Origin of the sequence: Nocardioides sp., assembly GCF_047607185.1 — a bacterium.
Lineage (GTDB): Bacteria > Actinomycetota > Actinomycetes > Propionibacteriales > Nocardioidaceae > Nocardioides.
In genome coordinates this window covers 1-47,177 of the sequence record NZ_JASGDQ010000119.1, presented here as the reverse complement: position 1 = coordinate 47,177, position 47,177 = coordinate 1, and the positions used below count along the sequence as shown (strand labels likewise).

Below are 47,177 nucleotides of genomic sequence, written 5' to 3'. Positions count from 1 at the left end.
TGTGCCCGCATCGCCGCCCGCATCCTCGCCCTCACCACCGCGATCTGGCACAACGACCACATCGGCGCGGACATCCACCGATCACTGATCGCCTACGACCACTGACCCTTGGACTCATTCATCTAGGGCAGGAACCCGGCGGGGCCGACACCTGATCGACCCCGCCGGAGCCGGCCCGTGACGGGATGACGATGAACGGTCGCCTCACGAGGCACCTCGACGAGACCTGCGAGCCGGGCTAGATGTTCGGCCAACGCGGGACCGTCATTGGCCAGGACGTAGCCGGCGGTGCCCCGCATCCAGTACACCGCCTTCTTGGACCGTCTGGTGCGCCAGCGCCAGGACTCGACGAGCTCGCCCGTCGTGGGATCGAGCCGGGTCGCGTACTCCTTGCGCCACACAGTCCGAGGTGCGTAGTAGCGGTGCGAGCGTGACCACCGTCGGACCGCACGGCGCAGCTGCTCAGCCACGTCAGCATAGACCTCGACAGTAGCAACGGCCTTCTCCAGGCCCCATACGCCCCAGTAGTGACCGACACCATCCGGCGCGCAGCCACGACACGGCTGACCCTCGACATCGGTGCCGTCACAAGCCGGGTCGTGGACCCACTCCGCCGGCGCCTGGTTCTGGTAATCCTTCGCGCTGAAAACGCCATGCTTGCCGAAGTAGATCGCCAGACGTTTCGGGTCCAGGACCCGGGCACCCTCATGCACGTCGACGACGCTGGGATGCAGGTGGACCAGGACATGCTTGCCGCGCTCACAGCAGCCCATCGGACCGCCCGTCATCGCCGTCCAGTCCCGATCCCAGCACCAGCCGCCGCACCAATCCTGAGTCCCGACAATGTCTGCCCACTCCAGCGCCAGCCACCGCCGAAACTCAGGATCAGCCGGCGGGGTCGCCAGGAGATGCCAGTGCGGCGCGCCACGACGCTGAAACTCGCGCTTCCACACGCACACCAACTTGACTCCCCAGCGCCGGTACCAGCGCCGCTCCAGGGCCCGCAGATGCCGATACGCCACCGCAGCCGACGGGGCCACCTCCTGCCACCGGTCCGGATAGGTCAGCGTGATCATCGCCGGGACACCACCGTGCGCGAGCAGTGGCGCGTAATCCAGCTCCGCCAGTCTCTCGAGCATCCGCGACCTCGACTTAGCCGACCAGGAGTAGATCCGCGAGACTCCGCCCTCCGGAGGCGTCCAATGCTCACCACACTTGCAGCCCGGAAAGCACTCCGACGCCCTGGTGATGGCCGCGACCATCTCGGCCTTCTTCTCGGCCGCGACACGCGCCCTCTCGGCCGCACGCTCCGCACGAACGGGATCACGACGCCGGAGCGCGATCTTGCCCGGCGCGATCTCCACACGCCAACGCGGCCCCTCCTGGAAGCAGCGGTCCGCGCGCCCCAACGAGACCAGCCGACGCTCACCACCACGCGAGTACCGATCACTAAACGCGACGACATCCGCGAGCCGAGCCTGCGAGGCGACCAGCGAGCGAGCCATCAGACGCGACGACGAGACCCAGCGCCACACCGGACGCTCAGGCACAACCGCCCGCGCGAACAACGACGCGGCCGCATCCACAGCCGCGGGAGTCGCGAACCCCGCACCCAGCCCCCCGACGAGTTTCGTATAAGCCAGGTCCTCAGCGGCAACGAAACTCGACGAGTTTCGTAGATCTGCGATCGCAGTGTTACGAAACTCGTCGACCCCCGCCGTCACTCAGCATCCCCGGACGTCGCCAGCTCGAGCAGCTCGCGCGACGCGCGTCGCGCGCGGCGACCCGGCACCGGCGCTGCCACAGCACGGTTGTCGTGGCAGCGACACGCCGACTGGGAGCGGCGACCGCCGCACCGGTAGCACGTGCCCGACTCCGTGGCCGTACCGACCGTCAGCACCGCATCCATCGTGTCGTAGGCGTGAAACGCCGGCGATGCCGGCCCCCAATGCCAGTCCGAAGTAAGCGGATCGAGCTGATCACGCTTGCCAGCAGTGAAATTCTCGAATTCCATCGCGTCATAAGTACGCCAGCGGAACAGGCGACGACGTCGCCACATACGTGACGCGCCCGGCTCCACGCTCGGCCTCGACAAGTAACCCCTGCAATAGGTAACCGCCTGCGAGCACTCCCGGATAATAATGTCAGCCCGCTTCCAGTCCGGCGCCGACCAGCGAACAACAACATCATTGCGACGCAACTGCACCAGGCGATTGGCGATCGCGGCCGGCAGCGCAGCCGACTCTCGCGACGACGCCGCACCGGTGACCTCATCCAGGAGCAAGTCGACACCGCGCGCGTCCAGCACCTGCTGCCAGTCAATCAAGGGTATCCACAGCGGATGAGCCGCGCCGTGAACACCAGTAACCTCACCCAGCTCGCCCAGCAGCTCTACGCGCCGGGTCGGATCAGACTCGGCCGCAAACGCGGCCTCGACAATGTGCGGCTCGGGCAGCGCCCTCACATAATGCCCCGAGAGCGGATCAGCCGCACAGGCCTCATCCTCGCACTGACGCGGATTGACGTAGTCCAAGAGACGGACCGTACCCAGGACAGGACGCCCGGCCCGAAGCGACGGGAGAGTGTCCCACACCATCGCGGCACTCTTGCCACCGCCGTTAGGACCGACATAACCCATGATCGGCCAGCCACGACGATCCGCCCGCTTGCCGGGATGCTGAAACGTCTTCCACACCATGGCTCAGTGACCCCACGCGTCAGTGCCGCGATGCTTGCCACCCTCAGGGCGAGCGGCCTCCTCACGATCGAGCCGACCCTCCTCAATGAAGACCACGACCCACTCCCACAGCCACACCACAAACAGGGACGCCACCCACACCAACATGCCCAGGCCAGCGATCGCCAGCAGCCACTGCGCCACCGGCGCAAACCCGGCCACGAACACCGACGTCACATCATCCATCGTCAGGACCTCCCCTAGGACCAGTCATTGCGGGTCAGCATGGCGGCGGCATCATCAATGCCGCGCCGATAAGCATCGTTGAGCTTGACCCGGGACTCGCGGAGTCCCAGCCAAATGCCGTACAGGTACGCACCAGCTATCACCGCGAGCACCACCACGACCACAACCACGGTCAACATCACGCCTCCACGTCCTCTCTCATGCCCTTCTCCAACTCCCGATCCCGCTGCCATTGATCGGCCGCGCCAGCCGCCCAGCGCCGCATCCGCTCGACCCAGGTCACGGCCCGCCACATCGACCACGACACCCCGGCAAGCCAGACCGCCACCGTCCAGAAGACCGCGATCCACAAACCCAGCTGCTGATCGTCACTCACAGCCGCTCGCCCCTCAGAGGACTCATCCGACGCCCGGGCGGGTCGCTGTGGAACATCGGCCGCGCGGCGTCCGTACCAGAGAGCGCGACCTCACGCCGGCGTCGCCGCACACGCACCCACAGCCACACGCCGGCGACTACGACGACGAGCACGATCAGCACGGCGCGCACCCCGCCCTCGCGCTCCGCGCTTCGGGACGGGGGCCCCGCACGCCGCGCCAACCCGCGCCGCCGGTCACATGCCACCGCCGAAGGTCACGTAGGAGACGACCGTGCGGACACCCTGAATAACCATCGAGGCGACAAAGGCCACGATCAGGATCGAGACCGCCGACAAGGCCACCGTGACCGGGAGCCACGTATCCAGCTGATAGATCCAATCCACGACATCCGACACATAGCCCATGCCCTCAATCCACCAGGCCGGAGCCGCCGGGATCACAGACGCAACCAGCTCAACCAACTCAGCAATCAGCAACATGAAGAAATCGATAATCGCCTCAACGATCATGTGATCCTCCCCGAATCCGGTGACGACCAATCGAACCTAATCATCTGATTGGTATTCTTGATAAGACCGATCGAAGTGCCGATCATGCCAATGACCCGGAAACCGACCGAAAGACAAATCATCACGAGAAGAATCGTGCGAACCAGGCTCGCGGCATCCGCAAGCTTCCCATCACACGCAGCGAACGGGTAAATAACGCCGAACTCAACCGACTCATCCCCAAACTCCATACCAGAAAGATCAAATCCTGGACCCATGCAGTCCGAACTAGAGCCCGAATCCGTCGTACGACCAACCACTCCACCAGACGAAGAACCGAAACCAGCGGACTCGATCCCGTCACGCCAGGACGCAAGATTAGTATCATCCACGGCATTGTTGAGCTTGTTGAACGACTGGAAATCCGTAGGGATAAATAATAGCTTCAATGCGTCAATCACAAGTTCGATGATCGCGGCCGGAAGACCCAGCACAGCGCTGATCAGAGACCCCATCAACTTCACCAGGACACAAATACCCGCGCCAGCCCACGACGTAGGATCAGTCAGAGAGAAACCCTCACACGTCCCATCCGACGTCGCCACCGGATCATCGTAAGACGGAACCTCATCAGAACCATCAGCATCCTCAGGCAAAACACCAGCAGGCTCATCCCAATCCACGTCAGGGACGTCCACAATCTTATCGCCCCAGTAATACGCGCACCGCGTAGGATCAGTAACCCCGACAAGCGCCGTAGACGTAGCCGAATCCGGCAGATTCTCGACCCGCCACGTCATCGCGCCGGTAGACGATCCAGTGTTAACGCCATCCATCCGATAGGCAAGACCGAAACCAACAACCTCAACTTCACGCGGCTGAACAGTCCCTGACACGCTATTCCACGACGCCGAGGACCACCAACCGACCGTAGACTCCTGGACTACACCACTGCTAGCCGTAGAAGTAACAATCGGAGCCTCATTGCGGTGCGTCATGAACACGCCGTCATACGTGAAACCCGTACCAGTCGCACGCACATTACCCGACGGCGACTGTTTAGCGATCAGGACATCAGTATTCGTGACCCCGCCGAGAACGACGTACGGATACCAGCCGCGAGTACCAGTCACATCATCAATCTGCCACTGATAACCGTCGTTCCGAGTAACACTAGAACCATTCTGAGTATTATCGAACTCGACAAGACCAACCGGATACGGCACCCCATACGAACAATCCTGACCCTGAACAACGGCAGTCGGCGGAGCACCAAGAGCCCAGGCAACGCAGTCCTCCTCCACGGCGCCATCCAACCAGGGATTACTGTGATACGAGAGCACCACCGAATAACACAACTCCGTTACCGGGCCACACCCGATTCCGCCAGGCGTCATCCCACCCCATGAGCCGGATTCGCCGTCCACCTCGCCAACGCCGATCCCAAAACTGCAATCCCCGCCAACTGCAGACAACGTCAGATCGGCATGTGAAACATTGAATCCGGTCCAGCAACTGCCATCAACCACGACAGTGGACATGCCGAGATCGGTGGTCTGCCAATAACCCGTTACCGTGCAAGAGACCTTCGAGTCCGAGGACTGAACAGACCCGACCCCCCAGGCACCGAAGTCGAAGCTAGTTGTCGCGACGTCGCCATATTTAGTCGCGGCTTCAGCAGCCCGACCAGTCGAGAGAAGCAGGCCGACCGTCAGCAGCGGGACCAGCAGGAGCCCAGCAAGGCCCGTCCTCAGAGTGCGATGCTCAGTCCGATCACCGTCGCAACGAACAGGACCAGCAGGTACACGAGCCCGATCGCCATACCGGCGAGGGCAAGACCGATCCCGAACCGGAATCCGTCCCCGACCCGCAGCGTCTTCTCCGCCGGCTCCCTGAACAGGACCCAGGCCACGCCAACGACGATCAAGACAACGCCGACGAGTCCGCCTACCGCTTCCACGGCGCTCACCGTAGGGCACCGGCCCCGCTCCTCTCAGGCGAATGACGAAACTGCTTCGAGACCCGGGGCATCACCCGCAACGGACACGATTGCGGGTGATGCCCCGGGCTCACAGCCAGGCCGCGACGCGTAACCCGGCAAGGTCAGAAGCTCAGAAGAACTTCTTAACCAGGCCCCAGCCCTTACGGACCGCCAGCACCACGGCACCGATGCCGACACCGACACCCGCAATCGTGAGCAGGTTGTCCGACAGACCGTCCACACCATCAGTGATGATGGAAACCGGCGTAGGAGTGCTCATCTCGGGAATTCACCCCCTCCCCTGAGTCAGAGCCGCAAGCAGCCCGAAAGCGACGCCGCCCGCGAGCATGTAGACCATCCACTCCACCGGAGTCACGTGGTCACCCCCTGCTCACCATGACGGCCAACATCTGCCAGAGCCGGACATACGTCAGCCCCGACACCAGCAGAAGCCAGAACTGATCCATCACTGGCTCCCTGACGACGTAGAGGCGACCAGTCGGCGACGCAGCCACACCCAGGAACGCACGCCGTTCCGGTAGCCAGCCACGAGTGACAGCACAGCGAACTCCAGGAACGTCAGGAGCCCGCCAACCCAGGAACACACGAGCAGCCAGAACAGAACGTCGCTCACCGGACTACCCCCGGTGCCCGATCTGGATCATCAGCAGCGCTGCGACCAGCGCGACCAGGAACCCCGTCCCGGCCATCAGCGCGATCAGCATGTCGCGCGTACCCCCGGTCGCCTCGACGTAGGCCACGTCGACCGAGTCCGAACCAGACGACAACTCCGAGACCGGCGCAGCAGACGATGACGCCGCCGAGGCCGACGGCGAAGAAGATGACGTTTCCCCAGTCGAATCCGACTCCACTGCGGACGATGTCGACTCCGACACCTCCGGAGACTGCGACGGCGTGGGATCGTCCCCCGAGAGCGAGCCAGACGCCCACAAGAGTGACGACGGCGCCGACAATGCCTGCCCACCGATACCGTCCCCCCAAGCGGAGTACGGCACCAAGACCACGGCCAAGCAGCAGAACATCACGCCAACCCATCGCCACAGCCCCTCAGCGAACCGTCGACCAGGCACCGGAGGCATCCAGAATCAACGCCGACTCGGCACGGCGCAGTTGCGCAACCAGACCCGACAGAGACTCCGGCGACACCAGCACCGACTCGACGCCGTCGCTGATCACCACCACCGGCATGCCCAGCGAGTCCGTGACCTCAACCTTGAGGTCACGCGTCACCCGCAACACCGGGCGCCGCACAACACGGCGCCGAGGCAACGTCGAACCAGCCACACTCAGGCCCCCGCCAGAGCCGGCGAGACCGACAGCAGCCGGTACGTCACCGAGGCCGGACGGAACTCGTTGGCACGCCGCAGCCCCACCCGGACCCCGACCGACACCTCCTGCCCGTAGTCAACCTCAGCGAAGTGCTTACGCGCCTCACCCCGAGCCTCACGCGGCACCGAGACCCGCAACTGCTGATCGCCGTCATCCACGACCAGCGACATGTACGGCACCTGCCTGCCCTCCTCGTCCGTGAACTCATCCTCCTCAAGCCGGAGGAACCTGCCCGTCAACACAACCGACACAACACTCACCACCCATCACTCACACGACCCGGACCACCCGGGCCGAAAGAAGCCGCATCACACACAACTAGAAGCCAGTGCGCGGTTTCACGTGAAACATGCACTAAAAATCAAGTCATTGCAACCAACACGCCGTGTTTAGCACAAAGCCAGCCGGGGTAACCTCGAAACATGACGACGACAGCCAGCCCCACCGGCACGCACATCAGCGAGAACGTCGCAACGCTCCTGTGGCGCGCCTCAATGAGCCAACGAAACCTCTCTGCGACGACCGGGCTCGCACAAGCCACGATCACAGCCAAGATGCGAGGCGACAGCACGTGGACCGTGCTCGACCTGGAGCGAATCGGCGAAGTCCTCTACGTGACCGTGCAGGAACTGGTCGGCAGCCTCCCGGAGCGGGAGGAATGGGAGCAGCGGAGGAGCACATACACGCCTACTCGGTGGTAGACAATGACCCATGAGCTCCACCACTGACGGCACGAGGCCGCGGATCCTCGTCGTCGACGACGACGCGTCGCTGGCGGAGATGCTGTCGATCGTGCTGCGGCAGGAGGGCTTCGACTCCCAGCTCTGCAGCCGCGGCGACGAGGCCTTGGACCTCTTCCACATCTACCGGCCGGATCTGGTGCTGCTCGACCTGATGCTGCCCGGCCGCGACGGGATCGCGGTCTGCAAGGAGATCCGGGCCGAGTCCGGCGTACCCATCGTCATGCTCACCGCCAAGGGCGACACCGTCGATGTCGTGGTCGGCCTGGAGTCCGGTGCCGACGACTACGTCGTCAAGCCGTTCAAGCCCAAGGAACTCATCGCCCGCATCCGCGCCAGGATGCGCCGCTTCGACACCGTCGTGAGCACCGAGACCCTGCAGATCGGCGACCTCGTCATCGACGTCGCCGGCCATTCGGTCACCCGCAACGAAGAGCCGATCAGCCTGACGCCGTTGGAGTTCGACCTGCTGGTCTGCCTGGCCCGCAAGCCGTGGCAGGTCTTCTCCCGGGAGGTGCTGCTCGAGCAGGTGTGGGGCTACCGGCACGCCGCCGACACCCGGCTGGTCAACGTCCACGTCCAGCGGCTGCGGGCCAAGGTCGAGCACGACCCGGAGAACCCCGACATCGTGATCACCGTGCGCGGCGTGGGCTACAAGGCCGGCCCACAGTAGCTGCCCGGGAGTGACAGAGTGTTGAGACGGGCGCTGACCTTCTGGCGCCGCTCGATCCGGGCGCGCGTCGTGGTCAGCACCGTGCTGCTCTCGGCGGTGGCGGTCTCGGTCGTCGGCTGGTTCCTGCTCCAGCAGGTCCGCGACGGCCTCCTGGAGCACCGCGTGGATGCCGTCGTCGCCGAGACGGCCACCGAGGTCGCCGACGCTCGTGACCGACTCGCCGCCGCGGCCGCCGTCGACGTCGACTCCTCCGGTCAGCGGCGCGACCTGGTCGAGCCGATCATCCAGCGCGGCGCGGCACGCGGCTTCAGCGTCGTGATGGCGGGACCGGTCGGCGCCTCCAGCGAGACCGGCGAGACCGGCCGCATCGCCGACGGCGGCGCCGAGTTCTCACCCGGCCTCGACACCCGCAGCGTGCCGGCGCGCCTGGAGCGGCACTTCGGCGAGAAGCGCACCTCGGCCTGGACCTATACCAACATCCGCACCGTGGTCACCGACGGCACCGAGGACGTCGCCGCCGAGGTGCCCGGGGTGGTGGTCGGCTCGATCGTGCAGCTGCCCGCCGACGGCCAGGACTACGTGCTCTACTTCCTCTACCCCCTCACCGAGCAGCAGGAGACCCTCGGCCTGGTCACCCGTGCTCTGCTCGCCGCCGGCGGCCTGCTCGTCGTACTCGTCGCCGGCACCACCTGGCTGGTGGCCCGCCAGGTGGTCTCGCCGATCAGGCTGGCCCGCCAGGTCGCCGAGCGGCTCGCCGCCGGCCAGCTGCAGGAGCGGCTCCGGGTCCACGGCGAGGACGACCTCGCCCGGCTGGCGGTCTCCTTCAACCAGATGGCCGGCAACCTGCAGCGCCAGATCCGCCAGCTCGAGGAGCTCAGCCGGGTGCAGCGCCGGTTCACCGCCGACGTCTCCCACGAGCTGCGCACCCCGCTGACCACGGTCCGGATGGCCGGCGACGTGCTCTACGACGCCCGCGACTCCTTCGACCCGGCGACCGCCCGCGCTGCCGAGCTGCTGCAGACCGAGCTCGACCGGTTCGAGAAGCTGCTCGTCGACCTGCTCGAGATCAGCCGCTTCGATGCCGGCGCCGCCGTGCTGGAGACCGACGACGTCGACTTGGTCGACGTCGCCCGCCGGGTGGTCGAGGCGGCTCGGCCGCTCGCCGACAAGCAGGGCCTCCGGGTCGAGGTGCGGGCACCGGCCCACCCGTGCGTGGCGGAGGTCGACGTACGGCGCGTGGAGCGGATCCTGCGCAACCTCGTCGCCAACGCCATCGACCACGCCGGCGCCGCCCACGGACCCGGCCCGGACGTGCTGGTCACCGTGGACGGCGACCAGCAGGCGACCGCGGTGGCGGTCCGTGACTACGGCGTCGGCCTGGCGCCAGGGGAGTCGGCGATGGTCTTCAACAGGTTCTGGCGCGCCGACCCCGCCCGTGACCGCTCCAGCGGCGGCACCGGGCTCGGCTTGGCGATCTCGCTGGAGGACACCCATCTGCACGGCGGCTGGCTGCAGGCGTGGGGCCGCTCCGGTGGCGGCGCGCAGTTCCGGCTCACCCTGCCCCGGCGGGTCGGTGCGCCGCTCCACCACAGTCCGCTGCCGCTGGTGCCGGCGGACGCCGAGAGCACGGGGGAGCGTGCCTCATGAGAAGACCGCTGCTGCTCCTGGTCTCGCTCCTCCTCGGGGCGATCGCCCTCACCGGCTGCGTCTCCATGCCGACCTCCGGCAAGGTCAAAGACGCCGGTCCGACCGCGGAGTCGACCCGGGTCGCCGGCATCTCCATCGACCCGCGGCCACCGCGGCCCGGCGCCAGCCCGGCCGAGATCGTGCAGGGCTTCCTCGACGCCATGCTCGCCACGCCGGTCCAGACCCGGAGTGCGCAGCAGTTCCTGACTTCCGAGGAGCGGAATGCGTGGAGCCCGGGTCAGGCCACGATCATCTACAGCGACCTCAACCCGCGCATCGAGACCAGCGACAACACCGTCAGCGTCTACCTCACCGAGGCCCATCGCCTCGACGAGCGCGGCTCCTGGGAGGGGGCGCTGCCTGCCGACGAGAGCACCCTCGGCTTCACCATGGCCCAGGAGGACGGTGAATGGCGGATCGCCTCCGCGCCCAACGCGCTGGTGGTGCCGGCATGGTGGTTCGAGGGCCGCTTCGTCCAACTCTCGCTCTACTTCTTCGACCCGACCGGACGGGTGCTGGTGCCGGAGCCGGTCTTCATGCCCCGAGGCAACCAGCTGGCCACGCTGCTGGTCCGGGACCTGGTGCAGGGCCCCAGCGCCGACTTGGCCGGCGTCGAGCGCAGCTTCTTCCCGGCAGGGAGCAGCCCGGGCCTCTCGGTGCCCGTCGACGCCGACGGCACCGCCGAGGTCGTGCTGACCGGAGGCTCGCCCGGTGCCGCGGCGCCCGGTCAGCAGGCGCTCACGATGATGGCGGCCCAGCTGGCCTGGACGCTGCGGCAGGATCCGACCGTGACCGGTGTCCGGGTGACGCTCGGCGACCGGGTCGTGCAGCTGGCCGGTGGCCGTACTCGCTTCACCGTCGACGACGGTCCGGAGTACGACCCGGCCGGCTACCAGACCAGTCCGCAGATGTTCGGCCTCTCCCAGGACGGGCTGCTGGTCTCCGGCCAGCCACCGACGCTCGCACCGGTGCCAGGGGTGTTCGGCCGCACCGCCGCCGGGCTGCGCGAGGTCGCCGTCGACCTCGACGGGCAGATCGCGGCCGGGGTCACCCAGGACGGCACCCGGATCCTGCGCGCCGGGGTGCAGGCCGACCCCGGTGGCGCCGACGACGTCGTCACTCTTGTCAAGGGCGGTCACGACCTGCTCCGGCCGGCCTGGGACGCGGCCGGCCGGCTCTGGGTGGTCGACAACCGGAGGCGCGGCGCCCAGGTCTCCTATGTCGGCGGCGACGGCCAGCGCCACCTGGTCGACGTACCGGACGTCAGTGGCGCCGTGGTGCGACAGTTCCTGGTCTCCCGCGACGGCAGCCGGCTCGTTGCCGTGGTGGCCGGAGAGGGCTCCGACCGGCTGGTGGTGAGCCGGCTCCGCAGCGACGAGTCCGGGACGGTGCTCGGTGCCGGTGCCGCGCGCAGTCTCATCGGCACCGACGAGACGCCGATGCGGATCCGCGACGTCGTCTGGGTGACCCCGACCACGGTGATGGCGCTGCACCAGCTCTCCGAGGCGGCGCAGCTGCGCACGGTGGCGGTCGACGGCTCCAGCGTCGCCTTCCCCGACTCGGCCCCGGTCGTCGCCGACCAGCTCGACAGCCTGGTCGGCTCCCCGGTCGCCAGCCGCGGCACCTACGGCCTGTCCGGCCAGAGCCTCGTCGGCCTCACCGCCGACGCCCAGGACGCCACCCTCGACGCCCCCGTCACCGCCCTCGGCTACGTCGGCTGACCCCGGCCCGCCCGCCCCGCCCGGCCGAGAGGTCCCTGATGGCCCCGCGAGAAGTCCCTGATGGCCCCGCGAGAGGTCCCGTTCGGCCCGGTTGCTCTCCGGACGGTTGTCCACAGCCCGCGCACCGGCCGGTTGCGGCGTCGCCGGGCGGCTGCTGGGCTGGGCTCGTGTCCCTGCGTGACGGCGCCCTCGACCTGCTGCTCGGCGGGTCCTGCCTCGGCTGCACCCGCCCCGGGCGGCTGCTGTGCGCCGAGTGCGCCGCTGCGCTGCCCACGGGAGCCTTTGCCGCTTGGCCGAGACCGACGCCCGCCGGCCTGGCGCTGCCGATAGCCGCCGCGCCGTACGACGGCACGGTCAAGGCGATGGTTCTCGGCTTCAAGGAGCACCGGCTGCTCTCCCTGGCCAGCCCGCTGGGGACGCTGCTCGCGACCGCCGTGACCGGCCATGGCCCGGTCGGCGCCACGGTGCTGGTGCCGGTGCCGTCGCGGCCGAGCAGCGTGCGCGCCCGCGCCCACGACGCGACCTATGCCCTCTGCGTCGCCGCCGCCCGCCGGCTCGGACCCCGAGTCACGGTGGCCCGGCTGCTCCGCACCCGGCCCGGCGTGGCCGACCAGGCCGGCCTCGACTCCGCCGCCCGGGCCGCCAACCTGGCCGGCTCGCTGACCTGCCCCTCGCCGGGGCTGGCCCGGCTGGCCCGCCGGCTTCCCCGCGCCAGAGTGATCGTCTGCGACGACGTCATCACCACCGGAGCCACCGCCCGAGAGGCGCAACGAGCGCTTCGGGCGGTCGGTCTGGAGATCTCGGGCATCGCCACCGTTGCCGCCACTCAGCGCCGGGCGTAACGTCTATGTATGGAGTCCGCCCGGGTCCGTGGTTGCGTCGTCCAGACGCCCCGGATGTGGGCGTGCGGGCGGCTAGCCGATGCCAGTCGCAGGCAAAGCGGTCCACGTAACCCGGTCTTGCTCAAGCAGCAGAGCCGGGGAGCACGGTGCGGCTTAGTCGTAAGTCCTGCCCCGGCGCCGTCGTCAGACACGACGGCTGCCCGGGAGAGGGTGGCGTGGCAGCAAGCCGCCAAGCCCCAGCAGGCGAGTGTGGGGGAGAAGACCAGGTCGGCCGGGCGGACTCCACTCCCGGTCTCCAGGGCGCCCCTGGCGGCGTTCTCCTCGCTCGACGTCCCGCTTCGCTTAAAGGACGCCTTCGCTCCTCGGCCTTGCCAGGGACGCCCTGGAGACCGGGAGCCCACAGCTTCCTCGCACTTTGCGGGGAGATTCCCTAACCGCGATTACTCACGGGAGGTATTCATGGAGGTTGTCGTCACCGGACGCAACTACGAGGTGTCCGAGCGTTTCCGCGCTCACGTCACCGAGAAGCTGTCCAGGCTGGAGAAGCATGATCACCGGATCATGAGGGTCCACGTGGAGGTCGACTGCGAGCAGAACCCACGTCAGCACAAGGGCGCCTTCCACATCGAGCTGACCGCCTACTCCAAGGGCCCGGTGATCCGGGCCGAGGCGTGCGCCGAGGACAAGATGGGCGCCTTCGACCTCGCCATGGACAAGATGGCCTCGCAGATGCGCCGGGCGGCCGACCGCCGGCGCGTCCACCGCGGCCGTCGTACCCCCGTCTCGGTGGGGCAGGCGCTGGCCGACATCCCCCTCGACACAGCGGCCTCCGATGGCGCCGCCGACGAGGCCGTCGAGCGCCAGGTCGGGCCGATCACGGTGATGGGCGATGGCCCGCTCGTGGTGCGCGAGAAGGTCCATCAAGCGGTCCCGATGACGCTCGACCAGGCCCTCTACGAGATGGAGCTGGTGGGCCACGACTTCTTCCTCTTCGTCGACAAGGAGACGCAGCGGCCCAGCGTCGTCTACCGCCGACGCGCTTACGACTACGGCGTGATCGGGCTCGACCTCGTCGCCGACTAGTCGGAACGGCCAGGCCGGGCTGGCCCGAACGGGCCACCCCGGCCAGGCCATCACCACCCGGATGAGCGCACGGGAACCGCCCGAACGTGCCATGATGCCTCCGTGCCTCCCACACAGAAGCTGGCCGACACCGAGCCGATTCGCGTCGTCATCATCGACGACCAGGAGTTGTTCCGCCGGGGCCTGGCGATGCTGTTGACCGCCGAGACCGGCATCGAGGTGGCGGGCGAGGCAGGCGACGGCGCGCAGGGCGTCGAGCTGGTCGCCTCGGTCGTGCCCGACGTGGTGCTGCTCGACATCCGGATGCCGCGACAGAGCGGCATCGAGGCCTGCGCCGCCATCAAGGACGCGGTGCCGTCGGCCAAGATCATCATCCTGACCGTCTCCGACGAGGAGGCCGACCTCTACGAGGCGGTCAAGTCCGGTGCCTCGGGCTACCTGCTCAAGGACTCCTCGATCGAGGAGGTCGCCCAGGCGGTCCGCGTCGTGGCCGACGGCCAGTCGCTGATCAGCCCGTCGATGGCCGTGAAGCTGATCGACGAGTTCAAGCAGATGTCGCGTCCGGAGCGCTCCCACGTGCCCGGCCTGAAGCTCACCGAGCGCGAGCTGGAGGTGCTGCGGTTCGTGGCCAAGGGCCTCAACAATCGCGACATCGCCAAGGAGCTCTTCATCTCCGAGAACACCGTGAAGAACCACGTGCGCAACATCCTCGAGAAGCTCCAGCTCCACTCCCGCATGGAGGCGGTCATGTACGCCGTCAAGGAGAAGCTGCTGGATCTGCCCTAGGGCACGCCCCGGCGGTGATCGCTGCTGGAGGCGCGGCTCCCCGAGGCGGACCGAACCTGTCCGCGTGAGGCCCTAGATTGACGCCGTGGAGAAGCTCTCACTCGCCCAGGCCCGCCGGATCGCGCTCGCCGCGCAGGGGTTCGCGGTCGCGAAGCGGGCCGCGAACGACGGGCAGAGCGCAGACAGGCCCTCCCCGCGAGATCGGCAGAGCACGCCCACGATGCGCACCTTCCAGCGCACCCTGGAGCGCACCGGCGTGCTCCAGGTGGACAGCGTCAATGTGCTGCAGCGCGCCCACTACATGCCGCTCTACTCCCGGATGGGCGGCTACGACGTCGAGCTGCTCAAGCGGGCCAGCGAGCGGAGCCCTCGCCGGATGGTGGAGTACTGGGCCCACGTGCAGGCCTTCATGCCGGTCGAGCTCTGGCCGGTCATGCAACACCGGATGGACCACTACCGTGAGCGCCGCGCCAAGTGGTCGCGCGAGGTGCCCCAGCGGGTGATCGACGAGGTCTATGCCGCCGTCCGCGACCTCGGCCCGGTCACCGCCAAGGACCTCGACGACGGCGCGCCGAGGACCAAGGAGAACTGGGGCTGGAACTGGTCCAAGGCCAGGCTGGCGCTCGACGTCCTCTTCATGTCCGGCGACCTGGCCATCGCGGGCCGGACCACCCAGTTCGAGCCGCGCTACGACCTGCCCGAGCGGGTCATCCCTGCACGGATCCTCGACGCGCCGATCCCGACCGCGCCGGAGGCGCACGTCGAGCTGGTCCGGCGCGCCGCCCGCTCCCACGGCGTGGGCACCGCCAAGGACATCGCCGACTACTACCGGATGTCGGTCGCCGACACCCTCGCCGCGCTGCGGACGCTGCAGGAGGCCGGCGAGGTCACCCCGGTGAAGGTCGACGGCTGGCGCAAGCCCGCCTACCTCCATGCCGCCGCCCGACTGCCGCGCAGAGTGACCGCGCGCGCCCTGCTCAGCCCGTTCGACCCGCTGGTCTGGGAGCGGGAGCGCACCGAGGCGCTCTTCGACTTCTTCTACCGCATCGAGATCTACACCCCCGCCCACAAGCGGGTGCACGGCTACTACGTGCTGCCCTTCCTGCTCGGCGACCGGATCGTCGGCCGCGTCGACCTCAAGGCGGACCGGCGCTCGGGCCTGCTGATCGTGAAGGCGGCGTACGCCGAGCCGAGCGCGCCCGAGGACACCGCCGAGCAGCTGGCCGAGGAGCTGGAGCGGCTCGCCGGGTGGCTCGGACTCGGCGGGATCGTGGTCGAGCCGCGCGGCGACCTCGCTCCAGCGCTGAGCATTGTGCTCCCCGCCTGGGCGCGCGGGTAGAGTCTCCCTGCTGCAACCGCACCGCTAGGAGTCAGACCACGTGGCCATTCTCGACAAGCTTCTGCGCCTCGGCGAGGGCAAGATCCTGCGCCAGCTCGAAGCCATCGCCAAGGCCGTCAACGCCATCGAGGACGACTTCGTCAAGATGACCGACGAAGAGCTCCAGCACATGACAGTGGAGTTCCGCGAGCGGCTGGAGGCGGGGGAGACCCTCGACGACCTCATGCCCGAGGCATTCGCGACCGTCCGCGAGGCCGGCAAGCGAGTGCTCGGGATGCGGCACTTCGACGTCCAGATCATGGGCGGCGCGGCGCTCCACCTCGGCAACATCGCCGAGATGAAGACCGGTGAGGGCAAGACGCTGGTCGCCACCCTGCCGGCGTACCTCAACGCGCTGGCCGGCAAGGGTGTCCACGTCGTCACCGTCAACGACTACCTGGCGACCTACCAGTCCGAGATGATGGGCCGCATCTACGGCTTCCTCGGCCTCAGCGTCGGCGTCATCGTGCCCGAGCTGACCCCGCCGCAGCGCCGCGAGGCCTACAACTGCGACATCACCTACGCCACCAACAACGAGCTCGGCTTCGACTACCTGCGCGACAACATGGCCTCCTCGATCGAGGACTGCGTGCAGCGCGGCCACTTCTTCGCCGTCGTCGACGAGGTCGACTCCATCCTCATCGACGAGGCGCGGACCCCGCTGATCATCAGCGGCCCCACCGAGGACGACGTCAAGTGGTACGACGAGTTCGCCAAGATCGTCGCCAAGATGGAGCGCGACGTCGACTACGAGGTCGACGAGAAGAAGCGCACCATCTCCGTGCTCGAGGCCGGCATCACCAAGGTCGAGGACCACCTCGGCATCGACAACCTCTACGAGGCCGTCAACACCCCGCTGATCTCGTTCATGAACAACGCGGTCAAGGCCAAGGAGCTCTTCCACAAGGACAAGGAGTACGTCGTCATGAACGGCGAGGTGCTCATCGTCGACGAGCACACCGGCCGCATCCTGTCCGGCCGCCGCTACAACGACGGCCTGCACCAGGCGATCGAGGCCAAGGAGAGCGTCCAGGTCAAGGAGGAGTACCAGACGCTCGCCTCGGTCACCCTGCAGAACTACTTCCGCCTCTACGACAAGCTCTCCGGCATGACCGGCACGGCGATGACCGAGGCGAGCGAGTTCGACAAGATCTACAACCTCGGCGTGGTCCCGATCCCGACCAACAAGCCGATGATCCGCCTCGACCAGCCCGACCTCGTCTACCGCACCGAGGAGGCCAAGTACGACGCGGTGGTCGAGGACATCGCCGAGCGGCACGCCAAGGGCCAGCCGGTCCTGGTCGGCACCGTCTCGGTCGAGAAGTCGGAGTACCTCTCGGGCCTGCTGAGGAAGAAGGGCATCCCGCACAGCGTCCTCAACGCCAAGGAGCACGAGAACGAAGCCAAGGTGGTCGCCATGGCCGGCCACAAGGGATCGGTCACCGTCGCCACCAATATGGCCGGTCGAGGCACCGACATCATGCTGGGCGGCTCGGTGGAGTTCCTCGCCGACCAGGAGCTGCGCAAGAAGGGCCTGGAGCCGGTCGGCGAGACCGCCGCCGACTACGAGGCCGCGTGGCCGGCCACCGTCGAGCGGATCAAGGAGCAGGTCGCGGCCGAGCACGAGGAGGTCGCCGAGGCCGGCGGCCTCTACGTCGTCGGCACCGAACGTCACGAGTCCCGCCGCATCGACAACCAGCTGCGCGGTCGCTCCGGCCGTCAGGGGGACCCCGGCGAGTCCCGCTTCTACCTCTCCCTGCAGGACGAGCTGATGCGGCTCTTCAAGTCCGACTGGGTCGACCGGGTGCTGCGGGTGCTGCGGGTCCCCGACGACGTGCCGATCGAGGCCAAGAACGTCACCAACGCCATTGCCAACGCCCAAGGCCAGGTCGAGGCCCAGAACTTCGACTCCCGCAAGAACGTCCTCAAGTACGACGACGTCATGGACCGCCAGCGTAAGGTCATCTACGCCGAGCGCCGCGAGGTCCTCGAGGGCGCCGACATCGAGGAGCAGGTCCGCGGCTTCGTCGACGACGTCGTCACCGGCGTCGTGACCGCTCGCACCCAGGAGTTCGCCGAGGAATGGGACCTCGACCAGCTCTGGACCGACCTGCGGCAGCTGTGGCCGGTCTCGCTGACCCCCGAGCAGGTGCTCGAGGAGGTCGGCGGCGAGAAGGCCCACCTGGACCGCGACGAGCTCATCGCCTCGCTCAAGGCCGACGCCCAGGCGGCGTACGACGCCCGCGAGGCCGAGGTCGGCGAGGAGGTCATGCGCGAGCTGGAGCGCCGGGTGCTGCTCTCCGTGCTCGACCGCAAGTGGCGCGAGCACCTCTACGAGATGGACTACCTGCGCGAGGGCATCTACCTGCGCGCCTACTCCCAGCGCGACCCGCTGGTGGAGTACCAGCGCGAGGGCTTCGAGATGTTCTCCGCGATGATGGACTCCATCAAGGAGGAGGCGGTCGGCTTCCTGTTCAACCTGGAGGTCCAGGTCGAGGAGGAGGACGAGCCTGATTCCGATGAGGAGGTCCACTTCCACGCCGACGGCAGCCGCCACGCCGGCCCGATGCACTCCGGTGCGCTCGCCGAGCCGCCGGTCGCGGTGCAGGAGGGCGGCCTGGAAGGCATCTCCGCCGCGCTCAAGGCCACCGCGCCGCAGCCGCACATCCGGGCCAAGGGGCTTGAGAAGCCCTCGACACCGCGCAACCTCTCCTACTCGGCGCCCGACGAGTCAGGCGAGGAGGTCGCCGTGGCCCCGCGTGGTGGCACCGTCAGCAACGCCGACGACCCCTATGCCGGCGTGGGCCGCAACGCACAGTGCCCCTGTGGCAGCGGCAAGAAGTTCAAGCAGTGCCACGGCCGCCCGGGCGGGCCCACCGGCCTCACCACTCGCGTCAACGGCTGACCGAGTCGGCAGAAGTGCGAGTCTGAGGGGGCCCGAGTCGGCAGAAGTGCGGGCTGCTCACCAGCACTTCTGCCGACTCGGCGGTTTCTGGGCCGGCACTTCTGCCGACTCGTCACCGGCAGACCGGTCAGGCGAACTCCAGCGCGGTGCACAGCCATCTGTCGTCGGACTGACGCTCGAAGCGGGCGGCGAGGGCGCGGGAGCGCTGACCGTAGCGGACGTGCAGGCCAGCCTCCACGACACCGGCCGCCACGAAGCAGGTACGTACGCCGACGACCTTCGGCCGGACCGGCTGCACCCGGGCCTGGCCGGGCTGGTGACCGCCCGCCCGGGCGACCAACTGGGCCCGGCGGTTGAGGTCGTCGTACACGTCCGGGGCGGTCCAACGGACCAGCTGGCTGGCCGGGCGGTCGCCGCCGACGATCTCGACCGCCGCCTGCGCGAACCGACACGACCAGGTCTCCAGCTGCGCCCTGACACGGTCGTCGACGCCGACCACGTCGGCGCCGGCGCCCAGCCGATCGGGCCGCTGGCTCGGTGGCTCGCGCCGAGGCTGCAGGTCGAGGGCGAGGGTGCCTTGGACGCTGGCGACGGGCGCTGGCCGGCGTCGCAGCGCGACGGTGTCTCCCATGACGCTACCTCCCGGGAGCATCCGGCAGCACCAGGCGCTGGCCGGGGTTGATCAGGGACGGGTCGTCGCCGATGACGTCTCGGTTGTGCTCGTAGAGCCGCTGCCAGGCGGCGTCGATCTCGCGGTCGGAGGCCCCGGGCGGCAGTTGACGGGCCGCGATCGCCCACAGCGAGTCACCGGCGGCGACCACCACCTCGTGCCGGGTGACCGCATGGACCACTGGCGCGGCTCGCGGGGTCGTCGTCGGGAGGCCGCCGTCCATGGCCCGGGTCGGATAGGGGAGGCCGACGGCGACCTGCGGGCCGGCCGCCGCGCCAGACTCCGGTGCCGCGAGCGACGGCCCGGCGGTCGTGGCGAGCACCGCCACGCCACAGGCGCCCAGCACTGCCCGCCGTACCACGACGGGGACCCAGCCGGGCGCCGGAGCCGGTGCCGATCGCAGCGCGGTGCCCACCACGGCGGTCACCGAGAGCCACGCCCAGCCGAGGCAGCCGATCAGCGCGATCGTGCAGACCTTGACGAGTTGCTCGTCGAATCGCGCTGCCGGGGCTGTCACGCCCGGCAGCAGCGACCACAGCACCAGCCAGGCGACGGCGCTGGCGAGGACCTCGACGGCGAGACAGCGAAGCATCCGCATGGGCATTCCTTCCGAGAACCGTGCGTTTGTGCTTGTTTGCCTATCGAAGACCTGCTTTGGCTTAGTGTCAATGCCTTCACCTGCGGCCTGTGGAATGGCAGGCTCGGCACATGGCCTGGGAGGAGGAGCTGTTCTCGTTCCTCGACGACGTCGAGTCCCGGGCCGAGGCGGCCTACGCCGCCGAGCGGGAGATCGAGCTCGCGGACCGGCGCCGCGCGGAGTACCTCCAGGTCACTCTGGCCAGCCGGCTGACGGCCAGCGTCGGGGCCGAGGTGACCCTCGGCGTGCGGGGCGTGGGTCAGCTGCCCGGCACGCTGCGTCGGGTGGCGGCCGACTGGCTGCTGCTGCGCGGGGCCGGGGCGGACTGGGCGGTGCGGCATGCTGCGCTGACGAGTGTGGCCGGTGCGAGCCCGCGCTCGGTGCCGGAGATCGCCTGGTCGCCGCTGGCGCGGCTGGGACTCGGGTCAGTGCTGCGGCGGCTCTCCGACGGTGGGGAGAGATGCGTGTTCCATGCCGTCGACGGCGGCCGCACCGATGGGGTGCCGCGACGTGTCGGCGCGGACTTCGTGGAGGTCGGCGTGGGGGAGCGAGAGCGTGTCGTGTTGGTCCCGTTCGGCACCTTGGCCGCCGTCCAGAGCAGAACGTGACCTCTCGAGGGGCAGAAAGGGACGTCTCGAGGGGCAGAGAGGGACTTCTCGAGGGGCAGAAAGGGACGTCTCGGCGGCTAGGTGGCGTCGGCGTCGTAGGGGGGACGCTCGCCGGGGCGGAGCCCGGTGGCCCGGCGGCTGGCCGGCGGTGTCGGCGGTGTCGTCGGCGTCGCAGGCGGGTCGGCCTCGTCGTCCTCCAGCATCGTGTTGAGCTGCTTGCGCACGAACGCTCGGGGGTCCAGGTCGCGCAGCTCCAGGTCGGCGTACTCCGGGCCGAGCTCCTCGCGGAGCTGGTCGCGGGCGCCGTCGGCGAGCTTGCGCAGCTGCCGCACGAACTGGCCCGCCTGACGGGCGAACTCCGGCAGCTTGTCCGGGCCGAAGACGACGACGGCGACGACCAGCAGCAGCGCGAGCTCCTGCAGGCCGACTCCGAACACGGGTCAGAACCTACTGGATGGCGTCAGCCCGAGCTGCAGGCCGGCCAGACCACGACCCCGGCCGGCGAGCGTGCGGGCGACCTCGGCCAGCACTCGCGCCGACTCGGCGCTCGGATCGGACTCCACCACAGGCTTACCGGCGTCGCCGCCCTCGCGCAGGGTGGGCTCCAGTGGCACCTGGCCGAGCAGCGGCACCGTGGTGCCGAAGCGCTGCGACAGGGTGGCGGCCACTCGCTCGCCACCCCCGGAGCCGAAGACCTCCATCCGGGAGCCGTCGGGCAGCGTCAGCCACGACATGTTCTCCACCACGCCGACGACGCGCTGGTGCATCATCTCCGCCATGGTGCCGGCCCGCTCGGCCACCTCGGCGGCGGCCTCCTGCGGCGTGGTCACCACGACGATCTCGGCATTGGGCAGGTGCTGCCCCAGCGAGATCGCGACGTCGCCGGTGCCCGGCGGCAGGTCGAGCAGCAGCACGTCGAGGTCGCCCCAGTAGACGTCGGCGAGCATCTGGACCAGCGCCCGGTCGAGCATCGGCCCGCGCCAGGCGACCACCTGGTCACGGCGTGGTTTGAGCATCCCGATCGAGATCACCGAGACGCCGGAGGAGGTCGGCACCGGCATGATCAGGTCGTCGACCTGGGTCGGCCGGGAGTCGGCGACTCCGAGCATCGCGGGCACGGAGTGGCCGTAGATGTCGGCGTCGACGATGCCGACCTTGAGGCCGGAGCCAGCCATCGCGACGGCCAAGTTGACCGTCACCGACGACTTGCCGACGCCACCCTTGCCGGAGGCGATGGCGAAGACCTTGGTGAGCGAGCCGGGCTTGGCGAAGGGGATCTCCCGCTGGGCGGCACCGCCGGACAGCGAGTTGCGCATCTCGGTGCGCTGCTCGGGCGTCATCACGCCGAGCTGCAGGTCGACTCCGGTGACGCCGTCGACCTTGTCGAGTGCCGCCGTCACGTCACGGTTGATGGTGTCCTTGAGCGGACAGCCGGCCACGGTGAGGAGGACCTTGGCGGAGACCAGCCCCTCGTCGGAGACGGAGACGGACTCGACCATGCCGAGCTCGGTGATCGGGCGCTTGATCTCGGGGTCGTTGACCGTCGCCAGCGCGGCGTGGACACGGTCCAGGAGGGTGCTGCTCACAACGCTCAAGCCTACGTCGTGGGCTCGGCGTTCTCGCCGTCGGCTCTGTCACGTTCGGGGCCACGTTCGGGGCCACGCTCGTCGAGGTCGGCCAGCAGCGCGCGCAGCTCGGAGCGGACGAAGTCGCGGGTGGCGACCTCGCCGAGCGCCATTCGCAGCGAGGCGACCTCGCGGGCCAGGAACTCCATGTCGGCCTGGGCCTGCGCGTTGACCCGGCGGTCCTGCTCGGCGATCACCCGGTCGCGGTCCTCCTGCCGGTTCTGCGCGAGCAGGATCAGCGGCGCGGCGTACGACGCCTGCAGGCTCAGCATCAGCGTCAGGAAGATGAAGGGGTACTCGTCGAAGCGCCCCGGGGTGATGTTCCAGATGACCCAGATGACCACGAAGGCGGTCATCCACAGCAGGAACCGGGCGGTGCCCATATAGCGCGCGAACCGCTCGGCGAAGACCCCGAAGGCGTCGGGCTGCAGCGACGGCCGCGGCACCAGCTGCCGGCGCAGCTCGCGTGGGGTGTCCAGGCGGGACCTCGCCCTTCCTCGCTTCGGCTCAGCCATGGTGGCCCACCGCCCGGTCGCGCCAGTTCTCCGGCAGCATGTGGTCGAGCAGGTCGTCGACGGTGACCGCGCCCACCAGATGGCCGGCGTCGTCCACGACGGGCGCCGCGACCAGGTTGTACGTCGCCAGGTGGGCCGCCACGTCGTCGAGGGTGTTGTCGGGCCGCAGCGCCTCCAGCTCGATGTCGAGCGCCCCGGCGACCAGGGTCGAGGGCGGCTCGCGCAACAGCCGCTGGATGTGGGCCACGCCGAGGAACTTGCCGGTCGGCGTCTCCAGTGGCGGCCGGCAGACGTAGACCAGCGCCGCCAGCGCCGGGGTGAGCTCCGGGTTGCGGACGTGCGCCAGCGCGTCGGCAACGGTGGCGTCCGGGCCGAGGATGACCGGCTCCGGCGTCATCATGGCGCCGGCGGTGTTCTCGGCGTAGGACATCAGCCGCTTGACGTCCTCGGCCTCCTCCGGTTCCATCAGCTCCAGCAGCTGGGCAGCGGTCTCCGGGGGCAGCTCGTTGATCAGGTCGGCGGCGTCCTCCGGCGACATCTCCTCCAGCACGTCGGCGGCGCGCTCGGAGTCGAGGTGCTCCAGGATCTCGACCTGGTCGTCCTCCGAGAGCTCCTCGAGGACCTCGGCCAGCCGCTCGTCGTGGAGGCCGGCGATGACCTGCTGGCGTCGCTCGGAGGGGAGCTCGGCGATCAGGTGCGCGGCGTCGGCGGGCCGCATCTCGTTGATGGTGTGGAGCAGCTGGGTGGCGGCCTGGGTGGGGGAGCGGTGCGCCAGGCCGGTGATGTCGCTCCATTCCACGACGTGGGTCTGGCCGCGCCGGCGCAGCGCCCCGCCCCGGGCCGGCTCCTGGACCGCCACCCGGGAGAGCACCCAGTCGCGGTTGCGGGCCTGCTCCATGGCGACGTCGTAGACGGTGCCGGTGATGCCGCTGCTAGTGATGGTGACCTGGCGGTCCAGCATCTGGCCGATGACCAGCGTCTCGGTGGAGCGCTGCTCGAAGCGACGCATGTTGAGCAGGCCGGTGGTGTGCACCTGGCCGGCGTCGATGCCGGTGACCCGGGTCATCGGCACGAAGATCCGGCGCCGGCCGAACACCTCGGCCACCAGCCCGAGCACGCGAGGCTGGTTGGCCTCGCTGCGCACGGTCACCACCAGGTCGCGCATCTTGCCGACCTGGTCGCCCAGCGGGTCGAAGATCGGCAACCCGACCAGACGCGCGACGAAGACGCGGGACGGGACGCTGCTCACGACCGCCCTCCTGGCTGCGCTCGGGGACGGCGTGATGCGCATGGTTCGCTCGCGAGCTCGCTCACAACTGAACTCTAGGGCTGCTTGAACACGTTGAAGTCCTGGGCCACCCCTGCGGTGCTGCCGGGCACCGCCGGCAGGCCGAGGACGCCGGTCACCAGGTTGGCGACCGCGCTCGGCCGGATCGGCTGCGCGCCGGCGTACGACACCTGGCCGGGGCCGGGGTCGGCATAGCCCGGGTTGAGGGCGTAGAGGTCGGTGCCGCCGGGAACGCCCGAGCCCCACACGAACATCGGGACGGTGTAATTCTGCGCCGTGCTGCCGGTGGCCTTCTGGCCGTGGCCACCGGAGTCGGCGGTGATCACGAGCAGCGTCGAGGCGGCCGTGCGGGAGTTGCCGGCGAGGGCGGTGAAGACGGTGCTGAGCCGACGGTCCAGCCCGCGCAGCGCCTTGAGGTAGGCGGGGCTGAGGTAGCCGGACTTCTTCCCATTCCTCGCCAGCGAGGAGAGCTGCACGACCGACAGCGCGCGCGGGTTGATCCGCAGCTGGTCCTTGACGACCTTGATCGCCATGGCGTCGTTCTTCCTGATGCTGGCGACGCTCACCTTCGACTTGCCGTAGTCGACGCCCTGGCCGTCGGCGGCGCCGGCGTCGCGCCAGGTGCGCAGCACCAGCCGGCCCATCGGGTCACTGGACATGAAGCTGGTCGAGCCGCCCCAGTCGTGGACCTGGTCGAAGACGCTGCGGACATAGCCGCCGGCCTTCACGGTGCGGCGCTTCTTCTTGGCGGGGTTGTCCTTGAACCAGGTGACACCGTGGCCGCCGTAGCCGGTCGCCGCGGCTCGGCCGGTCAGCATCGAGATCAGATTCGGCAGCGCGCCGGAGGTCTCCGCATTGGTGCGGGCGTTCAGCGTGGAGGCGCCGCTGTTGCGCAGCGACCACAGGAACGGGGTGTTCTGCGGGCTCAGCGCCGCCGACGGCAGGCCCTCGATGTCGAGGACGAGGGCGCGCTGGATGCCGGCTGCCTGGGCGGCGACTGGCTTGATGGTCGCGTCGGCCCAGATCAGCGGGTGGTCGGTGGTCTTCTTGATGTACGGCGTGCGCAGCTGCTGGTAGCCGGACCAGTTGATGTCGGTGGTGCCCATGATCCAGTCGATCTGTGGCGACGTGGGCAGCTGACACGAGCTCGACGTACGCACCCCGCCGTTGGCGGCCCGCAGCGACGACTTCGCGGTGAACCGGCAGTAGAAGTTCTTGCGGTCGTTCATGTCGCCGGTGAAGACGATCGGCACGCCGGGGTGCAGCGCCCGCAGCTCCTCGAACTTCTTCGCCTGGATGTCGACCGACTGGTTGCGCAGGCTCTGCGCGTTGCCGAAGGTGTTGGCCGGGTTGTGGGTGTTGGTGACGTAGAGCTGCTGCCCGGTGAGGTTGTTCTGCAGCAGCACGATCGGCTTGGGCACGTTGACGCCCTTGAAGTAGGGAGCGTCGTAGTAGGTCTTCTCGATCGCGGTCCACTCGTCCTTGCGCCACGCGATGCTGTTGGCGCGCACGTTGACCGCAGCGCTGCCCTGGTAGTCGTAGGCGGGCCACAGGTCGTAGCTGGCGCCCATCTCCTCCTTGAAGGCGTTGATCTGGGGCGGCTCCATCTCCTGGAAGCCGACGATCTCGAGGTTGTTGGCCCGGATCAGCTGGTTCGCCATCAGCTGCCGGGTCCGGCCGTCGGCGAAGCCCCGCTCGCCGTTCATGGTGTGGCCGTAGCCCAGCACGTTGAACGTCGAGATCCGCACCCGGGTCGGCTGCACCTGGGGCAGCTCGGCGGCCGAGGTCAGCCTCGCCTCCTCGCGCGAGGGCGTGAGGGTGTCGCGGTGGGTGGCATGGAGCGTGCTCGCGGCGGCGAGGGCGAGCGAGCCCACGATGACGGCGAGGGCGCTGGCCAGGGGCTTGACCTGGGGCATGAGGGACTCAACTCCGGGGAAGACGGCAGTGAATATTGAGTCTAATGTGACTCGTGGGGTTTGTGGTATAGGGAACAATGATCCGGTGACCGAGTCGAATCCCGGGCCGAGGCACCCCGGCCGTGACGCGCTGCTGCTGGTCGCGATCCTCGGTCTGCTGGCCACCTTGGTCGTCGTACTGGTGGTGGTGCGGAACCGGGACTCCTCGCCCGCTGCGGGAGAGGCGACGCCGCCCGGCGGCGGTACGCCGACCGAGCCGGTGTCGGTCACGCCGTCGGTCACGCCGTCAGTGACGCCGTCAGTGACGCCGTCCTCGGCGCCCTCCACGACGGCACCGCCGACCAAGAGACCCGGCAAGCGGGCCCAGGCGCTGGCGGCCGCCGCCGAGACGCTGGCTCAGTCGCCACGCGCCTTCCGGGTCGCGACCTTCAACGTCCTCGGCGCGTCGCACACCACCAAGTCCGGCGACTCCGAGAACAAGCACTCCTACGAGGAGCGGCTGCCCTGGGCGATCCAGCTCATCGACGCCCACCATGCCGACCTGGTCGGCTTCCAGGAGTTCGAGTCCCCGCAGGCGCGACTGTTCAAGAAGCTGGCCGGCAAGAGCTGGGGCCAGTTCCCGGCGCCCGGCAGCAACGCCGCCGACGGCCGCAACAGCATCGCCTGGCGGCGCGACGTCTGGGAGCTGGTGCAGGGCACCTCGCTGACCATCCCCTACTTCAACGGGATGGACTTCGCGACGCCGATGGTGCAGCTGCGCTACCGCGAGACCGGCGAGCTGGTGTGGGTCATCAACGTGCACAACGCCGCCGACACCTGGAAGTACCACGCCCAGGAGATCTACCGCGACCAGGCCACCGCCATCGAGCTGGCCAAGGTCAAGGAGCTCTCCGCCGACGGCACGCCGGTGGTGCTGATCGGCGACATGAACGAGCACGAGGAGTTCTTCTGCACCGCCTCGGCCGCGCTGCCCACGGCCGCCTTCGCGGCCGGCGGGAGCAATGGCGCTGCCGGCTGCGACCCGCCCGAGCCGACTCCCATCGACTGGATGGTGGGCCTGGGCATGACGTTCACCAGCTACTACAAGGACACCAGCAAGCTCACCCACCTGGCCACCGACCACCCGGTCTACTCCGCCACCGCGGTGTTGAGCCCGCCGGGTCAGCTCGCGTCGGGGTCAGTGGGGTCCGGGCAGAACCAGTAAGTCTTCTTGTGCCGGGTGTAGCTCTTGCAGGAGTCCTGGAGCGGGTCGATCTCCGCCTTGGCGGTGATGATCGGGTGATCGGAGATCTTGGCGTCGCGAGCGTAGAAGTCGCGGTTGTAGCCGCTGAACGTGACGGCCGAGGAGCCCCAGATCCAGTCGATCCACATGTCGCTGCTGTTGCCGCACGCCTTGCCGTCGGCCGAGTGCATCCCGGAGGACTTGAATTGGCAGGCGAAGGTGTTGCGGTCGTTCATGTCCCCGGTGACGAAGTACGGCGTCCCGTCGGCGGTCAGCTGCCGGGCCAGGGCCGCCTCGCGCCTGGCCGCCTCCGCGCGCCAGCCGGCGGCGTTGCTCGGGAAGCCGTCGGAGGGGTTGTGGTAGCTGGAGAACCACGCCAGCCGGCCGGTGGCGAGGTTGCGCAGCAGGATGTAGGGCATATTGCGCATCTTGCCCAGGAAGTAGGGGATCTGGATGGTGTGCGCCTCGACCAGCTCCCACACGTCGGGGTCCCAGACCACGGAGTTCTCGCCGTCGAGGTGGCTCAGGTGGCTGCCGGGGTAGGCCTCCCAGCCGCCCGCGGCGGAGAGCAGCGGCGAGACCTGGTTTGACTGGAACTCCTGCACGCCGGCCACCGACACGCCCCGGCTGCGCAGCAGCACTCCGGCCCGGGCGGCGCGGGTGGGGCCCTGCGCCCAGCCCTTCCGGCTGGTGGTGTGGCTGGAGCCGAGGACGTTGAAGGAGGCGACGGTGAACGAGGTCGACTTGCTCGGGTCGTAGTCGACCAGCGTCAGCCCCTGCTTGCCGAACCTCTCCTTCATCTCCGGCAGCGTCAGGATGCGGTCCTTCTTGCCGAAGTCGATCCCGTCGAGCACCGGCAGGGCGACGTACGGCGTCTCCGTGGCCGCGCTGCTCGTCGTCGGCGTCGAGCTGGGCGACGGCTCGTCGCCGCCGTCGAAGACCGCCAGCGAGGCGGTCTGGCCGGTCAACTGGGCACCGACCAGGCCACCGGTGACGACCAGTGCCACCGCGAAGCCGGCGGCCCGGACCCGCTTGCCCGCCCTCTCGGCGGTCGACAGCGCCCGCTTGCGCGACCCGGTGCCGTCGGTCGGCACCCGCAGCATGGTGCCGGTGTCGGTCGAGGAGCCCGCCTCCCCGGCGGGCGGAAGCGCCTGGCGGCGGGCCGCGCGCAGAGCGCGACGCTCGCTTCGGGCAGGGCGCGGTGCGCGACGTGCGCCGCCCTGCTCTCCCACGGGTTCCTTCCTGCGCCCGGCTCGACACGCCGGGACACGGGATGTGATCTTAATCCAGCCGGCGCGCCGGGCCGAATCCTTCCGGTAGCCTCCGGCCTTGGCCCGCCCGGCCGAATGACCGGGGCCACACCGCAGACCTCACGAGGAGCATCATGGGTCGCCTAGCCCAGACCGACAACCTGACCGAAATCCAGGAGGAGATCCTGGCCACGGTGCGCAAGTTCACCGAGGAGAAGATCATCCCGGTCGCGCAGGAGTTGGAGCATTCCGACACCTACCCGACCGAGATCGTGGAGGGTCTCAAGGAGTTGGGAATCTTCGGGATCATGATCCCCGAGGAGTACGGCGGCCTGGGGGAGTCGCTGCTGACCTATGCCTTGTGCGTGGAGGAGATCGCCCGGGGCTGGATGAGCGTCTCCGGGGTGATCAACACCCACTTCATCGTGGCCTACATGCTGATGCAGCACGGCACCGAGGAGCAGAAGCAGAAGTACCTGCCCAAGATGGCGACCGGCGAGGTGCGCGGCGCGTTCTCCATGTCCGAGCCCGGTCTGGGCAGTGATGTTTCAGCCGTCTCGACCAAAGCGACCAGGCTGGCCGACGGGTCCTATGAGATCACCGGCCAGAAGATGTGGCTGACCAACGGCGGCTCCTCCACGCTGGTGGCGGTGCTGACCAAGACCGATGAGGGCGCCGAGAGCGTCTACAAGAACATGACGACCTTCCTGGTCGAGAAGACCCCCGGCTTCGGCGAGGTCGCCCTCGGTGAGAATCCTGGGAGCATCACGGTGCCCGGCAAGATCGACAAGATGGGCTACAAGGGCATCGACACCACCGAGATGATCTTCGAGGGCCACCGGATCTCGGCCGAGCAGATCCTGGGCGGCGAGCCGGGCAAGGGCTTCTTCCAGATGATGGACGGCGTCGAGGTCGGCCGGGTCAACGTGGCGGCCCGGGCCTGCGGCCTGGCGATCCGCGGCTTCGAGCTCGGCGTGGCCTACGCCCAGCAGCGCAAGACCTTCGGCAAGCCGATCGCGCAGCACCAGGCGATCCTGTTCCGGATCGCGGAGATGGCCACCAAGGTCGAGACCGCTCACACCATGATGGTGCGCGCCGCCCGGCTCAAGGACACCGGCCAGCGGATGGACGTCGAGGCCGGGATGGCCAAGATGGTGGCCAGCGAGTACGCCAACGAGGTGGTGGAGGACTCCTTCCGCATCCACGGCGGCTACGGCTACTCCAAGGAGTACGAGATCGAGCGGCTGATGCGCGAGGTGAAGTTCATGCTCATCGGCGAGGGCACCTCCGACATCCAGAAGATGATCATCGGCCGCAGCCTGCTCAAGGACTACGCCCTCAAGGGCTGAGCCAGGCGCGTCCAGTGTCCTCGCGGGTCGTCCTCCACGTCGGGCTGATGAAGTCCGGCACCAGCCACCTGCAGACCCGCCTCGGTGGCGCCCGGGAGTCGCTGGCGGCCGCCGGGCTGCTCTTCCCCGGCGAGCGCTGGCGCGACCAGGTCAACGCGGTCAGCGACGCCCTCGGCCGGCGTCAGCGCGCCCACGGCGAGTTCGAGGGCGTCTGGGAGCGGATGGTCGCCGAGATCGGCAGGTACGCCGGCACCTCGGTGATCTCGATGGAGTTCCTGGCGGCGCCGCCGGTGGAGAGGCTGCGCCGGGTCGCCGAGTCGCTGGCCGACTCCGGTGCCCGGGTCGAGGCCGTCGTCACCGCGCGCGACCTGGGCCGCACCATCCCCTCGATGTGGCAGGAGACGCTCAAGAACGGCCGCTCCTGGACCTGGCCGGACTATCTCGACGGGGTGCGGCACCGGCGTGGCCCCGGAGAGGCGTTCTGGGCCGAGCAGGACGTGGTCGGCATCGTCGACAAGTGGGTCTCGCTGCTCGGCGTCGACGCGGTCACCCTGGTCACGCTGCCGCGGGACGCCGGCGACCCCGAGCGGCTGTGGCACCGGTTCTGCGAGGCGGCCGGGATCCCCGTCGAGGCCGCCGCGCCGCCGGCCAGCGGCAACGAGTCGCTCGGCGCCGCCTCGGCCGCCCTGCTGGGCCGGCTCAACCGCGCCTTCGAGGGCGAGGGGAGCGGGCTGGCCTGGCCCGACTACTCCCGGCACGTGAAGTTCGGCCTGGCCAAGACGATCCTGGCCGGTCACCGCGGCGAGGAGCCGGCGATCGGCTTCAAGGTCCCCGGCTGGGTACGACGTCTCGCCGCCGAGCACCGCACTGGGCTGGCGGCCTCGGGCATCCGCGTCGTCGGCGACCTGGCCGACCTCGAGCCGGTCGGCTCCACCGGCGTCCGCCCGCAGCGGGTCAGCGCGCAGGCGCAGCTCGAGGCCGCCGTACACGCCATCGAGGAACTGCTGCGCCGCAACGTCCGCGACGACCCCGAGCATCAGACCGAGGATGTCTGATGGCTCGCCGGGTGATCCTCCACGTCGGCCTGATGAAGTCCGGGACGACGTTCCTGCAGGCGCTGCTGTTCGCCAACCAGCAGCGGCTCGCCGAGCAGGGTGTCCTGGTGCCGGGCGAGGAGTGGGGTGAGCAGGTGCGCGGTGTCCGCGACCTGCTGGTCAAGCCGGGCGCCGAGCCCGGGCCGCAGCTCACGTGGCGCGCGCTGGTCGACCAGATCGAGCGCTGGGACGGCACCGCGGTGATCTCGATGGAGTTCATGGGCGCGTTCCGGGAGAGCCAGGCGGCCGCCGCCGTGGCGAGCTTTCCGCCGGGGACCGTCGAGGTCGTGGTCACCGCCCGCGACCTCAACCGGTCGCTGGCCTCGATGTGGCAGGAGACGGTGCAGAACGGCCGCGGCTGGAGCTGGGCCGACTACCTGGAGGGTGCCAAGGGGGCGCGTCCCCGACCCCGGCTGGATCCCGCCAAGCGAACCGAGGCAGGCCGCACCTTCTGGCGTCAGCAGGACCTGGAGCGAGTGGTACGCCGTTGGGGCGATGTCGCCGGGATCGACCACGTCACGGTCGTCACCGTGCCGCCCCCCGGCGCACCGGCCGTCACGCTGACCGAGCGATTCGCCAGGGTGGTCGGCTTCGACCCCGAAGAGTTGGCTGCGGGGACGTCGGACAACGCCTCCGTGGGCGCCGCCTCCGCAGAGCTGCTGCAGCGGGTCAACGCTCGGTTGGCCGAGCTGGGCATCGACGCGGCCACTGGCAAGCCGCTGCGCAAGGAGCTGCTCGCCAAGCGGGTGCTCGGCCCCCGGGCCAAGCACGAGCAGCGCCTCGGTCTCCCGGTCGCCCGCTGGGTGCGCCGCCACGCCGCCGGGATGGTCGAGGCCGTCCAAGGATCGGGCTGCCGCCTGGAGGGCGCCTGGAACGACCTCACGCCCGTCGACGTACCCGGCGTCGATCCCCGCCGGGTGCCGCCCGCCGAGCTTGTCGCGGCCGGCCACGACGGCTTTACCGGGCTCCGCGAGCTGCTCGCCCAACGGGGTGTCGCCGAGCTGCCGGACTGGCCCGCCGCGGCTACCCCGGAGACCGCCGTTGCTGCGCTCGCGGACCTAGTGCGGCGCGGACTGGGCCAGTGAGATCTGAAAGACTTGGCGTCATGGCCCGGCCCACCGTCTTTCTCCATGTCGGCACTCGCAAGAGCGCGACGACCTATCTCCAGCTCGGCCTGAAGGCGTCGCGCGGCGCCCTCGCGGCCGAGGGGGTGCAGGTGGCGGCGCTCACCCAGAGCGACTTCAAGCACCTGGTGCCCGGGTTGCGGCGGTGGGCCAACTTCGGGGAGGAGCAGGGCGGCCGATTGGCCGTCGACTACCTCGTCCAACAGCTCCAGCGGCGCCCCGGCCGGGCCCAGGTCGTCAGCGTCGAGGCGCTCGCCGAGCTGCCCGGCTACGTCGTCGACGACCTGGTCACCGCCGTCACCTCGGCCGGCTTCGACGTCCAGGTCATCGTCACCGCCCGGCACTGGGGCCTCATCATCCCCTCGGAGTGGCAGCAGCGGATCAAACAGCGCGGCACCCAGACCTACGCCGACTTCGTGGCCGCGATCCGCGACGGCGGCGACGACCTCTTCGTACGCCGCCAGGATCTCGCCGACATCGCCCGCCGCTGGGGCGCGCTCATCCCGCCGGAGCGGGTCCACGTCATCGCCTGCCCGCCGCCGACCCGTACCGAGGGCACCCTGCTCGAGTTGTTCTGCGGCATCCTCGGCGTCCCTACGTCGCTGATCACACCGCCCTCCCGCGTGGTCAACTCCTCCCTCTCGTTGGCGCAGGCCGAGACGCTGCGGCGGGTCAATCTCGCGCTGGGCGACCGGCTGCCGCGTCGTACCGGCGGCTACGAGTCGGGTGTGCGCAACTGGATCACTCGGGAGTCGCTCACCAGGCACAAGGGCGAGAAGGTGCTGCTGCCGGAGGGCTTCGGCTCCTGGTGCGCGGCCGAGTCGCGGCGCCAGGTCGACGAGCTGCGTGACCTCGGCGTCCATCTCGCCGGGCGCGTCGACGACCTGCTCGCCAGCCCCGACGTCCCCACCGGACCGGTCGAGGTCGACGACGCCGAGGTGGCCGAGGTGGCGGTCCTCGCGCTCGCCGACCTCGCCGACCACCGCTGGCACCAGCTCCACCCCGACGACGAGATCCAGGACGGCAGATGAGCAAGACCAACCCCGGCAGATTCTTCGAGGACTTCACGATCGGAGAGGTGATCGAGCACGCCACCCCGCGCACCGTCACCGAGGGCGATCGCGCGCTCTACGGCGCGATCTACCCCAGCCGGTTCGCGGTGCCGTCCTCCGCCGAGTTCGCCGCGAGCGTCGGGCTGCGGCCGCATCCGGTCGAGGACCTGGTCGCCTTCCACATCGCCTTCGGCAAGACCGTGCCCGACATCTCGCTCAACGCCGTCGCCAACCTGGGCTATGCCGAGCTGCGCTTCCACGAGCCGGTCGTCCCGGGCGACACCCTCATCACCCGCTCCGAGGTCATCGGCCTCAAACAGAACTCCAACGGCAGGAGCGGCGTCGTCTACGTCCGCTCCACCGCCACCAACCAGCGCGACGAGGTCGTCCTCGACTGGTGCCGCTGGGTGATGGTGCACAAGCGGTCCGAGTCGGCGCCTGCCCCTGAGACGGTCGTGCCGGAGTTGGCGTCCGCGGTGGCCGCTGCCGATCTGGTGATCCCGACCGGGCTCGACTTCACCTCCTACGACTTCGCCGCCGCCGGTGAGCCGCACCGCCTCGGCGACTACGAGGTGGGGGAGCGGATCGACCACGTCGACGGCGTCACCCTCACCGACGCCGAGCACATGATGGCCACCCGGCTGTGGCAGAACACCGCCAAGGTCCACTTCAACACCGAGGCCCGCCCCGACGGCCGCCGGCTCGTCTACGGCGGCCACGTCATCTCGCTGGCCCGCGCACTGTCGTTCAACGGCCTGGCCAACGCCCAGCTCGTCGCCGCCATCAACGGCGGCTCCCACGTCGCCCCGGCCTTCGCCGGCGACACCGTCTATGCCTGGTCCGAGGTGCTCGACTCCGCGCCGACCCCGGCTCGGGGCGTCGGCGCGCTGCGGCTCCGGCTGGTCGCCACCAAGGGTCGCGACGAGTCGATGACGTTGCGCACCGAGGAGGGCAAGTACGCCGACGGCGTGCTGCTCGACCTGGACTACTGGGCACTCGTCCCGGTCTAGCAGCTGCGGTAGACGTCCGCGCCCGGGCCGCCGACACACAGGTCGCGGAGCGGGCCGCCCACCAGCCGGTCCCTGCCCTTGCCGCCGACCAGGCGGTCCCGGCCCTCCTCGCCACGCAGCCGGTCGGCGCCACGGCCGCTGAGCAGGGTGTCGCGACCGGCGCCACCGCAGAGGACGTCGTTGCCGCCCAGGCCGCGGATCCGGTCCTCGCCGCCCAGCCCGGCGATCACGTCGGGACCGGGGGTTCCGCGCAGCACGTCGGGGCCCTCGCTGCCGACGATGGTGGCCGGCAGCCCGGCGCAGGTGACCGCGAGCGTCCCGGGCGTGGTGCCGGGGAGGGTCGCGGTCGCCACGCCCCAGTCGAGCAGTTGCGGCGCGCCGTAGGTGCCGGGGAGATTCGTGACGTGCACCGGGTTGCTGCCGTCGATGGCCGAGGTGTGGACCTGGCCCGCCAGCACGAAGGCGAGCCGGGTGCCGTCCGGAGACCACGCCACCGCGGTCGCCCCGGCGGTGCCCGGCACCGCGGTCGCGCCGGTGCCGTCGGCGGAGACCACGACGATCGACCCGCTCACGAAGGCCAGCCGGGTGCCGTCGGGGGACCAGCTGATCTGCGGGGCCTCGGCGGTGGCGTCGGCGATCGCCCGTCGCCGGGTGCCGTCGGGGCGCATCGTGAAGATCCGCCAGCCGCCGGAGACCGCGCCGTAGAACGCGATCCGGGTGCCGGTCGGCGACCACTCGGGGCTGAGCTGGCGGACCCGGTCGTCGGTCACCTTGGTCTGACGCTTCCCATTGGCCCGCATCACCCAGATCTCCTCGTCCTTCTGGGAGTCGGTGCGGGTGTAGGCGATCCGAGTGCCGTCCGGTGACCAGGTCGGGCTGGTGCTGACCCCGTTGCGGGTCAGCCGCCTCGCCTGGGTGCCGTCGGCGCGCATCACGAACACGTCGCCGCCGTCGGCGTCGGCCCGACCGACATAGGCCAGCCGGGTGCCGTCGGGAGACCACGCCGGATGGCTCTCCGAGCCGTCGGTGGCCGTCAGCGCCCGCAGCTGCGAGCCGTTGGCGTTGACGACCTGGAGGTCGAGGTCGTGTCCGTCGCTCAGCACGAACGCGATCGGGCCGTTGACTCCGGGTGAGGTGCCGGCACCGGCGGGCGCATCGGTCCCCACCGTCATCAGGCAGACCAACAGGCCGAGTGCGGCCCACCGACAAGCTCCGCGCATGGCGCCCCCCTTCGTCGTCTTCAGGTGGTGGCCTACCCAGCCCGGCCGAGTCCGAAACAGGATCTTGAGGCCGGCGACTATTACCGACGGGTAGCAAACCGGGTAGCGTGGCCGCTGCCACACGCCCCCTCGTCCGCGGAGGTCCGCTCATGCCCGCCACGTCAAGGCCCGCCATCCTCGTCTCCGGCTCCGCTGCCGGCATCGGCCGCGCCACGGTCGAGAGGTTCGCCGCGGCGGGCTGGCTGGTCGGCGTGTACGACGTCGACGTGCCCGGCGTCGAGCGCGCGGTCGCCGAGCTGGAAGACGTCCACGGTGCCGGCGCCGCCGTCGGAGGCGCGCTCGACGTCACCGACGTGGAGCAGTGGCACCGTGCCCTGGCGGAGTTCGCCGAGGTCTCCGGCGGCCGTCTCGACCTGCTGGTCAACAACGCCGGCATCCTGCGCGCCGGCCGGTTCGCCGACGTGCCGCTCGCCGCCCATCACCTGACCATCGAGATCAACGTCGGCGGTGTCGTCAACGGCTGCCACGCCGCCTACCCCTACCTCAAGGCCACCCCCGGCGCCCAGGTGATCAACCTGTGCAGCGCCTCGGCGATCTATGGCCAGCCCGAGATCGCCAGCTACTCGGCGTCGAAGTTCGCGGTGCGCGGGCTGACCGAGGCGCTGGAGCTGGAGTGGCGCAAGGAGGGCATCCGGGTGCAGGCGGTCTGGCCGCTGTGGGTCAACACCGCGCTGCTTGAGGGCAATGACACCACCAGCGCCTCGACGATGGGGGTCCGGCTCACTGTGGAGGACGTCGCCGAGCAGATCTTCGACATCGCCAAGCCGCCGAGCCTGGTGGGCCGGGCGCTGGGCCGGGTGGCCCCGGCCCGGGTGCACACCGCCGTCGGCCTGCCCGCCAAGGCGCTCGCCCTCACCGCCGACCTGGTGCCCTCGTTCCTCTCCCGCGAGGTCAACAAGCGGATCAACCACTCCTGACCCGGCTCGACGGCGCGAACGCCCGAGCCAGCGGCAGCATCGCCAGCAGCAGCACCATCGGGACCGCGAAGCCGATCCGCAGCGCCGAGCCCTCCTCGACGACGCTCTCCGCGACCGCGCCCACCGCGCCGGTCATCACCGCGCCGAGCAGCGCGCCGACGTAGTTGAACTGGTTGAACCGGGCGATCACCGCGTCGGTGCGAGCCTGGTCCGCGCCGGCGATCCGGGCGGCCGCGGAGAAGCTCAGCGGGGCGATCACCGCAATGCCCGCCCCGAGCAGCGCGAAGCCGACCACCGCGACCGGCCACGACGGCGCGAAGACCACCACGGCCAGTGCCGCCACGCCGATGACGGTGCCGACCCGCAGCACCGGCACCGCGCCGTACCTCGCCACCAGGCCGTCCCCGGCGAACCTGGCCGCCAGCGTCGCCAGCAGGTAGAGCAGCGAGGCGATGGCGGCGGTGTCGGTGCTGACCCCGAACGTCTTCTCCCCGTGCGTCGGCCCCCAGGTCGCCGCGGCGGTGTCGACCATGTAGAAGAGCACCATCCCCAGGCCGACCAGCAGGATCGGCCGCCACGCGATGTCGGTCGCGGCGGCCTCGGCCTCCGGCGGGGCGCTGACCCGCGGCAGCAGCGGCGCCAGCGAGGCCAGCAGCGGCACCACCGCCACCACGCCGATGGTCCACAGCGGTACGTCGTCCCCGGTGGCCACCGTCACCAGCGCGCCCAGCACGCCGCCCAGCGTCCAGGCGCCGTGGAAGGACGGCAGGATCGGCCGGCCGTAGCGATGCTCCACAGCGACCGCCTGCATGTTGGTGGTGGCGTCCACCACGCCGAGCGCGACGCCGTACAGCGCCAGTCCGGCGACGTAGACGGCGAGCACCGGCGCGGCCACGACCAGCACCAGCGCCACCGCGATCCCGACCAGGCCGGCGCGCAGCATGGTGGCGGAGTCGTGACGCTCGGCGAGCCGCTCCGCCACGACCGAGCCGACCCCGGCCAGCAGCACCAGCATGAGCAGCAGCAGCGGCACCACGGCCGAGCTCAGGTCCCACTCGTCGCGGAACTGCTCCAGCCGAGTGGTGAGCGTGATGTAGACCATGCCCTGCGCGAAGAACGACGCCTGCGCGGCCCGGCGGGCACGGCCGAGATGGTTCACCATGAGCGCAGCCTGTCAGACTTCGCGGTGTGGGAGACCTGTATCTGGTGCGACACGGCGCGACCGCATGGAGCACGAACGGCCGCCACACCTCGGTGACCGACCTGCCGCTGCTGCCCGAGGGCGAGGCGGACGCCGTCTCGCTGGCGCCGAGGCTCGCCGGCCACGAGTTCGCGCTCGTGCTGACCTCGCCCCGACAGCGCGCCGTCCGTACCGCGACGCTGGCCGGCTTCCCCGACGCCGAGGTCTGCGAGGACCTCGCGGAGTGGCGCTACGGCTCGCTGGAGGGCCTGACCACGCCCGAGATCCGCGCGTCGATGCCGGACTGGACGATCTGGGCCGGCCCGGTGCCCGGCGGCGAGAGCGCCGAGCAGGTCACCGAGCGACTCGATCGGGTGCTGGCGAGGGTCGCCGCGGTCGAGGGCGACGTGCTGGCCTTCTCCCACGGACACTCACTGCGCGCGCTGACCGCCCGCTGGCTCGGTCTGCCGGTCGCCGAGGGCCGGCTGTTCCGGCTCGACACCGCCACGCTGTCGGTGCTCGCCCACGAACGGTCGGCACCGGTGGTGGCGCGCTGGAACTCATGACACGGTAGGGCGCATGGCTCTCACGGCAGGCTGCCCTCGCTGCCCGACCCCGGCCACCGCGATCCCGGCCGGTGGCTGGGCCTGCCCCGTGCACGGCGAGGTGGCGCCGCTGTGGCGGGCGGGGGAGACGTCGTACGACGACTTCGCGGTGCACCTCGAGCTCGCCGGCGAGGTGCCCACCTATCTGCCCTGGCCGCTGAGCCCCGGCTGGGAGGTCACCGACTTCGGCACCGTCAGCGGCGCCGCCACCTTCACCTGCGTCACCGGCCCCACCGAGGACGACGGTCCGGTCGACCTGATCGTGGTGGCCGAGGAGCCGGGCACCGGGGTCGGCGCCCGCTGCGCCGGCACGCTGGGCGACGACCCCGGCCCCGGCCTCGGCGACGGGCCGGCCACCTCGAAGGTGAGGCTGGCCGGCCAGCTGGTGCCGCTGTGGCAGGTCTCGGTGTGGGAGGCCCTGTCCGATTCCGGGGTTGACGACTGGGACCGCACCGTCCTCGCCGGCGAGGCGGAGGGCCGCTGGCTGTGGCTGGTGATCCGGCCGGCGAGCGCGCTGCTGCTGTTGCGGGAGCCGTGGCCGCTGCGCGACGTCTCGGTGCTCGGGCCGGCGCTGCTGGAGCTGCCCTTCGGAGGTCCCGCGCCGTCGTGGTGAGTCGGTAGTCTGCGCGGGTGCGCATCGACCTCCACACCCACTCCTGGGTGAGCGACGGCACCGATGCCCCGGGGGACCTGATCCGGGCCGCGAGGGCGGCCGGGCTCGACGTCGTCGCGCTGACCGACCACGACACCGCCGCCGGTTGGCCCGAGGCCGCCGCGGCGGCGGCCGAGGTGGGCGTCGAGCTGGTGCGCGGCATGGAGATCAGCACCCTGCACGAGGGCTCGACAGGAGAACGGCACAGCGTCCACCTCCTCGGCTACCTCCCCGATCCGTCGTACCCGCCCCTGGTCGAGGAGCTCGGTCGGGTGCTGGGCGGTCGCGAGCAGCGGCTGCCCGCCATGATCGAGCGGCTGCGCGGCCTGGGCATCGACATCACCGTCGACGACGTGCTCGCCGGCTCGCCCGACGCCGCCGCCTCCGGACGTCCCCATGTCGCCGACGCGCTGGTCCGGCTGGGCGTGGTCGCCGACCGCGACGAGGCGTTCGAGCGCTACCTGTCCGGTGGCCGGCCCGGCTACGTCGGCAGGTACGCCGCCCCCCTGGTGGAGACGATCGGGCTGGTGCGCGCCGCCGGCGGCGTCACCGTGGTCGCCCATGTCTGGGGCCGGTCCGGCCGACGGCGCCCCGACGAGGCCGGGCTGGCCGCGCTGCGGGAGGCCGGACTGGCCGGCATCGAGGTGGACCACCAGGACCACTCACCGCGTGACCGCGACGCGCTGCGCGCCATCGCCCGCAACCTCGACCTGGTCGTGACCGGCGCCAGCGACTACCACGGCTCCGGCAAGAAGGGCCACGACCTCGGCGTCAACACCACCGACCCGGAGCAGTACGCCCGACTCCTCGACCTCGCCGCCGCAGCGGCCCGGGAGAGCGGCCGAGTCACCCCGGAGGTGGTCCGATGATCACGCTGATGGTCGAGGTCTTCGTGACCCTCTTCGTCATCATGGACCCGGTCGGCACGGTGCCGATCTTCCTCTCGCTCACCTCCGGCCGGTCGGCGGCCAGCGCCCGCCGCGCCGCCTGGCAGGCGGTGGCGGTCTCGTTCCTGGTCATCGTGCTCTTCGCGTTCTTCGGGCAGCGGCTGCTCGACTACCTCTCGATCTCGCTGCCCGCGCTGCAGTGCGCCGGCGGTCTGCTGCTCCTCCTGGTCGCCCTCGAGCTGCTGACCGGCAAGGCCGACGACCCCGGCGCCAACCCGGCGGAGGCCAATGTCGCGCTGGTGCCGCTCGGCACCCCGCTGCTGGCCGGCCCCGGCGCCATCGTCGCCACCATGCTGTTCGCCCGCCAGGTCGACTCCATCGGCACCTTCGCCGCGGTCGCGCTCGGCATCGTCGGCGTCCACCTGGCGATCTGGCTGGCGATGCGGTTCTCGCTGCCGATCCTGCGGGTGATCCGCGACAGTGGCGTGCTGCTGATCTCCCGCATCGCCGGTCTGCTGCTCGCCGCGATCGCGGTGCAGATGGTGGCCGATGCGGTGCGCGCCTTCATCGAGGCCTGAGCTGCCGTCGGGCTACTTGTGGGCTACTTCCGGCCGACGAGCTGGAACCGCTGCAGGAACCGGGTCGGCGCCATCCTCGCGGCCGTCGCGAGCACCTTGTAGCGCGCGCTCGGCACCGAGAACGCCTTGCCCTTCTCGTAGTCGGCCAGCGCCTCCGCGACGAGCTGGTCCACGTCGAGCCACATCCAGTCCGGCGCGGACTGACGGCTCACCCCCATCCGCTCGTGGAACTCGGTGCGGGTGAAGCCGGGCAGCAGCGCCATCACCGTGACGCCGCGGGGTCGGTACTCGTTGTGCGCCCACTCGGTGAAGCTGTTGATCCAGGCCTTGGCCGCCGAGTAGGTGCCCCGAGGCAGGTACGACGCCACGCTGCCGACGTTGATGACGCCGCCGTGACCCCGCCCGGTCATCGCGGTGAGGGCCGCATGGCTGAGCCGCAGCGGCGCGATCACCAGCACCTCGGTCATCGCGGTCTCCTCGTCGGCCGAGTTGTCCAGGAACCGCCGCTTGAGCCCGAAGCCGGCGTTGTTGACCAGCAGGTCGACCGGCTCGGACGGCGAGGCCAGCCGGTCCTCGACTCCTCGCAGGTCCGCGCGGTCGGTCAGGTCGGCCGGCAGCACCGTGACCTCGACGCCGTACGTCGTACGGAGGTCGTCGGCGGTGCGCTCGAGCCGCTCCGCGTCGCGGGCGACCAGCACCAGATCCCAGTGCCTCTCGGCGAGCTGACGGGCGAAGGCGAGGCCGATGCCGGCGGTGGCGCCGGTGACGAGAGCGGTGGACATGGCGCAAGTGTGGCCTACTCATTGGTCACATCGGGCATGATGGCCCCGATGACCATCACGCTCGCCGTCGCCAACCAGAAGGGTGGCGTCGCCAAGACCACCTCCGTCGCCTCGATCGGTGCCGCGCTCGCCGAGTTGGGGCAGCGGGTGCTGCTGGTCGACCTCGACCCGCAGGCCTGCCTGACCTTCTCCCTCGGCATCGACCCCGAGGACGTCGAGGTCTCCGTGCACCAGGTGCTCACCAAGGGCGTCGAGGCCGCCGAGGTGATCCTGCAGACCGAGGACGGCGTCGACCTGCTGCCGGCCACCATCGAGCTGGCCCGGGCCGAGGCGGACCTGCTGACCCGTACCGGCCGCGAGCACGTCATCAAGACCGCACTCGAAGACGAGACCGAATATGACTGGATCCTGCTCGACTGCCCGCCGTCGCTCGGCGTGCTGACGGTGGCGGCGCTGACCGCCGCCGACGGGGTGCTGGTGCCGCTCCAGTGCGAGACGCTCTCGCACCGCGGCGTCGGGCAACTGCTCGACACCGTGCACGACGTACGCCGCTTCACCAACAAGGGCCTGGAGGTCTGGGGCGTGCTGCCCACGCTCTACGACGGCCGCACCACCCACGCCCGCACCGTGCTGGAGACGATCTCGCAGACCTACGGCCTCGACGTCGTGGAGCCGCCGATCCCGAAGACGATCAAGTTCGCCGAGGCGCCCGCGGCCGGCCGCTCGATCCTGGCGACATCCCGGTCCTCGAAGGGCGCCGCCGCCTACCGCCAGGTGGCGGCCAACCTGCTCGAACGAGCGAAGCGAGGCAGGTCCGCCCGTAGGCGCAAGGGCTGAGCCGGATGTCTGCTTCCCCCAGGCATCGCGCTGCTCGCCGGGTCCGGCCCCGGCCGGGTCGCATCGCCGCCCTGGCCGCCGCGCTGGCGGTCGTGGTCGTCGCCGTCGCGGGCGCCGCCGTCGGGGCGCTCCGCTCCTCCGAGGACCCCGCGTCGCAGGCCGCCGACGGACTCGCCCAGGACGCGGTGTCGGCGTCGCTCCGGGCTCCGCTGGCCGACTCCTCGGTCGACGCCGGGGAGAGCACCGCGCCGCCCGCCACGGCCGAGGCCGCCCCGGTCGCCGAGGAGTCGGCCAGCCAGGAGCCGGCAGCGCCTGACCCGAAGGCGCTGCCGGAGGGCACCGGCAGCGGGAAGCGGGTCGTCTTCAGCGAGGAGGCACAGCGGGTCTGGCTCGTGGCCGCCTCCGGCGAGGTGGAGCGCACCTACCTGGTCTCCGGCAGCGTCACCGACAACCTCGACCCCGGCACCTACTCCGTCTACTCCACCTCACGCTGGGCGGTGGGCGTCGACGACTCCGGCGTGATGGAGTACTTCGTCAGATTCACCAAGGGCCCGACCGGCGCCGCCATCGGCTTCCACACCATCCCGACCAAGGACGGCGTGCCGCTGCAGACCAAGAAGCAGCTCGGCACGCCACAGTCGCACGGCTGCATCCGTCAGCGGACTCCCGACGCCATCGCGCTGTGGGACTTCGCACCGACCGGCACGAAGGTCGTCGTCATCTGACCATCGGGCGTGTCGCCGCGGCCGGAGAGGGGTCCCGGCGCCATAGCCTGTGCCGAGTGCGTGCCGGCCTGCTCTCGTTCGTGGTGATCCTGCTGAGTGGTGTGCTGGTGGCCTGCTCGACATCCGCCACCGACACGGTGGTGCTCGCGGCCGGCACCGCGAGCGCGGCGCCGCAGGCCAGCCCGAGCGTCGCCCCGAGCACTGTCGCGAGCACTGCCCCGGGCGCCGTCACGGGGCAGAGCACGGAGGGCCTCGACCCGCAGCTGCTCGGCGGGCTGGCCGTCGAGGTCCGCACCCGCTCCACCTTCAAGCCGCGCACCCACGTGACCTGGCCACTGTTCGGCCTGGCGACCGTCGACCACGCCATCAGCGGCCACGTGCAACGCAGCCGACACGACTTCCGCAAGAGCTACGCCGGCACCGGCAAGAAGGGCGTGGCGCAGGGGCCGGAGCTCAACCTCGGCTGGCGCCTGGTCGGAGCGTCCCCGAACGCGGTGGGCATCGCGATCGACACGGTGATCTTCGCCGGGGGCACGACGACGGAGTCCTCGCGTTCCTTCTGGTTCGACCCCGCCACCGGCCACCTGCTGCCCGCCACGAGCACCGAGGCCCAGGCCGCGGCCGCCTCCCCGACGCTGGTGGCCCCCACGTCGCCCTCCACCACCCCACCGCGTGTCCGGCAGCCGCGCCGGTCCCAGGTGAACTGCGCCAAGGTCAAGTGCGTCGCGCTGACCTTCGACGACGGCCCCGGCCCGGACACCGAGCGGCTGCTGTCCTATCTGCGCAAGGGCAAGGTCCGGGCCACCTTCTTCATGCTGGGCCAGCAGGTCAAGGCCTACCCGAAGGTCGCCAAGGACGTCGCCCGGGCCGGTCACGAGATCGGCGTGCACACCTGGGACCACCAGGACCTGACCCGGCTCTCCAAGGCGGACGTCGCGGCCGAGCTCGGCGACACCGTCCGGATCATCGGCAAGGACACCGGCGTCACCCCGACCCTGCTCCGGCCGCCGTACGGCGCCACCAATGCCCGGGTCGAGGCCGCCGCCGCGCGCGCCCACCTCGCCGTAGCGCTGTGGGACGTGGACACCCTCGACTGGAAGACCCGCAGCACCCAGGCGACCATCGCCTCCGCGCTGCACGACACCCGGCGCGGCTCGATCGTGCTGATCCACGACATCCACGCGACCAGCGTGGCCGCAGTGCCCGCGATCATCAGGGGACTACGCCACCGGGGCTACCGGTTCGTCACCGTCTCCCAGCTGCTCGGCCACCCCAAGCCCGGCAAGAAGTACTTCCGCCGCGGCTAGCCCCGGCGAGCACGTCGCGGCGATCGTGGTGCTGACCTCGTCGGAAAAGGGCGGGAGAACTGCCCGTCTCGTCTCGAGAATTTGCCCACTTCTCCCGCCCTTTCGCCTAGGACTCTGCGCGGAGGTCGCTAGCACCCGGTCGGCCGCGCCCAGGATCACGTGACACTGGTCGAGCACCTCCCTCGCGATGTAGCCCCGGCGCACCACGCCGATGTCGGCGAGGCCACGGTCGCGGCGCAGGTCGCGGGCCTGACCCTCGCGGGTGCGGTGATGCCGCACGCGACATGCAGCATCCGGAGCAGGGTCTCCCATGCCGACTCCGAACGTTGGTCGGCGTAGCGCAGCACGCGCCGAAGTGCCGGCGCCCCTCGCCGGCGGAGCGTCGCGACCGCCTCCAGGTCGCCGCGAGTGCATCGGCCCAGATGCAGCGCCGAGTCGACCAGCACGACCAGGTCCAGCAGAGACAGGAACCGCGCCGCCGCCAGGACGGCCTCTGCTACCGAGGTCACGACGATGCCGTTGATGGCAGTGCTCTCGGGCGGATGCGGGTGTCGGGTCACATGCACCCCGACGCGTTCGGGCCGCCGTTGGCCCGGCGCCCTGCCCACGGCGACGAAGTGCGGCAATCCGTCCGGGAGCGGTGGCAGCCAGAGCCCCTGCAGCCGCGCGACCGAGAGTCCGGTGAATGCGGCCCGGCGGGCTCCCTGTGGAGAGGCGAGGGGGCCGGGCTCAGCCCTCGGTGGTCGAGGCGGTCGTCGCGCCGGTCGAGGGGCGGCGACGGCGACGGCGGTTGCGGTTGCGGTTGCGGGAGGCGCCCTCGGCGGCCGCCTTCTCGGTGCCCTCGGCCGTGGCGGCCTGGTCCGTCGTACCGGCGACGGGGGAGCCGCCACGAGACCGGGTCCGGGTGCGGGTGCGGTCGCGGGGAGCGCGCTCGCGACGGGCGGCAGGCTCGGCCGGGGTCTCGCGCTTGACCCGGCCCTTGGTGCCCTTCGGGATGCCCATGTCGTGGAGGAAGGTCTCCGAGGAGGAGTACGTCTCGGCCGGGTCGGGAAATGGCAGAGCCAGGGCGTTGTTGATCATCTTCCACTTGTGGATGTCGGCCCAGTCGACCAGCGTCACCGCGATGCCGGAGGCGCCGGCCCGGCCGGTGCGGCCGATCCGGTGGACGTAGGTCTTCTCGTCGTCGGGCGTCGTGTAGTTGATGACGTGGGAGACGCCGGTGACGTCGATGCCGCGGGCGGCGACGTCGGTGCAGACCAGGATCTGGACCTTGCCGTCGCGGAAGCGCTGCATGGTCTTCTCGCGGGCGACCTGGGCCATGTCGCCGTGCAGGGCGCCGGCATTGAAGCCACGGTCGGCGAGCTCGTCGGCGACCCGCTGCGCCTGCCGCTTGGTGCGGGCGAAGACGACGACCTTGTCGACGTCCGGCGATCCCACCAGGATCCGGCCGATCATCTCCGGCTTGTCCAGGTCGTGGGCCTGGTAGACGAACTGGGCGGTCGCGGGGACCGTCGCATTCTCGTACGACGACTCGGCCCGGATGTTCATCGGCGTACGCATGTGGGTGCGGGCCAGGGCGATGATGGCGGCCGGCATGGTCGCCGAGAAGAGCATGGTCTGCCGGGTCTCGGGGGTCAGCTTGAGGAGCCGCTCGACATCGGGCAGGAAGCCCAGGTCGAGCATCTCGTCGGCCTCGTCGAGGACGAGCGCGTGCACGTGGGAGAGGTCGAGCACCCTGCGGTTGGCCAGGTCGATGAGCCGGCCGGGGGTGCCGACCACGATGTCGACGCCCGCCGCCAGCGCCTCGATCTGCGGCTCGTAGCCGACGCCGCCGTACAGCGTGACCACGCGCATACCGCGATCCTCGGAGGCCATCGCGAGGTCACCGGAGACCTGCAGCGCCAGCTCGCGGGTCGGGGCGACGACGAGCGCCTGCGGCTTGCCCTCGGGCAGTTCGGCGTAGTCGGGGTCCTTGGGGGAGACGCTGCGCTGGATGAGCGGGATGCCGAAGGCGAGCGTCTTGCCGGTGCCGGTGCGGGCCTGGCCGATCAGGTCGGTGCCCAGCAGGGCGACGGAGAGGGTCATCTCCTGGATGGCGAAGGGGGTGGTGATGCCCTTGCGCTCGAGGGCATCACAGATCTCGGGCTGCACGCCCAGGTCACGGAAGGTAGGCATATGTGTCGTTGGCTGCTTTCACATCGAGCGGCCGACCACAGCTTCCCGCGATGAGGGCGGGCGCGCGCCTGCCGCGCACATTCTTTGAAGCGGACGCCGCCTCGATGCGGCGCTCCTGGAGCGCAGTCTATCGGTAGGGTGGCTCCGTGAGCGCATCGACGGAGCCTGTGCCGCACGAGGGTGCCTTCGCGGACCCGATCTACCGCGAGGCGGTGGCCGACCTCCTGGCGGCCGTCGGCTACGGCGAGATCAGCGCGTTCGAGCGGTTGGCGGAGGACGCCAAGCTGGCCCCCTCGCTGGAGGACAAGCTGGTGCTGGCGGCGTTCGCCTCCCAGCAGATCGCGAAGGTGGGGCCCATCCGGGCCCGCCTGGTCAACCTCGGCGCCGACCCGTTCGCGGCGATGGAGTCGTTCCGCTCCGGCTTCGACGCCTTCCACGCCCACACCGCGCCCAGCGACTGGTGGGAGGGCCTGGTCAAGGTGTACGTCGGTGACGGCCTCGCCAACGACTTCTACCGTGAGATCGCCGCCTTCCTCGATCCGGGGACCCGCGACCTGGTGCTGACCACGCTGGAGGACACCGGCCAGGCCGAGTTCGTGGTCGAGCGGGTGCTGGCCGGCATCGCCGCCGACCCCCGGCTCGGCGGACGGCTCGCGCTGTGGGGCCGTCGGCTGATGGGGGAGGCGCTCACCCAGGCGCAGCGGGTGGTGGCCGATCGCGACTCGCTCGCAGGCCTGCTCGCGGGCGGCGTCGACATGCCGGGCTTCGACCTGGCCGCGATCGGCAGGATGTTCACCAGGCTGACCGAGCGGCACGCCGAGCGGATGACCGGCCTCGGCCTGGAGCACTGAGCCGAGTCGGCACAAGTGCGGGCCTGAAAGTGCCCGAGTCGGCACAAGTGCTGGTGATCACCAGCACTAGCGCCGACTCGACGGTTGTGGCGCCAGCACTTGTGCCGA

General features: G+C 70.1%; 50 protein-coding genes. 25 read left to right on the top strand and 25 right to left on the bottom strand.

Annotated elements, in window-relative coordinates; genetic code table 11:
* Positions 1-122: 122 nt before the first annotated feature.
* The 12 genes from QM595_RS13735 to QM595_RS13680 form a co-directional block, all read right to left on the bottom strand.
* Positions 123-1,724: a hypothetical protein gene (locus tag QM595_RS13735; protein ID WP_415172132.1), complete on the bottom strand. Its 1,602-nt coding sequence runs from the start codon at positions 1,722-1,724 to the stop codon at positions 123-125.
* Complete coding sequence (locus QM595_RS13730) at positions 1,721-2,533, bottom strand: hypothetical protein (RefSeq protein ID WP_415172131.1); 813 nt, start codon at positions 2,531-2,533, stop codon at positions 1,721-1,723. The genes QM595_RS13735 and QM595_RS13730 overlap by 4 nt, the downstream gene beginning before the upstream one ends.
* A gap of 168 nt (positions 2,534-2,701) precedes the next feature.
* A complete protein-coding gene (locus tag QM595_RS13725; RefSeq protein ID WP_415172130.1) occupies positions 2,702-2,923 on the bottom strand; it encodes a hypothetical protein in 222 nt (73 codons plus the stop codon).
* Positions 2,924-2,937: 14 nt separating this feature from the next.
* Positions 2,938-3,105, bottom strand: a complete 168-nt coding sequence (locus QM595_RS13720; protein ID WP_415172129.1) for a hypothetical protein — start codon at positions 3,103-3,105, stop codon at positions 2,938-2,940.
* Positions 3,102-3,299 (bottom strand): hypothetical protein, encoded by a 198-nt coding sequence (locus QM595_RS13715; RefSeq protein WP_415172128.1) that lies wholly within the window; start codon positions 3,297-3,299, stop codon positions 3,102-3,104. Before QM595_RS13715 ends, QM595_RS13720 begins: the two co-directional genes overlap by 4 nt.
* 234 nt (positions 3,300-3,533) lie before the next feature.
* Entirely contained in the window at positions 3,534-3,809 is a 276-nt protein-coding gene (locus QM595_RS13710) for a hypothetical protein (RefSeq protein WP_415172127.1), read from the bottom strand.
* Positions 3,806-5,329, bottom strand: coding sequence for a hypothetical protein (locus tag QM595_RS13705; RefSeq protein ID WP_415172126.1), 1,524 nt, complete (start codon positions 5,327-5,329; stop codon positions 3,806-3,808). The genes QM595_RS13710 and QM595_RS13705 overlap by 4 nt, the downstream gene beginning before the upstream one ends.
* A gap of 209 nt (positions 5,330-5,538) precedes the next feature.
* Positions 5,539-5,748 carry a hypothetical protein gene (locus QM595_RS13700; protein WP_415172125.1) on the bottom strand — a complete coding sequence of 70 codons (210 nt, stop codon included), beginning with the start codon at positions 5,746-5,748 and terminating at the stop codon, positions 5,539-5,541.
* Positions 5,749-5,899: 151 nt separating this feature from the next.
* Complete coding sequence (locus QM595_RS13695; RefSeq protein WP_415172124.1) at positions 5,900-6,049, bottom strand: hypothetical protein; 150 nt, start codon at positions 6,047-6,049, stop codon at positions 5,900-5,902.
* 358 nt (positions 6,050-6,407) lie between these two features.
* Positions 6,408-6,530, bottom strand: a complete 123-nt coding sequence (locus QM595_RS13690; protein ID WP_415172123.1) for a hypothetical protein — start codon at positions 6,528-6,530, stop codon at positions 6,408-6,410.
* Between the two features lie 307 nt (positions 6,531-6,837).
* Positions 6,838-7,020, bottom strand: a complete 183-nt coding sequence (locus QM595_RS13685) for a hypothetical protein (protein WP_415172122.1) — start codon at positions 7,018-7,020, stop codon at positions 6,838-6,840.
* Positions 7,021-7,076: 56 nt separating this feature from the next.
* On the bottom strand, positions 7,077-7,358 hold the full coding sequence (locus QM595_RS13680) for a hypothetical protein (RefSeq protein ID WP_415172121.1): 282 nt from the start codon (positions 7,356-7,358) through the stop codon (positions 7,077-7,079).
* 183 nt (positions 7,359-7,541) lie between these two features.
* Here QM595_RS13680 and QM595_RS13675 point away from each other — a divergent pair, with 183 nt between their 5' ends.
* The 9 genes from QM595_RS13675 to secA all read left to right on the top strand — a co-directional run bounded on the left by QM595_RS13675 (position 7,542) and on the right by secA (position 18,933).
* Positions 7,542-7,820 carry a hypothetical protein gene (locus QM595_RS13675; protein ID WP_415172120.1) on the top strand — a complete coding sequence of 93 codons (279 nt, stop codon included), beginning with the start codon at positions 7,542-7,544 and terminating at the stop codon, positions 7,818-7,820.
* A gap of 10 nt (positions 7,821-7,830) precedes the next feature.
* On the top strand, positions 7,831-8,532 hold the full coding sequence (gene mtrA / locus QM595_RS13670; RefSeq protein WP_415172119.1) for an MtrAB system response regulator MtrA: 702 nt from the start codon (positions 7,831-7,833) through the stop codon (positions 8,530-8,532).
* 18 nt (positions 8,533-8,550) lie between these two features.
* Positions 8,551-10,179 carry an MtrAB system histidine kinase MtrB gene (mtrB, locus tag QM595_RS13665; protein WP_415172118.1) on the top strand — a complete coding sequence of 543 codons (1,629 nt, stop codon included), beginning with the start codon at positions 8,551-8,553 and terminating at the stop codon, positions 10,177-10,179.
* Positions 10,176-11,939, top strand: coding sequence for an LpqB family beta-propeller domain-containing protein (locus QM595_RS13660; RefSeq protein WP_415172117.1), 1,764 nt, complete (start codon positions 10,176-10,178; stop codon positions 11,937-11,939). Before mtrB ends, QM595_RS13660 begins: the two co-directional genes overlap by 4 nt.
* Before the next feature lie 167 nt (positions 11,940-12,106).
* Positions 12,107-12,781 carry a ComF family protein gene (locus QM595_RS13655; RefSeq protein ID WP_415172116.1) on the top strand — a complete coding sequence of 225 codons (675 nt, stop codon included), beginning with the start codon at positions 12,107-12,109 and terminating at the stop codon, positions 12,779-12,781.
* A 459-nt stretch (positions 12,782-13,240) separates the two neighbouring features.
* Complete coding sequence (gene hpf, locus QM595_RS13650; RefSeq protein WP_415172115.1) at positions 13,241-13,864, top strand: ribosome hibernation-promoting factor, HPF/YfiA family; 624 nt, start codon at positions 13,241-13,243, stop codon at positions 13,862-13,864.
* Between the two features lie 102 nt (positions 13,865-13,966).
* Positions 13,967-14,650 carry a response regulator gene (locus QM595_RS13645; protein WP_415172114.1) on the top strand — a complete coding sequence of 228 codons (684 nt, stop codon included), beginning with the start codon at positions 13,967-13,969 and terminating at the stop codon, positions 14,648-14,650.
* 85 nt (positions 14,651-14,735) lie between these two features.
* Positions 14,736-15,989 (top strand): winged helix-turn-helix domain-containing protein, encoded by a 1,254-nt coding sequence (locus QM595_RS13640; RefSeq protein WP_415172113.1) that lies wholly within the window; start codon positions 14,736-14,738, stop codon positions 15,987-15,989.
* Between the two features lie 40 nt (positions 15,990-16,029).
* On the top strand, positions 16,030-18,933 hold the full coding sequence (gene secA / locus QM595_RS13635) for a preprotein translocase subunit SecA (protein WP_415172112.1): 2,904 nt from the start codon (positions 16,030-16,032) through the stop codon (positions 18,931-18,933).
* Between the two features lie 127 nt (positions 18,934-19,060).
* Here the strand turns inward: secA and QM595_RS13630 are convergent, their stop codons facing one another.
* A complete protein-coding gene (locus QM595_RS13630) occupies positions 19,061-19,564 on the bottom strand; it encodes an Rv3235 family protein (protein WP_415172111.1) in 504 nt (167 codons plus the stop codon).
* Positions 19,565-19,568: 4 nt separating this feature from the next.
* Positions 19,569-20,201 (bottom strand): LysM peptidoglycan-binding domain-containing protein, encoded by a 633-nt coding sequence (locus tag QM595_RS13625; protein WP_415172110.1) that lies wholly within the window; start codon positions 20,199-20,201, stop codon positions 19,569-19,571.
* A 110-nt stretch (positions 20,202-20,311) separates the two neighbouring features.
* Here QM595_RS13625 and QM595_RS13620 point away from each other — a divergent pair, with 110 nt between their 5' ends.
* On the top strand, positions 20,312-20,848 hold the full coding sequence (locus tag QM595_RS13620) for a hypothetical protein (RefSeq protein WP_415172109.1): 537 nt from the start codon (positions 20,312-20,314) through the stop codon (positions 20,846-20,848).
* Positions 20,849-20,925: 77 nt separating this feature from the next.
* Here the strand turns inward: QM595_RS13620 and QM595_RS13615 are convergent, their stop codons facing one another.
* From QM595_RS13615 to QM595_RS13595, 5 genes are all read right to left on the bottom strand, one after another.
* On the bottom strand, positions 20,926-21,285 hold the full coding sequence (locus QM595_RS13615) for a sec-independent translocase (protein ID WP_415172108.1): 360 nt from the start codon (positions 21,283-21,285) through the stop codon (positions 20,926-20,928).
* 3 nt (positions 21,286-21,288) lie between these two features.
* Positions 21,289-22,434, bottom strand: a complete 1,146-nt coding sequence (locus QM595_RS13610) for an Mrp/NBP35 family ATP-binding protein (RefSeq protein ID WP_415172107.1) — start codon at positions 22,432-22,434, stop codon at positions 21,289-21,291.
* Positions 22,435-22,445: 11 nt separating this feature from the next.
* Positions 22,446-22,988, bottom strand: a complete 543-nt coding sequence (locus QM595_RS13605) for a DUF1003 domain-containing protein (RefSeq protein ID WP_415172106.1) — start codon at positions 22,986-22,988, stop codon at positions 22,446-22,448.
* Positions 22,981-24,237: a magnesium transporter MgtE N-terminal domain-containing protein gene (locus QM595_RS13600; RefSeq protein WP_415172105.1), complete on the bottom strand. Its 1,257-nt coding sequence runs from the start codon at positions 24,235-24,237 to the stop codon at positions 22,981-22,983. Before QM595_RS13600 ends, QM595_RS13605 begins: the two co-directional genes overlap by 8 nt.
* A gap of 74 nt (positions 24,238-24,311) precedes the next feature.
* Positions 24,312-26,192: a hypothetical protein gene (locus QM595_RS13595; RefSeq protein ID WP_415172104.1), complete on the bottom strand. Its 1,881-nt coding sequence runs from the start codon at positions 26,190-26,192 to the stop codon at positions 24,312-24,314.
* An 85-nt stretch (positions 26,193-26,277) separates the two neighbouring features.
* Here QM595_RS13595 and QM595_RS13590 point away from each other — a divergent pair, with 85 nt between their 5' ends.
* Positions 26,278-27,396 carry an endonuclease/exonuclease/phosphatase family protein gene (locus QM595_RS13590; protein WP_415172103.1) on the top strand — a complete coding sequence of 373 codons (1,119 nt, stop codon included), beginning with the start codon at positions 26,278-26,280 and terminating at the stop codon, positions 27,394-27,396.
* On the opposite strand, the gene QM595_RS13585 is transcribed toward QM595_RS13590, so the two are convergent.
* Positions 27,354-28,646 carry an endonuclease/exonuclease/phosphatase family protein gene (locus QM595_RS13585; protein WP_415172102.1) on the bottom strand — a complete coding sequence of 431 codons (1,293 nt, stop codon included), beginning with the start codon at positions 28,644-28,646 and terminating at the stop codon, positions 27,354-27,356. The genes QM595_RS13590 and QM595_RS13585 overlap by 43 nt on opposite strands.
* A 152-nt stretch (positions 28,647-28,798) precedes the next feature.
* Here QM595_RS13585 and QM595_RS13580 point away from each other — a divergent pair, with 152 nt between their 5' ends.
* The 5 genes from QM595_RS13580 to QM595_RS13560 are packed head-to-tail and all read left to right on the top strand — an operon-like array spanning position 28,799 to position 34,293.
* Positions 28,799-30,013 carry an acyl-CoA dehydrogenase family protein gene (locus tag QM595_RS13580; RefSeq protein WP_415172101.1) on the top strand — a complete coding sequence of 405 codons (1,215 nt, stop codon included), beginning with the start codon at positions 28,799-28,801 and terminating at the stop codon, positions 30,011-30,013.
* A gap of 14 nt (positions 30,014-30,027) precedes the next feature.
* Positions 30,028-31,068: a hypothetical protein gene (locus tag QM595_RS13575; RefSeq protein ID WP_415172100.1), complete on the top strand. Its 1,041-nt coding sequence runs from the start codon at positions 30,028-30,030 to the stop codon at positions 31,066-31,068.
* Positions 31,068-32,192, top strand: a complete 1,125-nt coding sequence (locus QM595_RS13570; protein WP_415172099.1) for a hypothetical protein — start codon at positions 31,068-31,070, stop codon at positions 32,190-32,192. The genes QM595_RS13575 and QM595_RS13570 overlap by 1 nt, the downstream gene beginning before the upstream one ends.
* 20 nt (positions 32,193-32,212) lie before the next feature.
* Complete coding sequence (locus QM595_RS13565; protein ID WP_415172098.1) at positions 32,213-33,262, top strand: hypothetical protein; 1,050 nt, start codon at positions 32,213-32,215, stop codon at positions 33,260-33,262.
* Positions 33,259-34,293 carry a MaoC family dehydratase gene (locus QM595_RS13560; RefSeq protein WP_415172097.1) on the top strand — a complete coding sequence of 345 codons (1,035 nt, stop codon included), beginning with the start codon at positions 33,259-33,261 and terminating at the stop codon, positions 34,291-34,293. Before QM595_RS13565 ends, QM595_RS13560 begins: the two co-directional genes overlap by 4 nt.
* Here QM595_RS13560 and QM595_RS13555 read toward each other — a convergent pair.
* Positions 34,290-35,513, bottom strand: a complete 1,224-nt coding sequence (locus QM595_RS13555) for an LpqB family beta-propeller domain-containing protein (RefSeq protein ID WP_415172096.1) — start codon at positions 35,511-35,513, stop codon at positions 34,290-34,292. The two genes, QM595_RS13560 and QM595_RS13555, sit on opposite strands and share 4 nt — an antisense overlap.
* Positions 35,514-35,662: 149 nt before the next feature.
* Between QM595_RS13555 and QM595_RS13550 the strand changes: the two genes are divergently transcribed.
* Positions 35,663-36,490, top strand: a complete 828-nt coding sequence (locus QM595_RS13550) for an SDR family oxidoreductase (protein ID WP_415172095.1) — start codon at positions 35,663-35,665, stop codon at positions 36,488-36,490.
* Here QM595_RS13550 and QM595_RS13545 read toward each other — a convergent pair.
* A complete protein-coding gene (locus QM595_RS13545) occupies positions 36,477-37,652 on the bottom strand; it encodes an MFS transporter (protein WP_415172094.1) in 1,176 nt (391 codons plus the stop codon). The genes QM595_RS13550 and QM595_RS13545 overlap by 14 nt on opposite strands.
* A 26-nt stretch (positions 37,653-37,678) precedes the next feature.
* Between QM595_RS13545 and QM595_RS13540 the strand changes: the two genes are divergently transcribed.
* From QM595_RS13540 to QM595_RS13525, 4 genes are read left to right on the top strand one after another with little or no spacing between them, the layout of a single operon-like run.
* Positions 37,679-38,236 (top strand): histidine phosphatase family protein, encoded by a 558-nt coding sequence (locus tag QM595_RS13540; protein ID WP_415172093.1) that lies wholly within the window; start codon positions 37,679-37,681, stop codon positions 38,234-38,236.
* 13 nt (positions 38,237-38,249) lie between these two features.
* The gene (locus tag QM595_RS13535) at positions 38,250-38,888 is read left to right on the top strand and encodes a DUF6758 family protein (RefSeq protein WP_415172092.1); all 639 of its coding nucleotides are present in this window, start codon (positions 38,250-38,252) and stop codon (positions 38,886-38,888) included.
* A 17-nt stretch (positions 38,889-38,905) separates the two neighbouring features.
* Positions 38,906-39,796 (top strand): PHP domain-containing protein, encoded by an 891-nt coding sequence (locus QM595_RS13530; RefSeq protein WP_415172091.1) that lies wholly within the window; start codon positions 38,906-38,908, stop codon positions 39,794-39,796.
* Positions 39,793-40,392, top strand: coding sequence for a MarC family protein (locus QM595_RS13525; RefSeq protein ID WP_415172090.1), 600 nt, complete (start codon positions 39,793-39,795; stop codon positions 40,390-40,392). The genes QM595_RS13530 and QM595_RS13525 overlap by 4 nt, the downstream gene beginning before the upstream one ends.
* Before the next feature lie 23 nt (positions 40,393-40,415).
* Here the strand turns inward: QM595_RS13525 and QM595_RS13520 are convergent, their stop codons facing one another.
* Positions 40,416-41,174, bottom strand: a complete 759-nt coding sequence (locus QM595_RS13520; RefSeq protein ID WP_415172089.1) for an SDR family NAD(P)-dependent oxidoreductase — start codon at positions 41,172-41,174, stop codon at positions 40,416-40,418.
* Between the two features lie 48 nt (positions 41,175-41,222).
* Here QM595_RS13520 and QM595_RS13515 point away from each other — a divergent pair, with 48 nt between their 5' ends.
* Genes QM595_RS13515 through QM595_RS13505 form a run of 3 tightly spaced genes read left to right on the top strand, consistent with a single transcriptional unit; the run spans position 41,223 to position 44,043 of the window.
* Positions 41,223-42,011 (top strand): ParA family protein, encoded by a 789-nt coding sequence (locus QM595_RS13515; RefSeq protein WP_415172088.1) that lies wholly within the window; start codon positions 41,223-41,225, stop codon positions 42,009-42,011.
* 5 nt (positions 42,012-42,016) lie between these two features.
* Entirely contained in the window at positions 42,017-42,736 is a 720-nt protein-coding gene (locus tag QM595_RS13510) for a L,D-transpeptidase (protein ID WP_415172087.1), read from the top strand.
* A 56-nt stretch (positions 42,737-42,792) separates the two neighbouring features.
* On the top strand, positions 42,793-44,043 hold the full coding sequence (locus QM595_RS13505; RefSeq protein WP_415172086.1) for a polysaccharide deacetylase family protein: 1,251 nt from the start codon (positions 42,793-42,795) through the stop codon (positions 44,041-44,043).
* Positions 44,044-44,198: 155 nt separating this feature from the next.
* Here the strand turns inward: QM595_RS13505 and QM595_RS13500 are convergent, their stop codons facing one another.
* A complete protein-coding gene (locus tag QM595_RS13500; RefSeq protein WP_415172085.1) occupies positions 44,199-44,603 on the bottom strand; it encodes a hypothetical protein in 405 nt (134 codons plus the stop codon).
* A gap of 169 nt (positions 44,604-44,772) precedes the next feature.
* Positions 44,773-46,218 carry a DEAD/DEAH box helicase gene (locus QM595_RS13495; RefSeq protein WP_415172084.1) on the bottom strand — a complete coding sequence of 482 codons (1,446 nt, stop codon included), beginning with the start codon at positions 46,216-46,218 and terminating at the stop codon, positions 44,773-44,775.
* A 146-nt stretch (positions 46,219-46,364) separates the two neighbouring features.
* Between QM595_RS13495 and QM595_RS13490 the strand changes: the two genes are divergently transcribed.
* Positions 46,365-47,069 carry a ferritin-like fold-containing protein gene (locus tag QM595_RS13490; protein WP_415172083.1) on the top strand — a complete coding sequence of 235 codons (705 nt, stop codon included), beginning with the start codon at positions 46,365-46,367 and terminating at the stop codon, positions 47,067-47,069.
* Positions 47,070-47,177: the final 108 nt, after the last annotated feature.

Coding starts and splice junctions, on each gene's coding strand:
- QM595_RS13625 (WP_415172110.1), bottom strand. CDS start 20,201: ATGCGGATGCTTCGCTGTCTCGCCGTCGAGGTCCTCGCCAGCGCCGTC.
- QM595_RS13555 (WP_415172096.1), bottom strand. CDS start 35,513: ATGCGCGGAGCTTGTCGGTGGGCCGCACTCGGCCTGTTGGTCTGCCTG.
- QM595_RS13520 (WP_415172089.1), bottom strand. CDS start 41,174: ATGTCCACCGCTCTCGTCACCGGCGCCACCGCCGGCATCGGCCTCGCC.
- mtrA (WP_415172119.1), top strand. CDS start 7,831: ATGAGCTCCACCACTGACGGCACGAGGCCGCGGATCCTCGTCGTCGAC.
- QM595_RS13560 (WP_415172097.1), top strand. CDS start 33,259: ATGAGCAAGACCAACCCCGGCAGATTCTTCGAGGACTTCACGATCGGA.
- QM595_RS13725 (WP_415172130.1), bottom strand. CDS start 2,923: ATGGATGATGTGACGTCGGTGTTCGTGGCCGGGTTTGCGCCGGTGGCG.
- QM595_RS13580 (WP_415172101.1), top strand. CDS start 28,799: ATGGGTCGCCTAGCCCAGACCGACAACCTGACCGAAATCCAGGAGGAG.
- QM595_RS13705 (WP_415172126.1), bottom strand. CDS start 5,329: ATGTCCACTGTCGTGGTTGATGGCAGTTGCTGGACCGGATTCAATGTT.
- QM595_RS13525 (WP_415172090.1), top strand. CDS start 39,793: ATGATCACGCTGATGGTCGAGGTCTTCGTGACCCTCTTCGTCATCATG.
- QM595_RS13630 (WP_415172111.1), bottom strand. CDS start 19,564: ATGGGAGACACCGTCGCGCTGCGACGCCGGCCAGCGCCCGTCGCCAGC.
- QM595_RS13550 (WP_415172095.1), top strand. CDS start 35,663: ATGCCCGCCACGTCAAGGCCCGCCATCCTCGTCTCCGGCTCCGCTGCC.
- QM595_RS13595 (WP_415172104.1), bottom strand. CDS start 26,192: ATGCCCCAGGTCAAGCCCCTGGCCAGCGCCCTCGCCGTCATCGTGGGC.
- QM595_RS13545 (WP_415172094.1), bottom strand. CDS start 37,652: ATGGTGAACCATCTCGGCCGTGCCCGCCGGGCCGCGCAGGCGTCGTTC.
- QM595_RS13515 (WP_415172088.1), top strand. CDS start 41,223: ATGACCATCACGCTCGCCGTCGCCAACCAGAAGGGTGGCGTCGCCAAG.
- QM595_RS13695 (WP_415172124.1), bottom strand. CDS start 6,049: ATGAGCACTCCTACGCCGGTTTCCATCATCACTGATGGTGTGGACGGT.
- QM595_RS13710 (WP_415172127.1), bottom strand. CDS start 3,809: ATGATCGTTGAGGCGATTATCGATTTCTTCATGTTGCTGATTGCTGAG.
- QM595_RS13660 (WP_415172117.1), top strand. CDS start 10,176: ATGAGAAGACCGCTGCTGCTCCTGGTCTCGCTCCTCCTCGGGGCGATC.
- QM595_RS13675 (WP_415172120.1), top strand. CDS start 7,542: ATGACGACGACAGCCAGCCCCACCGGCACGCACATCAGCGAGAACGTC.
- QM595_RS13605 (WP_415172106.1), bottom strand. CDS start 22,988: ATGGCTGAGCCGAAGCGAGGAAGGGCGAGGTCCCGCCTGGACACCCCA.
- QM595_RS13570 (WP_415172099.1), top strand. CDS start 31,068: ATGGCTCGCCGGGTGATCCTCCACGTCGGCCTGATGAAGTCCGGGACG.
- QM595_RS13620 (WP_415172109.1), top strand. CDS start 20,312: ATGGCCTGGGAGGAGGAGCTGTTCTCGTTCCTCGACGACGTCGAGTCC.
- QM595_RS13495 (WP_415172084.1), bottom strand. CDS start 46,218: ATGCCTACCTTCCGTGACCTGGGCGTGCAGCCCGAGATCTGTGATGCC.
- QM595_RS13535 (WP_415172092.1), top strand. CDS start 38,250: ATGGCTCTCACGGCAGGCTGCCCTCGCTGCCCGACCCCGGCCACCGCG.
- hpf (WP_415172115.1), top strand. CDS start 13,241: ATGGAGGTTGTCGTCACCGGACGCAACTACGAGGTGTCCGAGCGTTTC.
- QM595_RS13565 (WP_415172098.1), top strand. CDS start 32,213: ATGGCCCGGCCCACCGTCTTTCTCCATGTCGGCACTCGCAAGAGCGCG.
- QM595_RS13510 (WP_415172087.1), top strand. CDS start 42,017: ATGTCTGCTTCCCCCAGGCATCGCGCTGCTCGCCGGGTCCGGCCCCGG.